This window comes from Natronosalvus vescus (assembly GCF_023973145.1).
In the GTDB taxonomy this organism is placed as follows: Archaea; Halobacteriota; Halobacteria; order Halobacteriales; family Natrialbaceae; genus Natronosalvus; species Natronosalvus vescus.
Window position 1 is genome coordinate 1,593,528 of record NZ_CP099546.1, and the last position, 54,152, is coordinate 1,647,679.

Genomic DNA, 54,152 nt, shown 5'->3' on the forward strand with positions numbered 1-54,152 from the left:
GCTCGTTGACATACTCGAGTCTGTGACCGGGCCACGCGTAAGTGTGTCGTTCGCGCCAATCGAACGGACTCGATGGAGTGCTCGTGGATTCCAAGCTCGTGGACTCCAGTGACGCTCGCTCGAGGGCGTTCTCGTGTCGAGGCGAGGTGGTATCCTCGAGAAAGTAGGTCCGTACCGCGACTCGCTCGCCTAACTATAGAACCCGAACCATCAAACTCCAGAAGTTGTAGTGTCATCGCGCGAGTCGACCGGCGACGAGCCGCCTCACCAGGTGCCGTGGAACGTGTCGAACTCGAGGCTGTCGAGCGGTTCGTTCCCGACGGCGATCTCGTACTCACCGGGGGTGAGCATCGGCTTGTGGAACCGCGGCCCGTCGTCGGTCGTGATCCGGGGACAGCCGGTGTTGACGAAGGCGTCCATGTCGAAGTTGCGCAGGCGGTCGGGGGTGACCTCGTCCATCGTGATGAGGTAGGCGTCGTCGTTGTCCGCGAGGATGTCCTGGGCGATCTCCCAGCGCCCCTGACCGATCTTGGTACAGAAGATGACGCCCCATTTCTGGGCGTCCATCGCCCGGTGGACGGCACCGTAGCGTTGTTTCATGAACTTCTCCGTGTCTGCGACGGTCACGACGTTGTTGACCGGATCCGCGATGACGACGTGTTTGTCGGGATGTTCCATCGCCAGACCGAGCGGGTGAAACTTCCCGCCGCCGACGTAGAGAACCTGATCCGCGGGCACGTCCGCGCTCGCGTAGTTACAGCCGAGCACCTGCCCCTCGTGGGTCAGTCGGTCGTCGCCGCGACGGGTCTCGACGTCGTACCCGCGATCCTCGAGGAACTCGCGCATCTCCGAAAAGCGGTTCATGTGCTGGGCGGTGGTGACGAGGCCGATCTCGGGAGTCTCCTCTGGTGGCTCGAGCGTCTCTAACGATTCCTCGATGATCGGCGTGACCTCGACGTTCGAGAACAGGGGGACGTAGATGACCTTCTCCGTGTCCTTCATCGGCGAGTGACCGAAGTGGACGAACACGTCGGTGCGTTTCATCAGGAAGGTGTCGAGGTCACAGGCCCCGTAACAGGGTTGCCCCGACAGCATGATCGTGACGTCATCGTCGACCAGTTCTCGGAGATCGTCGGCGACGCTCGGGCCGCGTCGCTTCAATCCTTCGGGGAACTGCAGGCCGATCTTTTTCGCGTCGCGCTCCTCGACGGCATCGATGATTCGCTCGAGTTCGTAGTCCCACTCCCGGTCGTGTTTGAGGGCCATCCCCGTCTTCCGGAGGTCTCCCTCGCTGTACTCCGACTCGTACTCCTGGCTCATTGTCCCTGTTTGCGGGTGCGGACGTAAAACGACGCGGGTTTGGACGTCCCTCGAAGGTGGACGTGTCTCGGGGGTGCACTCGTCTCGAGGTGGTATCGAGACACGCCCGGGCAGGACTCCTGATCCGCCAGTTTGAAACGGGTTCCGCCCAAAGCAATGGTATGAGCGTCGAGACCACCCCCACCGAACCTGACGTCGAAGCACTCGGAGCAGCACTCGGCGAAGCGATCAGGGATCTCCCCGAGTACGAGGCGTTCGAAGCCGCACAACGTACCGTCGAGAACGACCCAGATGTCCAGTCGAAGATTTCGACGTTCGAACGCATCCGCCAGGAGTTCATGATGGCTCGCCAGACCGGGACGGCCTCCCAGGAGGATCTCCAGGAGCTCCAGTCGACCCAGGAGGAACTGCACGCGATGGAGCCGATGGCCGAGTTCCTCGAGGCCAAGAGCGAACTCGCACAGCGCCTCGAGTCGATCAACAGAGCGATCTCGGAGCCGCTGGCGGTCGATTTCGGTGGGGAGGCGGGCGGCTGCTGTCAGGACTGACCGCGTTTTCTCTCAGCGATAGTCCCGCCGAAATAACTGACGACCCGATGACGAATTTTCGACCCAACAGTCATAATACTGGAGTGAAAAGGGGGTTCCAATGGCAGCCGAAGACCCTGCTGATGGGTACCTGTTCGATCTTTACCGGCGATACATCGGCGAGCCGGACGACCGAACCGACATCTACGTCGGGTTCGGGCTCTTCCTCGGAGGCATCGGGCTGGCGGTTATCGCGCTCGTGGTGTTTCTCTGGGGGACGACCTACGATCACGGGTCGTCCGAGTACTTCAACTGGCTTCGTCCCGCGTACGCGCTCGGGATGGTGTCGTTGCCGGCGCTCATGCTGGGGATCGTCGTACTGCTTCCATCCGAACGCCGGATGCGATACATTTCCGCTGGCAGCCTCGCGCTCACGGCCGCAGCCGCCGTCGGGTTCGTTCTCGCCTACCCGAGTAACTGGCTCTACAATGATGACTACAGCATCCTGATCGTCGGGACGTACGCGGTCGGTCTGGCCGGCGTGACAGCCTCCACTGGCGCTGCGCTGATCGCGCACTATCTGGATATGGCTCGAGCGGTCGAGCACGCAGCCGCGGACGAGGACGAGGACGAAGACGAAGACGAAGGGCCGGCGTACACCGACGCGGAGATCCAGAGCGATATCGATGCGGCGATGGAGGGCGTCGAACTCTCCTGGGGCGGCGTCGAAAAGTCCGAGAACAAGCGACTAACGTTCTCGGATCACGACTTCGATAGCGAGAATCTGGATACGAACATGGCGACGAAGACGACACGCTCGACCGGCGTCGACGCGCAGGTCGCAGGGCTCAAGGGATTGAAGGGCGGCGAGAAGAAGACGGCCGTCTCCGAGTCCACTGTCGACGATCAAACACAAAAGCTCAAAGCGTTGCGCGAGCAGCGACAGAAAGAACAGGCTGCTACCGCGGAAGCCAGTGGGAACGACGGTGGCGTCCGGAATCCCCTTTCGGGCGTCCTCGAGCGGTTGCGTGCGCTGGTAAAACGGAATTAACGCGGTAGCCAGTGGAGTAATATGCTATTTTTCGTTGATAGATAGCCCCGAATCGAACGCACATAGATTTATAATCCGTCAGACGCGTTTGGCAAACATGGCCAAAGGCCTAGACGTTGGAACGATGAACATCCTGTCCGCACAGCAGGATGGCACTGATACGGTTTTCGTGCAGCAGCGCAACTCCTTCGTGGAAATCGAGTACTCGGATATGGCCGAGCAGATGCTCTCACGCAGCGAGGTTCTTCACATCCGAAAGGATGACAAGGTGTACGTCGTCGGCGACGACGCCCTGAACTTCGCGAATATCTTCAACAAGGAAACACGACGCCCGATGAAACACGGGATCCTGTCTGCTGACGAAAAAAGCGCAATTCCGATGATGAAGCTCATCATCGAACAGGTGGTCGGCGAGCCGTCATACCCCGACGAGAAGCTGTACTTCTCGACGCCCGCCGATCCGATCGACGACGATCTCTCGACGCTCTACCACCAGAAGACGATCGAATCCTTCCTCAACGACATCGGCTACGATGCCGAACCGATCAACGAGGGGATGTCCGTCATCTACTCCGAACTCGCGGACAACAACTTCACCGGGCTGGGAATCAGCTTCGGCGCCGGGATGACGAACGTCTGTCTGGCGTACTACGCCGTCCCGGTCATGAAGTTCTCCGTCGCCCGCGGTGGCGACTGGATCGACGAGCAGGCCGCGCGCGCGACCGGCACGCCCGTCGACAAGGTCACCTCGATCAAAGAGGACGACTTCGAACTCGACTTCACGACCGACGTCGGGGGCGTCGAAGGGGCGCTCTCGATCTACTACGAGAACCTCCTCGATTACGTCATCGAGAACATCGTCCGCGAGGTCGACGACGAAGACGTCGAGGAGGGTCTCGACGTACCGGTCGTCGTCACCGGCGGCACCTCGAGTCCAAACGGCTTCGAGGCGCTGTTCCGTGACCACCTCAAGGATGCAGCGATTCCGTTCTCGATCAGCGGCGTCAGTCACGCCCAGGAGCCGCTGTACAGCGTTGCTCGCGGTGGGCTCGTTGCCGCGCGGTCTGACGAGGACGTCGAGCACGAGGAAGACGAAGCGGAAGCGCCAGCAGCTAGCGAGTAACGGCGCTGGCTCGGTATTTTTTAGTGGTCGAACGTCGAGCCGGCCGCTCGCGCTTGGCTTCGACGCTTACTGTTCGTAGAAACGGTGGAACGCGTCCTGCCAGGACTCGTATCGGAACTCCTTGCTTTCGTGTTCGACGGGAACATCTGCGAATCCACACCCATTACACGCGAGCGTCTCGGCATCCCCCAGCGAGAACCGTTCGAGCGGTGATTGACACCGTGGACACTCGTCCATGACCACGAGTTGACAGGGCGTGCTCATAAGTGTATACCCTCAGTCGGTGACAGAATGTGATCGGTTGTTTCTCCGGGTATAACTCCCAGACATTTGCAAAAGTATTTGTATGCAGCACATGTATGTGGTCGTATGAGCACCACGTCGTCCCCACAGTTCGAACACACGATCGAACGCTGTCGACCAACCGATGTCACCCCCGTCGAACTCGAGGCCAGCGATCTCGAGTCGACTGCCCCCGAATACCTCCGTGACCTGAAGCGGGAGTGTACCCGCAACGAACTGTTCCCGGCACAGCTAACCGTTCAGGCCTGCTTCGATCGGGATTGCTCGCTCGACACCCAGGAAGAGATCGATCGGATTCGCGGCTACGTTCGCGCCGGGGCGTTCCTCGGCGTTGGTTCCGTCACGGTCGTCTGCGATGAGGTCGCGACGCCCGAGAAGGCCCGCCCCGCGCTGGCGGCCTGTGCCGAACGCGCCGAACGCGAAGGTCTCTCGTTGGAACTCGACGCACCCATTAGCCTCGAGGACTAATTTTCGCTCGATGCCCGCGGGCCCCGCTCGCCGACAACTCGCGCAGTTGCTCGAGTCAGTCGCCGATTTTCCGGATCCTCGAGTCGATCGCGAACAGTATCTGACGCCCGCCGAGCTGGCCGCACACGTCGTCCACCTCGCCGCCGTGCAGGGTGACCTGACGAACGCGACCGTGATCGACCTCGGCACGGGAACCGGGATGCTGGCACTGGCTGCCGAGCAGTACGCGCCCGCTCGAACGATCGGGCTCGACGTCGACGCAAACGCCCTCGAGCAAGCGCGAATAAACGAGCACACGATCCGAACGCTCGTGCTGGAAGCGACACCCAGCGACGGTTCGGAGGAGGTGTCCGAGCAGATTCGCCACACCGTGGATTGGCTCCGAGCCGACATCGACCACGTCCCGCTCGACCGGACGACCCTCCACTCGCCGGTGACCGTCCTCTCGAACCCGCCTTTTGGTGCGCAGCACCGCAATCGCCACGCGGATCGAGGCTTTCTCGAGGTTGCCTCCGAGTTGAGCGACGTCTCGTATACGATCCACAACGAGGGGAGCCAGAACTTTATCGAATCGTTCGCTTCCGATGACGGCGGCACCGTCACCCACGCCTTCGGGGCCACGTTCCCCGTCGATCATCGCTTCGACTTTCACGACCGCGAGCGGGCAACCCTCGAGGCGGAAGTGTTCCGGATCGAGTGGTCGGGCGAGTGAGACGGGTTAGTTATACGTCTCCTTCTGGGCGATCTGAACGGTCGTGTCGCCGGCCGTCACGAACAGCTCGCCGTCGACACGGACGAACTCGAGACCCTGCGTAGAGATCGACTCCCCCTCGGCGGGGAGTTCGACCGAATCCGGTTCCATTTCCCTCGTCTGGTTACCCCCGATCTCGAGCACGAAGGTGCCGTTCTCGGCGTTAATCGTGACCGTTTTCCCGTCGATTTGCGCCACGGCCCGCGATGACGGTGAGGTGTACGCGAGGTGGCGATCGTCGCCATTTTCGAGCCAGACCTGATAGACGGTGTCGTTGCCAACCGGCGTCCAGCCCTGCCGTTCGGCGGTGATCGGCTCTCGCCACCCCGGCCCGCCGACGTAGATGGTCGTCGAGCCGGAGAACGCCAACCGCTGGGTGGACACCGCTTCGATCCAGATGTTTCTATCGGCACTCGAGACGATCACGCCACTGGCCTCGAGGCCACCGGGATCGAAGCCGGGGGCGTCGATGGCCGAAACGATCGGATTCTGCGCATCTTCGGCGTAGGTAACGGTATAATCCTCGACTGAGAGTGCGACGTCGCCGTGACTACCGTCGTCGCCACCGAGGACGAACAGGTTGACTGGAATCGCCGGCCCCGAGATGGCGGCGAGAACGACGATGACGACGACGAACGCCGCATATCGTTGGGAGGTCGTCCGCAGAAGAGATGGCACACGAGTGGTCGGCTTTGCGACGAGCTCGTACACTCGATCGATTCGCGTGGCCGACCGGGGTGGCGTGTACTCTCGCCCGGCGCTCGCCCGGAGTCGATTCCCAAACGCCCGATCGAGCAGGCCGTCGTTTGCAACGGCTGGTGTCGTCGGGCGGGAAAACCGATGAGCGAGCCACGGTGGAATCAGCGCCTGATGCGATCCGCTCACGGCGACGGTGAGTATCACGGCGAGGGCGACGACAACGATGATGCCCGGTCCTTGAAAGAGGATGTACCTGTTTGCCCCGCCGAACCAGTAGATCGCCCACAGCGACTTCGAAAACGCATAGAGGAGGACGGCGAGCCAGAGGGTGAGTGGATCCGGGCGATACTCGCGTCGTCGGAAGACCACGATTGCGAGCACCAATCCGAGGATGAAGCCGAGGGCGTGACCCTGGATCGCGATAGTCGCCCAGGAGGGGGCCGATGGCGGTTGGGGCTGGGAGACGTAGACGCCGATTGGTACCTGCAACGCCCGGTAGATTGTCGATAGTGCACCCTGTATACCGATCGCCGCGATGAGGGTCACGATTGGATAGCGAACGATAGCGAACCCCGCGAACGCGAAGACAACGCCGGAGAACCCGATGACGGGGCCGAGTGCGAACAAACCGGTCAGGAGACCAATGGCGATGACCACACTGGGGAAGACGACGAACGCTCGGATCCAGGGGTTGTGAAACAGGATTCGTTTGGGCAGGCCGGCCAGGCCGCCAGACGTACCGCGTTCCCGATCTCTCGTGCCACCCGCGTAATGGCCCCACGCGTACTCCGCAATCGGGGCGATCACGACCGTTCCGATGAGGTTACCAGTCAGATGACTCGCGCTCGCGTGGGCGAACGGCGCGGTCACCATCCCGAGCGGGTAGAAAAACGACCAGGCACGAAACGGCTTGACAACGGGGTTGTCGAAGTCGGTGATGCCGTCCTGGACGAAGAGATAAATGGCGAGCACGAAACCGATGACGACGAGGGTTCCCCACGGGACGCCGTAGAGAAACCGCGACCGGAGCACGTCCCGCCAGCGACGGTCGTTTCGATCGAGGCGGCGAACGACGGCGAGCGAGCCGAGTATCGTCACGACGACGAGAACAGTCACCGCCTCCCCCAGCCAGTTCATATCGTTGAGGTACCCCGGAAGTAGTATAGGGGTTTCCCTCCGCCGTCGACGGTGTCTCCTACAGGGTCACCTGATGAACCGTTCGAACGGGCGGGCTTCGAAAGGTACAAGCGATAGACGGCCGGAGAGGAGGGTATGGAACTGCGAGTCACCGAGAGTAGCGAGAACGAACTCTCGATCGAGATCGTCGGCGAGGATCACACGTTCATGAACGTCCTCAAGGGGGCGCTGCTCGAGCACGACGACGTGAGCGCGGCGACGTACGACATGAACCCCGAACAGTCTGGTGGCCAGACCGACCCGATCCTGACCATCAAAACCGAAGGCGACGTCGAACCGCTCGACGCCCTCGAGGAGGGTGCTGCCGACATCCGATCGAAGGCGGCGGCGTTCCGCGATGCGTTCGAGGCGGCCCAGGCCTGAGTTCCGCGAGTAGCGATCTGTTCGGCTCGCGTTTTCGACGCTATCGTTCTCGTTCTCGTTCCCGTCCCGTTCCCGTTTTCGTGGCCGACTCTGTACTCACGAGCACGTTGCATACACGACGCTGAGTTCACCGTCTGGCCCGACGTGAACGTCGAGTCCCTCGCGCTCGGCCCCGGTTTCGACGGTCTCCGCGAACGGCGACTCGAGGAGCGCCGCCGTGATGTCCTCGGCGAGGGCCGTTTCCGAGTCGTATTCGGCCCCCTCGATGGAATCTTCGAGTGGGTGAATCGGCCCCCATTGAAGCGTTTCGCTACAGCCGGTGTCGAACTGCGATGGATCGGGCGGTGACGGCTCGCGATCGGTGTATCGTTCGAGCATCAGCCGCTGGTTCTGGGCCTCGGCGTAGGCGGCGAGGCCATCGCCGTAGATGCGTTCGGACTCGCCGATCGATTCACGATGGGCGTTCAATTGGTCGTGCACGGCCGCCTCCACCGCGGCGTGATCGAGTCCGTTGCTCGAGTCGGCCTCTCCCGGGACGTCCGTTCCGATGCCGGGGAGTATGGAGGCGGGAATGATACCGGTCGCGAAGAGCGCCACGATCAGGACGGCGATCGCAAGAATCGGCGCGTACGGTTTCATCACCTCGAACCAGCTCGGTACGTCAAGATCGGTCTCGAGGTCTGCGTAATCCGGTTCGGCGCGCTCGAGCGTGGGGTTGAGGCACCGAGAACAGGGCGGGTTGTTCTTGACGTGGTCGCGCCCACAGTTCGGACACACCCAGACGTACTGGGTGCCGGTTTCGACGGTTTCGGTGGCGGACTCGTCACTGACCGATTCGAACGAATCACGGCCACAGGTCGCACAGGAAGCCGGCGGCTCGTCACTCTCACGATCGTGCACCCGACCACACCACGTACACCGCCAGGTCACTGTCTAGATCGGTTGGCCGCGCGAAAATAAGCGTGTTGGAACGTGCTGTCTCGAGGGGGGTGGTGAGTCAGGAACGGTACGTCGAGAGCGGAGACTCAGAAGCGCAGAGTCGTGAGCGGAGAGTCAGAAGCGGAGACTGGGGCGAAGAGTCGAGAGTCGATAACCAGCGTCGACGCTCAGAACCGAACCGGAACGTCTCGCTCCTCGAGGTACCGCTTTACATCGTCGATCGAATACTCGCCGTAGTGGAAAATCGAGGCCGCGAGACCGGCGTCGGCGTCGGCCTCGGTAAACACCTCGTACATGTCCTCTGGGCCGCCACAGCCGGAGGAGGCGATTACCGGGGTGTCGACGGCTGTCGAGACAGCCCGCATTAGCGGCACGTCGTAGCCGTCTTTCGTCCCGTCGGCGTCGATCGAGTTGACGAACAGCTCGCCAGCCCCGCGGGATTCGGCCTCGATCGCCCACTCGACGACGTCGATCCCGGTTCCTTCGCGTCCGCCCTTTTTGGTACACTCGAACCAGCAGGACTCCCCGTCGATCTCGACGTAGTGCTTACCGCCCTCGTCGAAGCGCCGTCGGGCATCGACGCTGATGACGATACACTGGCTGCCGAAGGCGCGAGCCCCCTCGTTGATCAGTTCGGGTCGCTCGAGCGCACCGGTCGTGATCGAGACCTTGTCCGCGCCCGCTCGCAGGGTCTCTTTGATGTCTTCGACGGTTCGGATGCCGCCGCCGACGGTGAGCGGGATGAACACCTCGTCGGCGACGTCCTCGACCACGGATAGCATCGTCTCGCGCCCGTCCGCGGAGGCCGTGATGTCGAGAAAGACGAACTCGTCGGCTCCGGCCTCGTTGTACGCCCGCGCCATCTCGACGGGATCGCCGGTGTACTCGAGGTTCTCGAAGTTGACACCGGTGTAGACGGCCGGATTCCCGTCGTCGTCGACGTCGACGTCGATACACGGGATGATACGCTTGGTGAGCATCTACACAGATATTGGAACGAGGCCCGTTTGACAGTTTCGACCACGGCAGGTCGTCATCGGATGCAGGTATAGTGATTCCCGGAACTGTCGAGGCACTCGAGCGTAACCGTCACCGCTCGAGTGTCTCAGGACTTCCAAGTATCGCTATAGCAGTGTTTAAGTTCTCGAGTTCGAAACCAACGGGTATGGCAGACGAAACGGAACACCCACACGACGAGGATTCCGCGGCCACTGTTGGCCACGATCTCGAGGCCGAGCGCACGACCGCACCGATGAGTGACTTTGCCGTGCGCGACGCGGCGTTCGGTTTCGTCGTGATGGTCATCGGCGTAGCGCTCGCGTTCGGGATTCCACTGGCATTCTTCTAATTTCGGTTCTCGATTCCTATCCGACGATCGCTACTCTCGTAGCGAATCTCGATCGGGCAACGAGAGAATTGTTGGTGTGAATCGAGCACCGAGGACGAAAACGCTCGAACGCGGCAGCGATACTAGAAAACGTATTCGTCGTCGTGTCCCATCATTCCATCGTTCTCGAGGCCCGGTTCCTCCTCGTCCATCGGACCGCTCGTCTTGTACGCCTTGATCCCGGTGGAGAGCAGATCTTCGATCGCCTCCTCGCGGTTGACGAACTCGCCACGCTCTACCATCTGCGCGATCTGCATCTCGAGGTGTTCCGGTATCGTGATCTCTACTTTCGGCATCTGATTCGGCTTTCGGTGAGGGGGTATTTAAGATTGACGGGGGCAGGAATTGGGCAGACGGAATCCGACGGTGGTGCGGTTCGGGGCACGGCCACGAATGGGGGTGAGCCTTGAACTGGTCGGCTAGCATACTGGCATCATCGAGTTCGATAAGACAATGCGGAGTGCCTGATAAGTCCATTCCTGTTCAGAATGGACGGTACAACCGGCTGTACTCGTGAGCCGAATATCGATTGAGGTGCTCGATCCGGGTATCGACCCAGGTCGGCGTCGACTATTTGGGTCGTCGACCGGACTCGAGTCACCTCACTTCATCATCGACTCGAGGGTGTTTTTGATCGAGGAAGCAGGCTTCGTCAGCGTGTTGAGCTGGTTGCGCATCTTTCGCTGGTTGAAGTAGCTCGCAAAGGCGAGAATCGTCGGCGGCCATAGGCCGACGAACAGTCCTCGTTCGCGGTCGCCCCGAAGGAAAAAGTAATACCACGACAGGCCAACGGAGGCTGCCGATGCGAGGGCGGCCGGGCCCAGCGCCTGTGTTTCCATATCATCGCCCATCTCGCCACTCATCTCTCGCTCGGTGAGTCGTTGTTTGCTCGCCATGCGATTACAACCGTCGCCGAGGCTCGTCTTGGTTATAACGCACGTATTCGCAAGCATGCCTCCGTTGCAAATCCCTGGAAATCGTTTCGACCGGTTTCGACGTATCCCTCGGCTGGGGAATGGAGGATTTCCCGTGCGAAACAGTGGTGAGAGCGGTACGATTACGGTTGTCGCGGCCGAACCGATACGCATGAAAGACGTCACGGATCTCTATCAGGAGTTTGGCGAGGATCGACTGCCACCGGGCCAGCGCGAAACCTCGAAGTTCCCGGTGCTCTCGAAAAGCGGCACGCCGTCCTGGGATCCCGACACCTGGGAGTTTACCGTCACGGGTGCCGTCGACACGCCCCTTTCGTTCGACTGGGAGGAGTTTCGTGATCTACCCAGTGAGACCCAGCGCCAGGACTTCCACTGCGTCACGGGGTGGAGCAAGTTCGACTGTTCGTTCACCGGGGTTCCGTTTCCCGAACTCGCCGACCGGGCTGGCGTTTCCGACGACGCCGTCCACGTCCTGTTTTCGGCGCTCGACAACTACACGACGGATCTCCCCCTCGAGGCCTGCCTCCGCGATGAAGTTCTCTTCGCGTGGGCGTTCGACGGCGAGCCGCTGGCACGCGAACACGGCGGCCCATTGCGGGTCGTCACGCCACACAAGTACGCGTACAAGGGGGCGAAGTGGGTGACTGGCATCGAGTTTCTCACGGAGCCCGAACTTGGGTACTGGGAGCGTCGCGGCTACTCCGAGACGGCAAATCCGTGGCGGGAAGAGCGGTACAGCTAGTCGTTCACTTCGACTCGGCGTCTTCCCAGCACTGTCGGCCCCATGTTGCTACCGGAGTACCTCGAAACGCTGAAGGTACCGCCACACTGAAGTCCGGGCAATGGATCGACCGTCGGGACAACGCGGACGTGGCGCGAACGGACAGGCCGCGACGGAGTTGGCCAACCGACGGCTATACAGTCGCACCCGCCCCGTCGGCGACGTCTCGTTCGGGACGGTGCTCGAGCAAGCCGCCGGTACTCGCTTTCAGTGGGCGACGGCCGACGGTCTCGAGATCGTCGGTTGGGGTGAACTCGTCCGTTTTTCCGCCCGTGGCCCAACGCGATTCGACGACATCCGCACACAGGCGAGGGCGACGTTCGATGAACTCGACCACGCCGGCCCCGACGTCGCTCGTCCCAGGGCGTTCGGCGGCGTCGCGTTCCACGACGGTCACGAGCCGCGAGCCCCCTGGGAAGGGTTCGCAGCGGCGACGTTCGCGATCCCGTCGGTGATGCTCACCAGAACCGACGACGGCACCTGGCTCACCGCGACCGAGTCGACCGCGGAGGCGTCGACGACGCAACTCGAGCGCTGGCACGACGGGATCAGCAACGAACCGGCAATGCGCTCGAGCGGCACGCCACCGGGTATTCGTGAATCGCGCCGAACGACCACGAGGGCCGAGTGGATTGACGGTGTCGAAACCGCTATCGGCCGGATCGTGGCGGGCGATCTCGAGAAGGTCGTGCTCGCCCAAGCGCTCGAGGTCGACCTCGAAGAATCAGTCGACGTGTCCGCCACATTGGAGCGACTCAGACGCCGCTACCCGAACTGCTATCGATTTCTCTTCCAGGACGGCGAGAGCGGGACGTTCTTCGGTGCCCCGCCGGAGCGCCTCGTGATGAAAGCTGGCGATCACGTCAGGACAGAGGCGCTGGCTGGATCGGTTCCAAGGGGGGAGAGCCCCGAGCGCGACGACGAATTAGCCGAGCAACTGCTCGATAGTGAGAAGATCGGCCACGAACACGACCTCGTGACCGAGACGATTCGGGAGCAACTCCACCCGCTCTCGAGTACCGTCTCGGTCGACGACCCGCGAGTCAAACGACTCGCGACGATTCAACACCGCTGGACGCCCATCGAGGCGACGCTCGAGAACGGAACGCACGTCCTCGACCTGGTCGAGGCGCTCCATCCGACGCCCGCAGTCGGCGGAATCCCCCCGGACGTCGCCTGGGAGACGATTCGGTCGGTCGAGTCGTTCGACCGCGGTTGGTATGCCGCCCCGGTCGGCTGGTTCGACGCGGACGGTGACGGCGAATTCGCCGTCGGCATTCGGTCGGGAGTCGCTCGCGGGGATACGGTCACGCTGTTCGCCGGCAACGGCATCGTCGCCGACAGCGACCCCGACGATGAGTGGGAGGAAGTATTGTTGAAATACCGTCCGATCCTCGACGAACTCGAGGCGTGAGACGATGACGGTACCCAACCGCGCCACGCTCTGGGGTCGGACGCTGGTCGAGGAGCTTGTAGCGTCGGGACTCGAGGCGGTGTGTGTCGCACCCGGAAGCCGGTCGACGCCGCTGACGGTGGCGTTCGCCCAGCATCCAGATGTGGCGGTCTACTCTCACCTCGACGAGCGCTCGGCTTCGTTTTTCGCCCTCGGACGAGCCCGAAGAACCGGCGAAGTGACGGCACTCGTCTGCACCTCGGGAACGGCAGCCGCCAACTTCCATCCGGCCGTCATCGAGGCTGATCGAGCGCGCGTACCACTGCTCGTGTTGACGGCCGACCGCCCACCGGAGCTCCGTGACAGCGGCGCGAACCAGACGGTCGACCAACAGAAACTGTACGGAGACGCCGTTCGCTGGTACGCCGAGTTGCCCGTCCCGGAACCCGAGGGACGCGCCCTTCGCATGCTCCGAACGACGGCTGCGCGAGCGCTGGCGAACACGATCGGAACGCCCGCCGGCCCGGTGCACCTGAACTGTCCGTTCCGCAAGCCACTCGAGCCCACGCCGCTATCCGGTTCCGTTCCGGACGGGCTCGAAGAGACCCTCGCCGGGAGCGGCCGGGACGGCCCGTTCGTCAGAACGACGGCAGGGGAGACCGCGCTGCCGGCGGAGTCACGTGAAGCGCAGCGGATCGCTCGGGTGCTCGAGGACGCGAACCGACCGCTCGTCGTCGCCGGGCCGGCGGATCCGCCGGTTCGGCGGCTGGATCCGGGTGTACTAGTCGACCTCGCAACGGCTATCGGCGCGCCGATCTTCGCCGATCCACTCTCTGGGGTGCGATTTGGCTCCCATCTCGAGGATCTCGAGGAGGGGCTAGTCTGTGGCGGCTACGATAGCTACGTTGACGCCGTACCGGATCCCGACGTCGTGCTTCGGATCGGCGACTCGCCGACCTCGAAATCCCTCAGCCACGCGCTACGGGATGCCGATTGCCGACAGATCCTGATCGATCCTGCAGGCGAGTGGCGAGAGGCGACCTTCACCGCCACGGATCTCGTCGGAGCCGAGCCACAGGGAGTGCTCGAAGCGGTCGCTGCTGCCGTCGAATACGACAGGGCTCGAGGGACGACTGACGACGGCTGGCTCGAGCGGATTCGGGAAGCCGAGACCATTCACTGGCAGGGACGTGACGACGCACGAACAGGGGATTCGCTCGAGGCCGAGCCGTTCGAAGGCGCGATCCTCGCGTCGGTCTTCGAGGACGCGCCAGAGACGGCGACCGTGTTCGTCTCCAACAGCATGCCAGTACGCGACGCCGACCGGTTCGGTCGACCGCGGTCGGCGGATCTCACTGTCCTCGCGAACCGTGGCGCCAGCGGCATCGACGGCATCACGAGCACGGCGCTGGGGGCGGGCAGCGCGACCGACGAGCCGCTGGTACTCGTCACCGGCGACCTCGCGTTTTATCACGATTCGAACGGCTTGCTCGCCCTCGAACGCTGTGGCGTCGACGCGACCATCGTCTTGCTGGACAACGACGGCGGTGGCATCTTCCACCTGCTGCCGATCGAATCGTTCGACCCACCCTTCACCGGACAGTTCAAAACGCCACACGGCCTCGCGTTCGATCCGCTCGGTGAACTGTACGGCTTCGATATGATACACGTCGATCCGACGGCGTTCGCGGACGCCTACGCAGCCTCGCTCGAATCGCCAGGTACCCAGGTCGTCTCGGTGTCGTTCGACGCCGAAACGAGCCACCGTCGTCGGGAGCAACTCGAGGAGCAGGTGCGCGAGGCATGCTTGACGGACGAACGGTGAACGATTTGACGGACGAACGGTGACGGGCGCTGTACAACAGCCTCGAGTCACCTCTGTTCGATCCGTCAGGGGCGTAGCACCCACCAGACGGCAAGTGCGTAACCGAACGGGATCCAGAACGCTGCCAGCGCAAGGCCACCGAGGAGGGAACTTGGCTCGAGCGCTGGCTCGTACCAGAACGCGATCGATGCCACGACGCTCCAGGAACCGAACGTGGCCAGGGCGACCCGTGGAATCGTCAGCAGGTAGCCCACCAGCGCGAGCGTACAGATCATCACGACGAGGTTTACGGGTAGTGCGAACGCGGGTGTCAGACTCGAATACACCAGGATCGGATACAACAGGGCGATGCTGCCGACCGTCACCGCGGTTGGAGGATCGAGTCGCCGGTACTCCCTCGAGAGGTCGACCTCGCCGTCCCACTCGTGGACGCTGAATCGGATCGATTCGGCCGTGTGCTCGTTGGCCGCCGATGAATCCGCTTCACCGGCGGCCGGCTCGCTCGAGGATCGGGTTCGACGCTGGGTGTTACCGCCGGCACCGAACCAGGTGTGGGCTCGACTCCCGTCGAATTCCGCACCTCGCTGGCGTCGACGTCGATGGCGAGTGTGGTGACTCTCATCGGCGGATTCGGACGTACCGGGGGTCGGCCCAAACCCGCGCTGGGAGGCACTCGAGGTGTCCCCCGCTCGGTCGTCCGAGGTGGCTGTCCCGTTGCTGGATCTCGAGTTGGGTGCCCCGTTGCTCGAATTCGTGGCGGCAGAAGCCCGGCTCGAACCGGCTGATTCGTCGCCGTCACCGTCGCCTGTTCCGGTCGCTCGAGCATTTGACTCGGTCGATAGTGAGCCGAGCCGTCGGTAGGCTTCGTGACCGAGGCGGTCGTACCGGGCGCGTTCGACATCGTCGGTGAGCACGTCCCTCGCGGTCGTCACCCGACCGAACCGGTCAGCTGCGTCGGGGTCGTCGGTTCGATCCGGGTGGGTCTCGAGGACGCGCTCCCGGTAGGCGTCGGTGATCTCACTCGTCGACGCGTCGGGGTCGACGCCGAGGACGTCGTAGTACGACTCGCCCATCGGTGACGGGTTCTCGTGGATCGGATAAAAATTCACGCTCGAGTCGATTGCCGATTCGTCGTCACTTTTGCCGACTGCCGGTGTCGGGTTCGGTATGGATCTCGCGATCGTCGACACGCTGGCGCTGACGATGGCCGACGACCGGCTCGGCGTCCTCGAGGACGCCACGATCGGCATCGACGATAACGAACTCGTCTACGTCGGCCCCTCGAGCGGGTTCGACGGTGCACCGGATCGAACGATCGACGGCCGCGACCGCCTGACGATGCCGGGGCTGGTGAACGTCCACACGCATCTCGGGCTCACGCTCTGTCGCGGCGGCGCACAGGACGTGCCCGAAATCGAGTGGATGAACCGGGCGCTCGGCCCGCTGGTCGAGCACGCGACGGGCGAAGATCACGTCGTCGGGGCTCGACTCGGCGGCCTCGAGGCGCTCCGGTCGGGGGTGACGACGGTGGGCGAGTACGCCGCCGACGTCGAGCAACTGGTCGATCGGAGCCTCGAGCCGCTGGGGTTGCACGTGGTTGCGACCGAGATGATAAATGCGGTCGCGGAGTCGTCGGCTGATCTTGGCCCTGACGACGCCTACCCCCTCGACGAAGAGGTGGGTGAAGCGGCGCTCGAGCGTAACGAGTCGCTGTTCGAGACCTACGCGGATCACGACCGGGTCTCCTGTCTGTACGGCCCGCAGGCCCTCGACATGGTACCACCGTCGATCCTGGAGACGATTCGTGAGCGCGGCGAGACGCACGATCGAGGGATCCACATGCACGTCGCCCAGGGCGACCGTGAACGCCGACAGATCGAGGCCAGGTACGGTGCTGGAGCCACCACGGTTGGCGTGCTCGAGGAACTGGGTCTCGTCTCCGATCGATTACTCGCGGCCCACCTTCACGGGGCGACGCCAGACGAACGGGAGCACCTGGCGGACGCGGGCGTTCGGATGGCCGCCAACCCGAGTTCGATCGCCGCGATCGACGGCGTCACGCCGCCACTGTGTGCATACCGCGAGTCCGGCGGTGTCGCCGGAATCGGCACGGATCAGGCACCGGGAACCGGCGGTCACGACCTCCTCCGCGAACTCCGAACGGCGAGCCTGCTCTCGAAGACCGATCGCAGCGATCCGACGGCGTTCCCCGCCTGGTCGGCCCTGCGCGTCGGAACGATCGAGGGGGCTCGAGCGCTCGGCATCGACGACCGCGTCGGGTCGCTTGAGGTGGGTAAACGCGCAGACATCGTCTGTTACGACCTCGAACACCCGGCCGTCGCGCCGACGGTCTCGCGGCCGTTGCACACGGCCGTCCCCAACCTCGTCTACGGAGCGAGCGGCGGCCTCGCCGACACCGTGATCGTCGACGGCGATATCGTCCTCGAGGACGGGTCGGTGACGACAGTGGATGAGGCGTCGGTGCTCGAGGAGGCGTCGGCGCGGGCGACCGACCTCTTCGATCGGGCGGCGGCTGACTGGGAGGCCGCCGATTCGGAACTGGTGAATCGCGTGGAAGACGGTTGGCTGTAGCCTGTGAGTTTGGTGGTTTGACGACGGTTGATAGGAATGTGCAGATTACACGTTGATTGAGCTCCAATCGATTCGAACACCACGAAAGCCCCTGACGTTCTCGGCCCCGAAGTGCCGGCTACTCGAAGGGTATCCGCCCTCTCGTGACTGAGCGGACGAAGCTCCGCGAGGATGTCGTCTTGCCGCAGAGAGCGTCAGCCCCTCTCGTTCCCACCCGTATCGGCTGGCCCAGTAGCCACCGTGGGTGGGAATGAAAGGGGCTGGCACGGTCGATCCCTCCCGGGCGACGCAAGCACGCGAGCGAAGCGAGCGCGCACAGCGAGCCCCGGAGGGTCGAGCGGGTCAGGGGCTTTCGTGGTGGTTCACCGTGTTCCGATCACTCGCGGTGGTATCTGAACACGGCTCGGTTGGTGGTGGATCGGACGGAACCGAACGAGAACCTATTCCTATTTCAGGGACTCGCACCCAATGGCGAGACATGATTTCGGAAACGTTCGACCCGGATCGCTGGGAACCGGTCGAGGGGTTCGACTTCCGCGATATCACGTACCATCGATCGACCGAATCGGGAACGGTTCGAATCGCGTTCGACCGCCCGGAGGTACGAAACGCGTTTCGGCCCGGAACGGTCGACGAACTGTACGACGCGCTCGACCACGCCAAGCGACAGACTGACGTCGGCTGTGTGCTCCTGACCGGGAACGGCCCCTCGCCCAAAGACGGCGGCTGGGCGTTCTGTTCCGGGGGCGACCAGTCGATCAGGGGCGATGCCGGCTACGAGTACGAGGGCGACGAAGCCCGCGCCTCCGAACAGGGTCGGCTCCACATCCTCGAAGTGCAGCGCTTGATTCGCCACATTCCGAAGGTCGTCGTCTGCGTCGTCCCTGGGTGGGCCGTCGGCGGCGGCCACTCGCTGCACGTCGTCTGCGATCTCACACTCGCCAGCGAGGAGCACGCGAAGTTCCTCCAGACCGACCCCGACGTCGGCAGCTACGACGCGGGGTTCGGCTCGGCGTACCTCGCCCGCCAGATCGGGCAGAAGAAGGCTCGCGAGGTGTTCTTCCTCGGGAAGACCTACTCCGCCGCGGAAGCCGAGGAGATGGGCATGGTCAACGAGGCCGTTCCCCACGACGAACTCGAGGATCGAGCGCTCGAGTGGGGCGAACGGATCAACGCGAAGAGTCCGAACGCGATGCGGATGCTCAAGTACGCGTTCAACATGGCCGACGACGGGTTCGTCGGCCAGCAGGTGTTCGCCGGCGAAGCGACTCGCCTCGGCTACATGACCGACGAGGCCAAGGAAGGTCGAGACGCGTTCAACGAGGGACGAGAACCGGACTTTTCGGACTACCCCTGGCACTACTGACCGGGATCGAATTTGGGCACGAACGTACGGGTCGGATTTCTCACAGGTGGGCACTCCCGGTTGCAATACGTTTGGCACGCATCGACATGTAATCGATACGCAGTTCCCAGTCTGACTCCGTCCCGGACTCTCGCTGGTGGCGGTAGATATCCTCCCATACGGCCGCGAGCATGAACGCCGAAAGCGTTCGGTAGAACCGCTCGTTCTCGAAGGAGAGATCAGTTTGCTCCTCGTAGCGGGAAACGAGTTCCCGGCGGTCGGGACTGCCTGGCCTGTTAGTAAACGGAGCGAGACCGGGGGCAGTGTCCCCCGTTAGCTTCGTTCTCACGTCCTCGTTCGGATACCGTTCCTCGATGCCGTCGAGTGGCGGCGTCGGGTCGTCAGCATCCCGCCACCGAAGCAGGAGGTAGCCGAGTTCGGTCAGCGGATCGCCGAGGAACGCCGTCTCCCAATCGAGGACGCCCGCAATGGCGGGTCGATTCGTGCCCGCGAAGAGGATGTTTCCAGGCCTGAAGTCGCCATGACAGAGGGTGGTCTCCGACTCCGTCGGGACGTTTCGCCGGAGCCAATCCGCTACGTCCCAGATACCGGGCGGTTCGTGGCCAGTCGCCTGCGTCGCCTGGACCAGTCGCGCAGTGGCCTCGTCGACCTGATCTTGCGGTGTTCGTCGCTCGCACACGTGGGTGAACGGCCCAGTGTCCACCGAGTGGAGGGCAGCCAGCGTATCGATCAGCAGCGTCCCGATACGCCGTCGTGCGTCCGGATTCCGGAACCGTTCGGGCAGGTCGGAGCCGAGCGGCACCACCTCGCCCCCGAGGTACGTCGTAAGCAGAAACGGATCGCCGATAACCGAACGGTTCTCACAAATCAGTATCGGCTCAGGTGCGGACAGTGCCGTGTCCCGAAGCCGGTGTAACACGTCGTACTCCCGCTCGAGGCTGATGAACGACTCGGTGTCGCGAAACTTGTTCGGCCGTCGTAGAACGTAGGCGTCCTCCTCCATCGCCGTCGAGATGGCGAGGGAGAGGTTGAGGCCGTCGTGGAGCACTTCGACGCCGACTACGTCCTCGTCCAGTTCTTCCGATAGATACGAGGAGAGTGCGGGCAGATCGACGGCTTCGTCGGTCATATTGTGCCCAACACAGAAGCGGCATAAAAAAGATACTCACGACACAACAAAGACGATATCTGACGCCATCGACATTCTCGTGAACAACGCCGGAATATCTCACAGCGGATCGGTCGAAGAAGCGGATCTGGTTGCGTTGCGACGAACGATCCGCGTCAAACTGGAGGGGGTGGTGAACGTGACTCACGCCGCATTGCCGGCCATACTCGAATCCGGCTGCGGCGACATCATCACCGTCTCCTCGTTGAGCGCTCGCTTCGAAAAGAGATGTCGGACGAACAGGTTCGGGTGACTATCGTAATGCCGGGGCCGGTTTCGACCGAACTGAACGACTGGGAACACTGGGACGGCCGGGCGATGGACGCCGCCGATGTCGCAAAAACGGTCGTCTTTGCTCTCTCCCGACCTCCTCACGTCGAACTGACCGATATTAGTGTCAACACGACGGACAAGCTTTAGGCAGGTAGGTACAGAAACTCGTCGAGTAGTGGTGGTTGCTGTGTGGCATCGTGCTGATTCTTCTTTCGATGCACTAGTTCAGTCCTCTCAGCCACAGCGGGGTGCAACGACACTGAAACGGGGTTAGTGGGAATTCGAGATACGTGAGGGCTCGAGAGTGCGTAGAAGCACCACGAGGACGATGAGTGCGCTCCTGTACCACACATCGGAGGAGTTTACAGGCTGTCGGTCGTATCACGACCACATGAAGAGGCTGTCGGCGGTTAGACGACGGAGTCGGACAGTGGTACGCGAACAGCGCACGCTGCTCAAGGAACGTGGGTTTCTTACGTATCTTCGCTCGCGGCCACGCGCCCTCCTCGGATCGTTCGGCCAGCTCCTGTTGGCGATGGATTCGCGCCGAATGGAGCCAACGGAGGTGCACGAGAAGTGGGCCGGTCGGTCGGGCGTCTACTCCCCGGAATTCTACGCCGATATGGGGGCGACCGGCGGAACCAGTTCGATCCGTTCCGTACTCGACGCTCGCGTCGACCACGACGCCGAAATTCTCGAGCTTGGTTGCGGTGGGGGTCGCCATCTGGCTCACCTCCGCGAGCACGGCTATACGAACCTCTCGGGGATCGACATCAACGAGGATGCCGTCGACGTGATGGAGGAACGCTACCCTGAACTCGCCACCGACGGCACGTTCTATCTGGACGCACTGGAGAACGTATTACCGACGTTCGAGGACGACCAGTTCGACGTCGTCTTCTCCGTCGAAACGCTCCAGCACATCCACCCCGAGAACGAGTGGGTGTTCGAGGAAATCGCCCGGATTACGGATGACCTCCTGTTGACGATGGAGAACGAACCCGACGACGATCAGTTGATGACGACCAAACAGGTCGAGGACTTTCCGCTGTACTTCAGGCGATGGAGACCGATTTTCACCGATCTCGGCCTCACACACGTCACCTCGACCGAGAACCAAATCGACACCCTCCGGGTGTTTCATCAGTCCGAGGCGGAGGCTGCACCGCCGAAAACTGACTAACTGCACCCGTGACGCCTGGAGGGGTAAAATCTCGAGCGGGTACGGGGCGGCTCATTTCAGGAGTAACGGGTTACTCACTCGAGTGTCATCGTCGGTGGCAACCGGACACGAACTACCGTGGATCAAAACAGGAGCGTGAGCACTGCGAGCGACAGGGTACTCATCACCACGAACGCGAGCAACACTGCGAGTGCGGGGGTGACCCCAGCTCGTCGCAGCTCTTGGAATTGGATTTCGGTACCGAGACCGACGAACGCGATGACGAACAGCCAATTGTAGGCGTTCTCGATCGAGGCCTGCTGGCTCGCCGAGAACACGCCAGCGCTCGCGACGAGAACGAGTGCGAGAAAGCCGAGGACGAACTTCGGGAATTCGTCCCAGAGGGTTCGGAGCGAGGGTCGTCCACCGGAACCCGACTCCGTTCGTGCGTAATAACTCGCGTAGGCGAGCACGACGACGCCGATCAACGCGTTTCTGGCCAGTTTGGTCATCGTCGCCCACTGGCCGGCGACCTCCGAATGGGCGAAGCCGACCGCGACGACCGGCCCGGTCGAGAACATACTGACGCCGGCCCAGATACCGAAGACGACGTCGGACAGGCCAAGGATGCTCCCGACGATCGGATAGACGACGATAGTCACCGCGTCGAACAACAACACCGTCGCCGCCGCGTAGGCGATCTGTTCCTCTCGTGCGCGGATCGCCCCGGCCACCGCAACCACGGCCGAGACGCCACAGATGCCGGCTCCGGCTGCCAGAAGCGATCCGAATCGTTCGGTCAGCCCGAACACGTTCCGAGCGAGTAATTCGACGATGGTGACGGTGAGGGCGGTGACGAGGACGACGACGAGCAAGACGAGTCCACCTACCTCGAGAATCGTTCCGAGCGTCAGGGACGCGCCCATGAGGACGATTCCAGCGCCGAGCCAGAGGCCGTGAGTCGCAATACCTGCCTGGAGCCGGTTCGGAACGCCAACGGTGTTCGCCAACACGAACCCGATCGCGATCGCCACGAGGAGGTGATTGATCCCGGTCGCGAGCCCGAGTGCTCGCGCGAGCATCGCGCCAATGGTGAGGGCGAGCAACCCCGGAAGGAAACGACTGGCAGCCATGTGGGTGCTACCAGGGAACCTGTATCTCGAGGAGGATAGTCGCGGCAACGACCGACGTGGCGACGGCGACGCTCTGCCAGTCTTGTTCGAGTCGCTGCCAGTACGAGAGGAACCTTCCCTTCGGCCACCCCGATCGGTCGCTCGACATTCGTTCGGTGGGTTCAGAGCAGCGTATATACGCCTGTCGATAGCGTCCGAGATAGCGGAATTTGTTGCCGGTAGCTGGGAGTTGAGGGGTGATTCGGGGCACATCAAACGATGGTGGAACGGGGTGTCACTCGAGGGTGGGTGCAGACGGCACATCACCTGGACTCGTATGGACGGTATCACTTTGAACTCGTGAGGACTGTGGCTCTCGGAGGTCGAAATCCAAATTGACTGAGGACGTTCGCGGCTCGCATCGGATGGACGTTCGTGGCAGCTATCAGAAGAGTCCTCAACGCGTCGACGGCGTCGACAGGCCAATTACCGTCGAAAACGAGGCCACTCGAGACCGCGTTAGCGGATCGACTCCAGCAACAGCTTCTGTTCCATCCGCTTTACCTCGTGCTGGACGTCGCGGACGGCGTCGATGTTCGCCGAAATTGAGCTCACCCCTTTGTTGACGAGGAACTGCACCATCTCCGGTTTCGAGCCCGCCTGGCCACAGATACTCGTGTCGACGTCGTGCTCGCGGCAGGTTTCGATCACGTCGCCGATTAACTGCAACACTGCCGGGTGGAGTTCGTCGAATCGGTCGGCGACGTTCCCGTTGTTGCGGTCGACGGCGAGGGTGTACTGCGTGAGATCGTTCGTCCCGAAGGAGGCGAAGTCGATACCGGCTTCGGCCATCCCTTCGACCGACAGCGCCGAGGCGGGAGTTTCGATCATCACGCCCCACTTGCGTTTGTCGGGGTTGATCCCGGCCTCCTTCATGAGTTCCTTGGCCCGGTAGACGTCCTCGGCGTCGTTGACCAATGGGAACATGATCTCGACGTTGTCGTAGCCCATGTCGTACAGCCGGCGGAACGCCTCGAGTTCGTAGGCGAAGACCTCGGGTCGGTCGAGGCTCCGGCGGATGCCCCGGTAGCCGAGCATCGGATTGTGCTCGACGGGTTCGCCCTCACCGCCCTCGAGTTCGCGGAACTCGTCGGTCGGCGCGTCGAGCGTTCGCACGCGCACTGGTCGTGGATAGAACTCGTCGGCGACAGCCCGGATGCCTTCGATCAGTTCGCCGACGTAGGCGTTCTCGCTGTTGTCCTCGATGTAGCGAGCCGGGGTCTTTCCGAGCGAGAGGATCATGTGCTCAATCCGAAGAAGGCCGACGCCGTCGGCACCGGTGGCTGCCGCCCGGTTGGCCGCTTCGGGAATCGAGACGTTTACTTTGACCTCAGTTGCCGTCATCGGTTTGACGGGCGACTGCGGGCGCACCTCGTCCAGCGGTTCGCGTTCGTCTTCACTGTCGGTGCTCCCCTCGAGAATCGTCCCTTTGTCGCCGTCGAGCGTGACGAGTTGGCCGTCCTCCAGGACGGAGGTCGCGTTCTGGGTACCGACGACGGCGGGCACGCCGAGTTCGCGGGAGACGATGGCGGCGTGGCTGGTCATGCCACCTTCGTCGGTGACGATGCCGGCGGCGCGTTTCATCGCCGGAACCATATCGGGCGTGGTCATCTCGGTGACGATGATGTCGCCGGTGGCCACCTTGTCGAGTTCGTCGAGCTTGCGGATGATCCGGACGGCACCGCTGGCCGACCCGGGACTCGAGCCGAGTCCGTCGACGAGTACCTCGCCTGTCCCGCTCGTCTGGGCACCATTCGAGGCGTCGTCACGAGTCTTGACGCCGCTTCCATCGGTTGCGCTTGCCCCGGTCTCGGTTTCGGTATCGGCACCCTCGAGGTCGAACCCGCCCTCGATCGTCGTGATCGGGCGGGACTGGAGCATATAGATGTCGTCCCCAACCATCGCCCATTCGACGTCCTGTGGGCTGTCGTAGTGGTCTTCGACCTGTTCGCCGAGGTCGACCAGACTGGCGACGGCGTCCGCCGACAGCACTCGTTCGTTTCGCCGCTCGTCAGGTACCGGCCGTTCGACAGTGTCACCGGTCTCCTCGTCTCTGACGTGCATCACCTTCTTGTCGGCGACGGTGGCGTCGATCGAGCCGTCCTCGCGAGTGACCACGTAGTTGTCCGGGGAGACCGCTCCGGAGACGACGGCCTCGCCGAGACCCCAGGCGGCCTCGATGATCATCGTCGGCTCGCCCGTCGAGGGGTGGCTCGTGAACATGACGCCCGAGCGTTCGGCGTCGACCATCTGCTGGACGACGACGGCGATGTTGACGACGGAGTGGTCGAATCCCTGCTCCTGCCGGTAGTAGATGGCCCGCTGGGTGAACAGCGAGGCCCAACATTGACGAACCCGGTCGAGCAAGTCGTCCTCCGTGATGTTCAGGAACGTCTCCTGTTGCCCCGCAAAGGAGGCGTCCGGGAGGTCTTCGGCCGTCGCGGAGGATCGAACGGCGACGAACGCCTCCTCGTCACCGCCGACTTCCCGATAGGCCTGGAGGATCTCCTCGCGGAGGTCGTCGGGGAACGGCGTTTCGAGGATTTGCGCCTGGGCCTGGTCGGCCGCTGACGCGAGAGCTTTCGAGTCCTCGACGTCGACGTCGACGACCTCGAACAGCTCCTCGTCGATGCCGGCGTCCTCGATGAAAGTTCGATAGGTGCCGGCGGTCACCACGAACCCTGGTGGAACGGGCAGCCCTGCACCCGTCAGTTCCCCCAGGGAGGCTCCTTTACCGCCGACGGTCTCGAGGTCGTCGGCGCTGATCTCGTCCAGCCAGAGTACTGCCATCTGTGTGTGCGTGGACACCGTTTCCGATTAAGAAGGTTGCGAACAATACTGACAATTTCCAACTCGAATGTGAATAACTTTCTCGACTGTGGGATGGTGTTGGCGCACGTTCGATGCCGGCTGACAGATCCGCACAGACCGTCTAATCGACCCTCGGGTCACCGCCCGTGGTATCGACACGACTCGATTCAATCTCGAGTTGAACGGCCGTAATACGACTTTACCGGCCGGTCAGAGGCTGTTAACGACTGTATACTAAGGGTGTGGGTCGGTGTCCGTGAAGGCATGGAATGCGATAACTGCACAGTCGACAATTCCGTCGCGTATACGCTCACGACCTACGTGGAAGAAGGGAGAGCCGATACGGTCGATCTCCACTTCTGTTCCTCGCAGTGTCTTCGCGCTTGGACGTGAGGTTCGCGTCGACGTCGCGTGGCGAGTATCGTGGTCGACTCACGACGCTCACCACTCACTCGAGCAGCGACTCGACGTATCTGGTGACGTGATCGTCCATCCGACGTTTGTAGCCGGCCTGACGCGCCAATCGGTCGAGTTCGCGGGCGACGAGACTCCCGTACTGGACGGCCTTTTTCTCTCGCATGGCGACCGAGTCGGGGAGATACTGACTCGCCACGATCCGAAGCGCTCGTTTCCGTCGGTGTTCGTCGGCAAGCAGTGCCTCGGGTAACTGGAGGGCCGCCTCGACGACCTCGTCGTGGAGGAAGGGAGCGACAGACTCGATGCCGCTCGCCTCGATCGCCAGGATGTCGCGAGGCAACTGCGTCGGAAGGGTCTGAATCTGTTCGAGAACCGCACCGCGGACGGTGTCGGCCTCGACGCGGTGGTCGAGGTGAACCACCTTCTCATAGCCGCCGAACAGTTCGTCGGCCCCCTGACCGACGGCCATCGCGTCGAACCCGTCGGCCGCGATGCGTTCGGCGACCAGATACAGCGGGAGGGCGATCTGGACGTCCATCGCGTTCGTCCGACCGATCGCTCGCGCAACCGTCGGCGTCGCTTCCTCGAGATCGGACGGCTCGAGGTCGACGACGGTCAGATCACGCCCCATCGCCTCGGCGGCGGTTCGAGCCGCGTCGACGTCGTGGCTACCAGGGAAGCCGACGACGTACAGCGGCGCATCGAGAAGGTCGGCGACGAGCGCGGAATCGACCCCTCCCGAGAACGCCACGGCGATGTCGGCATCCTCGTTGGTCACGGCGTCGGCAGCGGCCGTAATCGCCTCGTCGACTCGCTCGATAGCGTCGTCGGGATCGGTTCGAAGGGTCTCGACACCAACTTCCCCATCATCACTGTCTTCCGCGTGTGCAGGAAGCGTCCAAACGGTCTCCGGGGGAGCACCGCTCCGCTGTCTGGAACCGGCGGGGAAAAGAACGGGCTTTTCGAGGGCGCTCGGAGTGTAGGCGGTTCCAGCCGGCTCGAGCGGCGTCGTTCCCTCGAGCATCGCTCGCTCGACGAACAGTGGCACCCGCCCCAGGACGTCACGAACGAGCGCGTCCTCGAGCCAGCCGGCGTACCCGAATGTTCCAGGCAACGGATTGCGGGTCTCGAGGGTAGCGTGAACGATCTCCGGTGAGGCTCCCCGAAGACCGCCATCGGTCACGTCCGTCATCGAAAGAGCTGATAGACGCCGCTGATCATCCGTCGTTTGACGCCGCCCGCGGCCTGTCGAAAGCTGATGTGCCAGGGCGTTCGCTTCCCTTCGATCGTCGTTCCCCCGGTTTTGATCGCCGACAGGATCGCGTCGCTCGAGCGCTCCTCGGCGTCGACACGGGTGACCGCCTGACCGACCATTTCGCTGATGTGGGCGTCGCTGCCGGCGGTCATGGGGAGGCCTCGCGACTCCGCGAACCGTTCGGCCTGCCGGTTCGCGCGGCCAGTGATGAGCCGGGAGTTGTACACCTCGATGGCGTCTGCCTTGGCCAGTTGCTTGCGCGAGATGCGTGCCATCACGCCGTGTCGGGACTCCTGGAACGGATGGGGGACGACGGCGATACCGCCTTGCTCGCGGATCGCCTCGAGCGTCTCCTCGTAGGAGAGCCCTGGCGGCACTGCTTCGGTGACGCCGAGACCCAGTACGTGGCCGGCCTTGCTGGAGATCTCGATTCCCGGAATCCCGACGAGGCCGTACTCGGTGGCACGCTCTGCGGCCTCGAGGCTCGCGTCGATCTCGTCGTGGTCAGTGATCGCGATGGCATCGAGACCAACGGCTGCGGCCTGTTCTAAGATGAGTTCGATTGGATCACGGCCGTCGTACGACAGCGACGAGTGCACGTGGAGTTCGACCGACAACACGATTCTCTGCCTTGTACTCGTGCGGGATTGGACAAAAACACCTCGATCCGAACGGCCGCAATCCGATATGGGCGGCGGGCACTCGAGGCACCCCCATTCAGGGTGTCGGCTCGAGGCGACGAGCGGGAAATGAGGGTACCTGAACCGACAACCGATTGGAGGGAGAAAGGGTGATCACAGCGCGAGAGAAGGGGAGCTACAGTTCCAGCGTGTACACGCACTCTTCGTGTTTTTCGTCACCGAGTTCGACGGTTCCCGTCCCGGTCTGTTCGAATCCCAGATCCTCGTAAAAGCGACGGCCGCGCTCGTTCGAGGCCAGGTCGATCGCTCGCATGCGCTTCATATTGACGTCCTCAAGCGTCGCACGCAGGCGTTCGTGCAGCGCGGTTCCGATTCCCTCGCGCTGGTGGTCAGGGTGGACGTTCATTCGGAGGACATCCCCCTCGTCCCCCTGAATCACTCCATGGGTGAAGCCGACGATCTCGCCGTCTCGCTCGGCGACGATCACCGCGGTTCCGGGTTCCTCGAGCATTCGGCTGAACGTCTCGTCGTCGTACCAGTCGTCGACGGTCGAGTCGATAGTCTCTGACGAGAGTTCGTCGTACGTCTCGTGCCAGGTGTCCCTCGCGACCTCGCGGATCGCCTCCCGATCCTCCTGCGTCGCGGGCCGAAGTTCTGTGTCGTGTGGTGCCATACCACATCAACTTCGTCGAGGAACAAATTCGTTCGCTCACTTCGGCTCTTCGAGTCAGTTCCCCGCCCAACCGCTTAGGGGGTAATCGAGTTGCCCACCGTCAACCGCTTTGGAATACTCGAGTCTCACTCCACCGCTCAGCGCTTCGGCGGCCGATCCCCCACTACAGCGTCGACTGCGGGACTTACTCGAGGGTAACCCACTCCCCGCGGTCGTCACTTTCTTCGATCGCTGCGAGCAGGCGCTGGGCGGCGAGCCCGTCCTCGAAGTTCGGCGCGAAGTCGTCGCCCGTTTCGACTGCGTTGAGGAACTCGTAGTTTTCGTGGACGAACGTGTGCTCCCAGCCGATGACGTGTCCCGGCGGCCACCAGTGGTCGACGTAGGGGTCGTCCTCGTCGGTCACGAGAATCGTCTCGTAGCCGCGGTTCTCGTCACGGAGCACCTCGAGTTCGTTCAGTCGCTCGAGGGAGAACCTGAGACTCCCGTCGGAGCCGTGGATCTCGATCGTGTGGTCGTTCTTGTGGCCACTCGCGAACCGCGAGGCCTCGAAGGTGCCGACGGCACCGTTTTCGAACTCGGCCTGGGCGGTGTAGGCGTCGTCGACGGTAACGGGTCGCGTCTCGTCGTCACCCTCCACGGGTCGCTCTTCGACGAACGTCTGGAGGTGCCCGCTAATGCGTTCGATCTCGCCGGCGAGGTCGTCGTCGCCGACGAGGAATCGAACCAGATCGATCGTGTGTGATCCAAGGTCACCGAGCGCACCCGAGCCAGCTAACTCGGCGTCGTTACGCCACGACCACGGCGCTTCGGGATCGACCAGCCAGTCCTGGAGATATCGACCGCGCACGTGGTGGATCTCGCCTAACTCGCCCGCCTCGAGCAGGTTCTTCGCGTAGCGGATCGCCGGGACGAACCGGTAGTTGAACGCACAACCGGCCGGAACGCCGGCGCCTGCCGCCGCTTCAGCCATTTCCTCGGCCGTCTCGAGCGTCGGTGCGAGGGGTTTCTCACAGAAGACCGGCGTGCCGGCCTCGAGGGCGGCGATCGACGGCTCGGCGTGGACGTGGTTCGGCCCGAGGTTGTAGAAGACGTCGACCTCGTCGACGACGTCCGCCCAGTCGGTCGCCGTCGACTCGAACCCCAGTTGATCGGCGGCGGACTCGAGGGCTTCCTCGTTTCGGCCGACGAGTACGCTGCGTTCGACGTCGGGCGCATCCGGGAAAAACATCGGGAGGCGTGCGAGCGCGTTGGCGTGCGCTTTGCCCATGAATCGGTACCCAAGGACGCCAATGGAGAGGGTCATACGGACATCTTCATTCGCGGCGTAGTTATTGTTTTGCGCTTCGTCAATGATCGCGGACGGGGTGACTCTGTAGTCACTGGTACCCAGATCAGTAACTTCAGAAAGTGAAGTTTTAACAATGAACGCGTCGATATGGGTCTGATACTACGCGTTACGCAGCTCCAGAAGCTTCTCACGACCCGGCGCGATCAACTCGTCGAGGTAGCTCGCGAGCGTTCCCTTCGCGTCGGCCGGGTGGAGTTCGCCGGACTCGAGATCGGTCGCCAGCGCCTCGAAGGTCTCGTACGTGAGGTCGCCACCGTACTTTTCGGGTCGCTCGACCAGCACCGTCTCGAAGCGCGGGAAGACGTGGTACTCGAACAGTTCGAGGACGGGGTTCTCGAGGTCGCCCTCCGGCTCGCGGGTCGGGGGACAGAACGCCGAGTTGACCTTCTCTTCCAGGTCGTCGCTCGAGTCCTCCATCGAGATAGTGATCCCCTCGCTCGAGGACATCTTCCCCTCGCCGGTGGTGAGGTCGGCGACGATGGGCGTGTGGAGACACGGACGGGCGTCGTATCCCAGCCCCGGGAGTTCCTCGCGCATCAGCATGTGCACCTTGCGCTGATCCATCCCGCCGACGGCGAGGTCGAGATCCAGGTACTCGATGTCGAGCGCCTGCATGAGCGGGTAGACGACGTGGCTCACCTTCGCCGTCTCGCCGCTCTGGAGTTCGGCCATCGCCCGCTGGGCACGCTTGAGCGTCGTCGACAGCTCGAGTTCGTGGAGGTCGAGCACGTAGTCGTCCTCGAGCTGGTACTCGGAGCCGTAGACGAACTCCGTCCGGGACTCCTCGAGGCCGTAGGCGAGGAACTGGGCGCGCATCTGCTCGGCAGTCTCGCGAATTTCCTCGAACGTGCCCTTCCCGTTGAGGTAGGCGTGGACGTCGGCGAGGAGGACGACGACCTCCATGCCAGCGTCCTGGAGGTCGATGAGCTTGTTCGCCGTCAGCAGGTGCCCGAGGTGGAGCACGCCGGAGGGCTCGTATCCCACGTAGACGCGCTTTCCCTCGGGATCGGCGGCCAGTTCGCGTACCTCCTCGTCGGTAACGACCTCGTCGACGTTCCGCGTCATCAGCTCGTAGGTATCCATACGTGGACGGTGCCGGAGCAGGAATTTATGTGTTTGTGAACGTCGTCACCACGCCCACGGTGTCCTAAAAGGGCTTCAGAACCGACTCGAGGCGGTCTCGGGCACTACCAGCGAGATAGCCCGTCGCGGCACCGACGCCCGCCCCGACGGCACCGGTGACTGGGCCGCCGACGCCGCCGACGGAGCCGCCGAGTTCGGCTCCCTTCGCCGCGCCGCGGGACGCGTGTTTCGATCGCAGACAGGGTGGTCGCAGATCAGGTCGTGGCATGGTTCGAGAGTGTGTGCCTCGAGTGATAGTAGTACTGGTCGCTGGTACAGGTGCAGGTACAAGTACTGGGATTGGTGCTGGTACGGGTACTGGTTGCTGATGCTGGTACGGGTACTGGTCGCTGGTACTGGTGTTGGCACTCGACGCTGATACCGGTCGCTGCCGTTCACTTCCCAACCACTCTGAGCCCAATCCCGAGGAGCAGACAGATCGCGCCGAGAGCCATACCGATTGGTGGAATTGGGACGATCAAAAACACGATTCCGGCGAGGATCACGATCGTCGAGAGGCGAACCATACTGAGTTTTCGAGGGCGACACGGGTAATGATTGGTGCAGGCATATCCGCGCCCACTGCCTCATCGATGCCTGGCTGGTCTGCGTTCACAGCCTCACTCGAGTCTGGTCGATCAGTCGGCGTTCGTCGCCGACGTGGCCGACTCGAGCGGTTCCGAGCGCCAGTAGCCCTGAACGTACGCGCCGATGAACATTCCGGCGATCCCCCAGAGGATGGCGTAGTTCCCGATACCGAGGCTGGCGTAGGCCGCGCCGGGACAGATCCCGGACAGTCCCCAGCCAACGCCGAAGATGCCGCCGCCGATGACGACGTTCTTGTCGAGCGATTTGAGGCGGCGTTCGTAGGGAGAGCCGGTAAACGGAGCCCGCCCGAGCACTCGCGGTGCGCCGAAAATCGCGAGTCCGGAGACGATAGCGGCACCGAACATCACGAACAACAACCCGAAGTCCTCGAACTGGAGGAAGTTGAGGACGATTTCGGGCTGGGCCATGTGGCTGAAGCCGAGCCCGAACCCGAAGATGAGCCCGCCGACGAACACCACCGGCATGAACAGCGGATGAGCTTCGTGGTCGGCAGCCATTACGGGCTCACCCCCAGCGCCTGGACGAGCTGGGCGATGCCGATGGCGACCAGCAGAAACGTCGCGACCCCGACGAACGACGCGCTCGAGGCCGAGCCGACGCCACAGACGCCGTGGCCGGAGGTACAGCCTTTCCCGACGCGGGTTCCGATGCCGATGAGGATTCCGCCGAGGAACAGCCGCCAGGGCTGTACCTCGGTCACCCAGATCGTGAGTCCGCCGACGTCACGGAGTTCGCCGGTCGTCGCCGTCTGGTGGAGTGAACTCGAGACCAGCCCCGACTGGAAGGTTAGCGCGTAGACGAACGCGCCGGCGACGATCCCAAGCGCGAAGACGACGCGCCAGTCCCTGGAAGCACGATACCGCTGAAATCGTGATCGGTCGGAGACGTACGAGAGCGTCGACTCGAGGAACGTACTCGCGCCGGCGGCGATGCCGGTCGCGAGGTAGATGACGACCACCCCGAGGCCGACGAGCGCTCCGCCGACGGCGTAGTGTTCGATCCCGTTGGGAAACGGATCCGCGGGGAGGAACGCAACCGCCTCTGTGATGAGCATAGTCGTCACAAGGGAGCCACCGGACATCAATGCTTCACCACCGGGGAAAATCGTCCGTACTGTGACGCGGTCTAGAAGTCGACCCGATTGACCCGACGATAAACGGACTCAGTCGGCGATCGTCGATCCGGTCAGCGTCTCGAGTTTCCGGGCCGTGTAGCCGAAGACGTTTCGGTAGCCGTACGGGGACATCAGGACGGGGTAGAACGGTTCGCTCGCGACCTGTTTCTCACCGTCCGCGGCCGCGAATGGGTCACCGCGGTCGACCCGCTCGAAGTTCTCGACGAACACCTCGTAGGTGTCTGCGGACTCCTTTTCGATTCGGCTAACGAGTTCGAACACCGGTAGATCACGGCGAACGGTATCACCAGGTAGTGCATCTACCGCTGTCAGAAACGCCCGCGTCAGTCGATCCGCGTTTTCGGCGGCGGCGTCGGTTCCCTGCAACCCGCACTCGACCTCGATCGTTTCGGCTTCGCTGAACAGCCGCCCCTCGGCGTAGGGGCCGGTCTCGACGATCGACGTCACCGGAAGTTGTGGACAGATCTCCCTGGCGGTCTCGGTGAGGCTGTTGACGATTGCGAACGGTTCTGCATGACTCTGGGTGGAATGCATCGAGAAACCCAGACAGCCCTCGAGTTCGCGGGCGAGGTCGTATGCCAGTCGGCCTTCGTGGGTTTCGGCCTCGGGATGGCCCGGAAACGCCCGGTTGAGATCCTCGTCGACGTACCGAACCTTCCGTTCGAGTGCTTCCTCGTTCGCAATAATGAGCTTCACCGGTCGTTTGACGGCCGGTTGCTCCTCGAGCAACCGTTCTACGGCGCGGACGCCACACGGTTCGTCGCCGTGGACGGCGGCGACGACCGCGATGTCGGGCGTCCCCGACCCGAGCTGTGCAACTCTCATTGGTCGTGCTAAGGATGGTCAGGCTCAAAGGCGATTCGGTTCCTGGCAGCGGCTGTGACCGGTGGTCGTCGATCGCGACCAATGTAGCCATACCCATTCGAGTTGCCACGTTGAAGCGAATATTCAAGAGTCTCACGTGCATCCGCACACGCATGGACGATCTCGCTGACGCGGGGATCTACTCCTTCGAATCCTCGTTTCTCGACCGCTACGTACAGGTCGGCATCGCGAGCGGTCGCGTGGTGTCCGTCTCGTTTCCCGACCAGCCCGACCCGAACGCCGTCGAGGGTGATCATCCGATCCTCGAGCGAATCGACGAGTACCTCGAGGGTGTCTCGGAGGTCGCCTTCGACGACGTCGAACTCGCGCTCACCGTGCCCACGGATCAGCGCGCCGTGCTCGAGCAGGTCAGAGCGATCCCCTACGGCGAAAGCGTCGGCGTTCAATCGATCGCCCGCATGACGCCGGGGCTGGATCCCGACGATGACGACGACGCGATCCTCATCCGGACGACCCTCGACGAGAACCCAATTCCGATCGTCATTCCCGACCATCGGGTTCGAGACGGGCCGAGTGCGGCCCCACCGCCGGTCGAACAGAAGTTGCGATCGCTCGAGGAGCTATGACGGGACTGTTTTTCTCTTGTGTACAGCGGGTGTGAGCCGGCTGAACGGTATCAGGAGTCCGTCCACACGGCGAACACGTAGAGACCGATCCCGACGAACACGGCGATCGATGCGATGGCATCGATCAGAATGTCGACGAGGACGACGGCGATAAGCTGCGCGATACCGCCGACGATGAGACAGATTCCCGACCCACCGAGCGGGGAGAACGGTTTCTCTGCGGCAGAAAACAGTACGCCACCGACGCCAAGAGCAACGAACCCAAAGACGATATTCGCCGCGATGCGAGCGTAGATATCGTTTGCGAACTCGCCGTACAGAAACAGGACGAAGTACAGGATGATGCCGAACACGATCGCGCGCTGTACCGTCTCGGAGACGGACTCGAGTGCGTTCATACCGCTCTCGAGGAACCCCGGATGCTTAGCTTTCCGTGATCGGCTCGCCAGGCGATTGCGCCCACTCGAGACCAAGCCCCTCGTGGACGACGAACTCGAGGGCGTTGATGAGGTAATGAGCGACGACGACGACGAGCAGGCTCTGGGTGACGATGAACAGCGCCGCCAGGACGAGTCCGAGCGCGCCGGTGACGATGATTCCGACGGTGCCTTGCATCCCGTGGCCGACGGCAAACGCGAGCGAAGAGCCGACTGCGAGCAGCCAGATCGGGACGTCGAACCCGGCTGAGAGTGCGCCGATCAGCGCGGCTCGAAAGAGCAGTTCCTCGAAAAACGCGATTATCGGGAGGACGAACACGAGCAGCAGGAACCAGCCACGAGCGTCCTCGGGGGCGAGTAATTCGCGGAGGGATTCGTCGTGATCGATGCCCAGGCGGACGGATAGCCCCGCACCGAGCTCGTTCGCCACGTAGAGGGCGATACCGATTCCCGTTCCAACGAGCAGTCCGGTGACCAGATACTCCTGGTCGAACCGTACGCCGAGGGCTTCGGGCGGGATCGCGGCGTACACCGCTGCCCCGAGGATGACGGCAGCGAGGAGCCCCTGTGAGAAGGCGACGTTCGCGAGCAACATCCCCGTCGAGAGGTGGCGTGGATCGTTCCGTCGATGCGGTGACGATCGAGACCCGGCTGCGGGCTGGGCTGGTGTTCGAACGTCGGGGCTGGAAGACGCTGTTGATCGAGTATCGGTCTCGAGGTGACCCGGAGCCACATCGTCCGACGCACCCGTGTTCGATGGGGACGTCCCACCGGAGCTCAGTGGGGGCGATCGTGGCTCCTCGGGGGATGGCGAGTCGCCCTCCCGCTCGAGGGTGGATCCCCGCTCGACTGTTTCGACATCGGAGTCTGCCTCGCCGTCGTCCGACTCAGTGGGATCGGATCGGTGTGGGGCCGATCGTTCCGCGTCCGACGCTTCCCACTCGGCGTCTCGAGGACTCCATTCCTGGGACTCCACGAGCTGTTGCGATGGCTCTTCGAACGCCTGTTGGGTGAGGTACGAGAGAACGAGCAACACCGTCAGGACGACGCCCGTAACAACGGCGAACGTCGCCCACTGAGTCATCTGTCGTGGTCTGATTCGTTACTGCGGGCTCGGGTTCGAACCCGTTCCCGTCCCCGTGACAGTGCTCTGTCCCTCGAGCGCGGAGCCCGTGATGAATTTGAGCCGGTCGAGTAGCGAGTCCTTCTCGGGTTCGCCGATGAGGGCGACCTCGAGTACCTCGCTGATGTTGTCACAGGGGATGATTTCGATCATCTCCTTGTACTCGTCCTCGATCATCACGTCCTGTTCGTTGGTCTTGGGGATGATGACCTTGTCACAGCCGGCTTTCGCCGCAGCCTCGATCTTGTGCGTCACCCCACCGACGGGGAGGACGTCTCCACGAACCGAGAGCGATCCAGTCATCGCGACCGACTGGTCGACCGGGATATCCTCGAGCGCGGAGATGACGGCCGTCGCTACCGTGATGGAGGCGGAGTCACCGTCGACCCCCTGTTGGCCGGCCTGGACGAACTGGATGTGGACGTCCTTCTCCGAGAGGTTCACGTCGGAGAACTTCTTGATGATCGCCGAGACGTTCTGGACGGACTCTTCGGCCATCTCCTTGAGCTGACCGGTGGCGATGACCTGGCCCTGCCCTTGTGCAGGCGCGATTTCGGCCATGACCGGGAGCATGATTCCGGAGTCTTCGCCCATGACGGCCAACCCGTTGACGCGGCCTTCGACGCCGCCTTTGTTGACCTGGAGTTCGTAGTCCTTGCGGCGTTCGATGTAGTCGTCGGCCAACTGCTGTTCGATCGAGCGCGAGCGGCTCTTTGCCTGCAGGACGTGCTCACGCGTCGTGAACTCGGTGTCCTCCGCGCGGGCGATGTCACCGGCAACCCGGACGAGTCCACCGAGGTTCCGGAAGAGAAGCGTGAGGTGCTCCTTTCGGCCGGCCCGGCGCATTGCCTCGAGGATGACCTCCTCGACGGCGTCGCGGGTGAAGTGAGGCAGGCGGCCGTCGCGTTCGACCTCCTGGGCGATGAACCGGGCGTACTTCCGGCGCATCTCGGGGGTGTCCTCGATGGTGTCGTCCATGTAGACCTCGTAGCCGTACCCCTTGATCCGCGAGCGGAGTGCGGGGTGCATGTTCTCCATTGCGTCTAAGTTCCCTGCGGCGATCATGACGAAGTCACAGGGCACGGGCTCGGTTTGCACCATCGCACCCGAGGAGCGCTCGGACTGGCCAGTGATGGCGAACTCGCCTTCCTGGATGGCCGTCATCAGCTTCTGCTGGGTGCGGACGTCGAGCGTGTTAATCTCGTCGACGAACAGCACGCCCTTGTTCGATTTGTGGATCGAACCCGGTTCGACGCGGTCGTGAGACGGCGTCTCCATCCCGCCGGACTGGAACGGGTCGTGACGGACGTCGCCGAGCAGGGCACCGGCGTGGGCGCCCGTCGCGTCCTCGAACGGTGCCGTGCGCTGCTCGCCGTTGTTGACGATCATGTTCGGCACCATGGCATCCATGCCACGGGAGGTGTAGCGGAAGATCAGCCAGATGATACCTGCAGCGAGGATACCCAGTAGGATCTGTCGGGCAATCAGCGCGTAGACGACGATGATCGCGATGATGATCCACATCAGGATCGATCGCATCTGGTTGCGCTTACGGGCTTCCTCTTTGTGTGCGTCGATGATCTGTTCGCCCTTTCCGGCGGGCACCGTCCGAACCTTTGGCTCGTTGCCGTCGTCGGGGTTGTGGTAGACGAGAACGTCCTGGAGATCCTCCTGCGGAAGAAGTTGGCTCATCGCCTTCGCGAGCATCGACTTCCCCGTCCCGGGAGAGCCGATCATCATTACGTGACGACGCTGCTTGGCCGCCTTGATGATGATGTCTCGTGCCTCGTCCTGTCCGATCACCTGATCGACGAGTCGATCAGGCACCTCTATATCGGCCGTCGAGTCGATTTTTAAGCCACCGAGAAGGTCGTCCTCGGCGATTTCTTCGTCGATTTCGACGCCGGGATCGACCTCGACAGCGCTTCCCAGGTCTTCGATCGTCTCGATATCGTCATCGTCGTCTGCAGGTTCCTCGTGTGCGTCGACGCCCGCCGCTCCGTCAATTCCCTCCTCGAGTTTGGCCAGCGAGTCCTCGAGCGGGTCGTCGGGATCGGTTTCGCTGTCCCGTTCGACTGGATCCGACTGGGAATCGCCAGTCCCATCGGTAGCGGAGCCATCGGGTGACTTTGGCTCGTCGTCGCCATCGTGGGGGGCAGTGTCCGTGGACTGGTGTCCCTCCTCGGGATCCCCGTCCTCGTCCGTTGACGGGCCGTCAACGTTCGTATCGTTGCTCATAGAATGCTATTCAGTATGCGAACCGAAGGGATTGCGACTGATATACTTTCTCCCTTCAGTCGATCTCTGGCTGCCACAGAGGAGGCGTTAAACGGTTGAATTCGCCGGTATTTCGTTCGGGCCGACCTCGCCACGCTTAAGAGTCCGACAGCCGAACAGTCAGGTATGAGACGGGGGTTTTACATCGGTCGCTTCCAGCCGTATCACAACGGCCATCACACGATGGTCGAGCGCATCGCCGAGGACGTCGACGAACTCGTCCTCGGGATCGGGAGCGCTGGCGACTCGCATACGACCCGGAATCCGTTTACCGCGGGTGAGCGCATCATGATGCTCACCAAAGCTGTCCAGGAGTTCGACCTCACCACGTACGCCGTGCCGATCGAAGACCTCGAGCGCAACTCCGTGTGGGTCAGCCACGTCCAGAGCATGAGCCCCGACTTCGACGTGGCCTACTCGAACAACCCGCTCGTGATCCAGCTCTTTCGGGAAGCCGGCGTCGAAATACGCCAGTCGCCGATGTTCAAGCGCGAGGTGCTCGAGGGGAGGTCGGTTCGCGAGCGGATGATCGCCGACGAGGACTGGCGATCGCTGGTTCCCGACGCGGTCGTCGAGGTCGTCGAGGAGACCGGCGGCATCGAACGTATTCAGATGGTCGCTGACGACGACTCGAACGGCTCCTGAGAGGATCTGTACTCCTCGAGCGCCCTCGAAAAGCCACAGCCTCTTTATCGAATCGCCCGTCACAGACCGACATGATCACCCTGTCCTCGGATTTTGGGTCGCCGTACCCTGCAGCGATGAAGGGAGTGTTGCTCGAGCGCACCGACAGCCGATTGGTCGACGTCGCCCACGACTTCCCGCGGGGCGATATCCGGGCGAGTGCGTTCTGGCTTCGCGAGGTACTCCCGTACTATCCGCCGGCGACCCACCTCGTGGTCGTCGACCCTGGAGTCGGCACCGATCGACACGCGATCGTCGTTCGAGCCGGTGACCACGTCCTCGTCGGGCCGGATAACGGGGTTCTTCTCCCGGTTGCTCAGCGGCTGGCCGGGCAGGGTGGCGACGGTCACGACGGCGCTTTCGCCGATGCACTCGATGTCTTCAGGGTCGACGAAGACGGCCTCGAGACGCCGGTTCCGACGGGGAGCGAGTCAGCCGACGGGAGTACCACGTTCCACGGCCGCGACGTCTTCGCCCCCGCAGCGGCCGCCGTCGAGAGCCGAAGGGTATCGCTCGACCAATTATCCTGGTCGTCACCGCTCGAATCGCCCGTGGAGTATCGGCTCCCAGCGGCCGAGGTCTCCGACGAGCGCGTGGCTGGCGAAGTGCTCGTCGTCGACGACTTCGGGAATCTAATTACGAATGTTCCAGGAACGGTGCTCGAGGACGTCACGGAGATCGTCGCGAACGGCGATCGGATACCGGTTGGCGACGCGTTCGCCACCGTCCACCCCGGAGAACGGGTCGCCCTCGTCGGCAGCCACGGCAACGTCGAACTGGACGTCAACGACGGCCGCGGCGACGACGCGTTCGGACTCGAGGCGGGTGACGACGTCGTTCTCGAGTGGGTGTGATCGGTGCGCTGACAGCAGTTCGCAGGAACATAGGTGAACGCGTACTACCGATTCCCGTAGCGAGCTTGTATCGACTGTCGCAGCTCCATCGAATATCGGCCGGTGTGACTCGCTGGTGTAGCTGTCACGGTCTCGAGTGCTGTCACCCACTCGAGTACGTTCCACTTTACCGACTCACCGAACAGCGCAAGTGCTCGTGGATGTAGTGTCAGTAGGATTATGCGTGGGTGATGTCCGCGAAGGGAGATCACCTGCATCGTATCGCTCGGCGGCGGTGCCGCCTCGCGTTTCGCGGTCGTGATCGTGAATACGACCGCGCATGCGATGCGTGGGACCGGATTTGAACCGGCGGACCCCTACGGGACAGCGCCCTCAACGCTGCGCCGTTGGCCTAGCTTGGCTACCCACGCTCGCTGCGTCTTTCTGCACTCATCGGTATCCAGTGTGCATATAAAAGCCCTTTCTTTTCTTATCGGGCCTGCGCCGAGGTCACATGGGAACCAATAAGCGGTGAGTTAAAATGTCCCAACGGCCAACATCTGGCATGGCCAAATACTCCACGGGCTCGTCGTCGAGTGGCGGCGGGACGACCTGTGAGCTCTGTGGTGCCGAGAGCGACTCGCTCACTCGAGCAACGGTCGCCGGCGCCGACCTCGAGGTCTGCCCGGACTGTGCCCCCCACAGCGACCAGCAACAATCCGGCCGCTCCCGCTCCCGAGGCGGGCGGTCGGGCTCGCAGTCGTCGGACGAACCGAGCAGAAAGAAGAAAGCGGCCCAGAACGTCGCCCGTGCGAACCCCATCTGGGACGGCGACTCCGAACACTGGGAAAAGGAGGGGACGAACTACGACGACGATCCCCTCCCGTATCTCGTCTCCGGCTACGGTGATCGCCTCGAGCAGGCCCGTCAGGAGGCGGGGTTCAAACGGGACGAACTCGCCGACGAACTGGGCTGTCGGGAGTCAGATCTGCTGGCGATCGAACAGGGACGAGCGACCCAGGCAGGCGTCGGCGGCGGGCTGATTACGGCACTTGAGGACGTCCTCGACGTCGAACTCGCCGAGTAGCGAATCGAGGGGCGAGCCATGTGCCGAGTCGAGAACACGGAACCGATCCACGCGCCGACACGAAAACCGGCTGCCGGCGGCCAGACTTTTATCTACGGACGACACAGGGAGACCAATGAGCGGGCAACGGGCGGCCTCCGAGCCGTACACGACGCGGTTTGAAACCGAGGTGACAGCGGTCGATGGAGCGCGGGTCTGGCTCGAGACGACGTACTTCTACGCCGAAAGCGGCGGACAGCCGGCCGACCAGGGGCGGATCGGTGACGTCCCCGTCGAGGACGTCTACCTCGAGGACGGCGAGCAAGTACACGTCCTCTCGGAGCCGCCGTCGTTTCGATCCGGCCACCGCGTGCTGTGTTCGATCGACTGGTCGTTCCGAATGTACTGCATGCGCGCCCATACCGCGAGCCACGTCCTCTACGGTGCCGGGCGTCGGCTCTTCGACGATCTGGGATACGGTGGGTTCGATATCGGCGAGGAGAAGATCCGCGTCGACCTCGAGACGACGAGCGACATCGACGACGAGGCGCTGGTCGAGCTCGACGAACTGGTCAACCGGGCCGTCTGGGAGTCGCGACCGGTCTCCTGGGAGTCCGTCCCGGTGGCGGACGCCCGCGAGCGCGAGTTCATTGCGTTCAACGAAGCGACCGAGGAGGGAGCGTTCGCGAAGGGACGGGTGCGCGTTGTGACGGTCGGGTCGAAGGACGACAACGGCCGAACGACCAACGGGTCGTCGAACCCGTGGGACGTCGCCGCCTGCGGGGGGACACACGTACGAAACACCCGCGAAATCGGCCCGGTGACGGTACTCGACCGCTCGAATCCCGGCGAGGGGCTCACCAGAGTCGAGTTCGCCGTCGGGCCGCGGGCGATCGACCGCCGGGCAGCCGAAAAACGGGCGGCGTTCACCGCAAAACGAACACTCGGCACCGACGTCTCCTCGATCGGCTCCGAACTGGCGGCGGCACTCGACCGCCAGGACGAACTCAGGCAACAGCTGCGCGACCTCGAGGCCACAGTCGTCGAACGCTCGCTCGAGGCCACGGCACCGATCGAGCGCGAGAATGGGACGTGGCTCGTCACCACCGTCGACGGTATCGAACCGGAAGCGCTCGGCGACGTCGTTCGTGGGGTGCCGGCGACGGCCGCGGACGTGATCGCCGTCGTCGGCGAAACCGACTATCCGTTCGTCGTCGTGCGCACGACCGGCGACGTCGATGCGCAAGCACTCATCGACGACCTGACCGTCGCGTACGGCGGCGGGGGCGGCGGCTCCGAAACGTTCGCCCAGGGCGGTGGCTTCGACGTGGCAGCCGCCGAGATTGTGGGGGCGCTCGAGTCGGGACTGGACTGATTCGAGAGGTAGGGTCGGACTGATTCGAGAGAAGAGCTAATTGACACTCGAGTCGGTGATGAGCTGAACCAGTGTCGGGAGAGTCCCTGCTGGAACAGGGCAGCACGTTTTGTGGATGGCACGTATCGTTCCGAGTACATCGAGCCGGATGCTCGATTTGCCGATTTCAGGATCGAAGTATAAGGTTTTACTACTATGCGAGTCAATGCGTGATTATGGGCATCGATTATTCGCAGCTACACGACCCCAACGCCGAGTACACGATGCGGGATCTCTCGGCTGAGACGATGGGCGTCACCGCAAAGCGCGGGGGCGGACGCGACGTCGAGATTACCGACGTGCAGACGACGATGGTCGACGGAAACTTCCCGTGGACGCTCGTCCGGATCTACACGGACGCGGGCATCGTCGGCACCGGTGAGGCCTACTGGGGCGCAGGCGTCGCCGAACTCGTCGAGCGAATGACGCCGTTCCTGCGAGGGGAGAACCCCCTCGACATCGACCGATTGACCGAACACCTCGTGCAGAAGATGTCCGGGGAAGGATCGCTCGCCGGCGTTACCGTCACCGCCATTTCGGGCATCGAAATCGCGCTCCACGACCTCGCCGGAAAGATCCTCGAGGTGCCCGCCTACCAGCTTCTGGGCGGGAAATACCGCGACGAGATGCGCGTTTACTGTGATTGTCACACCGAGGAGGAAGCCGACCCGATCGCCTGTGCCGAGGAAGCCGAACGGGTCGTCGACGACCTCGGCTACGACGCGCTAAAGTTCGACCTCGACGTGCCCTCCGGGCACGAGAAGGATCGCGCGAACCGCCACCTGCGCGACATCGAAATCGAACACAAAGCGAGCATCGTCGAGGCCGTCACCGAAGCCGTGGGCCACAGAGCCGACGTCGCGTTCGACTGCCACTGGACGTTCTCCGCCGGCAGCGCCAAGCGTCTGGCCGAACGCCTCGAGGAGTACAACGTCTGGTGGCTCGAGGATCCCGTTCCGCCGGAGAATCACGACGTCCAGCGGGAGGTCACCCAGTCGACGACGACGCCGATCACCGTCGGCGAGAACGTCTACCGAAAGCACGGCCAGCGGCAGTTGCTCGAGAAGCAGGCGGTCGACATCATCGCACCGGACATGCCGAAAGTCGGCGGGATGCGCGAGACGCGGAAGATCGCCGATTTGGCGGACATGTACTACGTTCCGGTGGCGATGCACAACGTCGCGTCGCCGATTGCGACGATGGCGTCAGCTCACGTCGGCGCAGCGATTCCGAACTCGCTGGCGGTCGAGTACCACAGCTACGAACTCGGCTGGTGGGAGGATCTGGTCGAGGAGGACGTCATCGAGGAGGGTTACATCGAGATCCCCGAGGAGCCCGGTCTCGGCCTGACGCTCGACATGGACGCCGTCGAAGAACACATGGTCGAGGGCGAGGAGTTGTTCGACGAAGCGTAAGAGACGTCGAGTTCGGAATCTGTGTTCGTTTGGGATGTTTGTGGTCGACGGATCGCCGTCTTCGCGGATTTGACCAGATTCGAGCACCATCCGCCGAGCGTCTCAGGTCGATGGGATCGTGTCGTGTCCGCCTCGCTCGATTCCAATCCAAAGTTTCCACCGGTAACACGGCGATTACGCGTACGAAGGCGCTCAGTACTGTATCGTCTCTCGTTCTAATCTCTCCGTGAAACTGGAACGATTTGTCCTGCTTTACGTCCCGGGGTGGACGGTATAAACGTCATGGACGACCACCCTGAAGAATCTGAAGGCAGCCGATTATCGGCAGACAGAGAGACGATTCGCCGCTGGGCGGACGAACACACCGCGATACCAGTCCAACACCGGGACGAGTCGGATCGCTACCGCATCATTTCGGAGTCCGAAGCGACCGACGATCACGAGACGGTGGATTGGGACGATTTCTTTGCCCAACTCGACGAGGACGATCACGTCGTCATTTATCACGGCACGGAGACGTCCAACCCCTTCGAGGTAACCCGCCGTGAAGACGCACTTACGCGAAGTAGCGTCGACCGAGAGGACTTGAAAGACCGACTCCTCGAGGGGGAGACGGTAACGACAGAGGTGACAGAGACGACCGTCGTCGAGAGCGTCGTCGTCGAGGAGGCGACAATCGAGAGCAAACTCGTCGACACCGAGGTGATCGACGAGAGCGTGTTCGATGTCGAACTCCTGATGCGCGAGTGTACGAACTGTAGCCTACACGACGAGGGCACCGTCGAAAACAGAGAGTGGTTCGACGAGGATCGATACCTCGATTCGGTAGCGAGTACGGAATCTGAGCCGATGGAGACTGAGATGGGCTCCATGGAATCGACTTCAGCGATCCCGTACTCCGCCGAGTTGGACGTCGAGGAAACGTGGGCGGTCACTCGCGGGTTCACCGAGCGGTTCACCGTCGAGAGCCACGTTGCGGGCACCGACGTCGTCGAGACCGATACCGTCGAGGATCGCGACATCGATATCGAGGGGCTCCAGCGAACGATAGCCGAGAGCGACCTCCTGGATCTCGATATGTCGCCCGAGAACGTCCTGGTACAGTGTGATATCGAGACGGAGTTCAGCGACGACGACCGAATTCACACCCACTTCACCCGCGAACACGTCGTCGAAGACGAGGTGGTCGATCGCAAGCGCCTGTACGCCGACGTCACCGGGGGCGAACTGTTGACGATGGAGACGGTTCACAGCGAGGAAGTGGCCACCGAAGACGCCGGAGCGATGTCGGGCGACACGACGGAAGGGGGCGTCGCGCAGACCACCGAAGACATCGGAGAGCCGGGCGAAGGTGAACCCGTCGAAGGAACTGCGCGAGTAACGCTGTCGGACGATGAGATCGGAAAAACGGTCGTCGACGCAACAGACGAAGAACTCGGGATGGTAACCGGTGTCGACGATAGCGCCCAAATTATGTACGTCGACGCGCACCCGGGTATCACCGAACGGATCAAAGCTACGCTCGAGTGGGGCGACGTCGACGAGGATGACGTCCCGGTGGAAGTCGACCAGATTCAACGCATTACCGACGACCGCGTCCAACTCAAGGAGGCAGAACACCTGTAATTTCACGAACGGCCTGTTACGGACGAGGACAACCGGGAGGTTTCGTCGGCACTCACGCCGCCAGGACACTTCACCGTCTTATCGTCGTGATCAGCTTCGAGCTCGGTATTTTCGTCGCTACAAGGCGAACGCTGTGATCCAACTGAACTGTCCGCGTCGATTTCGTCGGGGGCACGCCCGATCCGCTCGAGTTCGTCTTCGATGTCGGTCGTGCGTTCGGCTTCGTCCTCGTACGGTCGGTCGGTGTCGTCTTCGGCTATGGATTAATCCCTTGTGTGGTGTCCAGACCGAGGACACAAGTGGGGCGACCGTCATCTGCAACGGCAGGTGTGGGCTCGACGTGCTGGCAGAAAAGAAAGACAGATAAAAGGCGACGCAGTGTGAACACACAGATATGGACGTTCCCTACGATCTCACCTCGTACGTGCGGGTGCTGAAGATGGCGACGACGCCCACGCGCGAGGAGTTCATGCAAGTGTCAAAGATCGCCGGGGCGGGAATCCTGCTCGTCGGTTTCATCGGATTCCTGATCGGCGTGATCATGATGATCCTCACCGGCGGTGGATTCTGATGGCCATCTTCGCAGTCAAAACCACGGCGAGTCAGGAGCAGACCGTCGCCGACATGATCATTAACCGCGAAGAACCGGACGTACACGCCGCCCTCGCCCCCGACTCGCTGACCTCCTACGTGATGGTCGAGGCCGACAACGACGCCGTACTCGAGCGGTTGCTCGAGGACATTCCTCACGCGCGAACGGTAATTCCCGGGAAGTCGGACATCACCGAAGTCGAGCACTTCCTCTCACCCAAGCCGGACGTGGAGGGGATCGCCGAGGGCGACATCGTCGAACTCATCGCTGGCCCGTTCAAGGGCGAGAAGGCGCAGGTACAGCGGATCGACGAAGGGAAAGATCAGGTGACCGTCGAGTTGTACGAGGCGACGGTGCCGATTCCGGTGACAGTTCGGGGCGATCAGATTCGGGTGCTGGATTCCGACGAGCGGTAACGGACTCGAGCCGTTCTGGGGGATCGGTCTTTTTACATCCTATCATTTGATATCCCTGGTCAAATCCGTCGCTCGCGAGAGGCGCTTCCTGCACGTCAACTCAGAAGTTACAACCGGCCTCCTCTTGCTCTTCGACGTCCTTCGCCATCACGAGACTACGTTCAGAACCGTCCACAATCCATACGTCAGCAAAGAGGCAGTCGCCCGCCGTTTCCTCCTCGTGGAGGTTCGTTACATTGGCTACCTGTAGCTCGTCTACACCACTGATTACGAAATACAGATCGTAATCGGCTGGTTCAGACGACCACGCCGGCTCGATCCACACCTCGTCAGTAGCGTTGATTTCGCTGGTGTCGCGGTACACGATCTCATTGTTTCTTTCGATCAACAGATCCACTCGATGTGTTTCGTCCGTCGTATTAGCGATACGGACGCTTCCAAGTCGAATGCCCGACTCCGACTCACCAGACAACCGTTCCATACAACCTGCAGTAGTCGAAATTCCGAGAATAGAAAGGAGTAGACGGCGAGAAACCACTGGATCGTACACACGTCACCATATTCAGCTCACAATATAAACGTTCAGCACGGATCGACACGTGAAACACTGTACCTGAATACACACCCGAACACAAGAGGAGGCATCGAACCGTGTGTAACTCGTTCGTTACGAAGGGTACGTCTCGAGGGGATTCGGACAAGCAATCGCTCGAGCCACTACACACGACCCGGCTGATCGCGCGGAACGGTCAGGACGGCCCCTCGAGGAACTCCGCGAGGCGCTGTGTATCCACCACCCCGTCGATCTCCTCTAACAGATCCTCTCGGTGACGGACGTCCTCGGCGTCGGCACCGTAGGCGCGGACGTACTCCGCGCGGCTGTGTTCGGTGAACACGTGTCGGATCGCGAGATAGCCGTCGGGGACGATCGTCCCGCAGACGTCACACTCGAGGCGTTCGTGCGTTTGTACCTGGTGCGCAATAGCCGACTCGACGTCGTCGAACACTGCCCCACAGTCGTCGATTCCACATTCCCAGGCCATTCACTCTCACTCGAGATACTCGGGCGGTTCTTAAAGGTTTTTTCGCCCGTGTTGATGGATCGATCCCCGGAGCCAGGAAATCAACATCCATATCTTCTCGCTCGGAAAAGGAACGCCCGTGAGCGATGGAGAGCCTGTCCGAGTCGATTGCCACGTGAAGGTGCTGAACGATCGTGTCGTCGAGTACGCTCGACAGGCCGGCATCGAGGTCCTGGTGTACGCCCCTCATTTCACCCGACTCCCAGAGATCCGCGAGCAGGCGTGGGCGTACTCGACGGAGGCTGTACAGGTATTCCCGGCACGGGAGGTGTTCACGGGATCGTGGCGTGACCGAAAACACGTCCTCGCGATCGGGCTCGAGGAAGCGGTGCCCGATTTTATTACGCTCGAAGCCGCGATGGAGGAGTTCGAGCGCCAGGGGGCAGCAGTGCTGGCTCCCCATCCGGAGTTTCTGAACGTCTCATTGACTGGTGACGATCTCCGCCGATACCGAGAGATCATCGACGCCGTCGAAATTTTCAATCCGAAACACCTGCCGGTGCACAACCGACGGGCGAAACGACTCGCCAGCGAACTCGACCTCGCTCAGTTCACCTCCTCGTACGCCCACCTCCCGAGTTCGGTGGGCGTCTCACACGTCGCGTTCGAGCGACCGATCGAGACGGAAGCCGACCTCGTGGAGGCACTTCGCGAAGATGCACCGCGACGCATCGTCTACGACAACGGATTCCGCCGCGTGCGGACGACTACGGCGGAACTCGGTCACCTCCTGTACGAAAACACCTGGGAAAAAATCGATCGACTGCTCCTCTCGGGGACGGAGCCCACTCATCCCGACCACATCTTCTACGAGGGACGTTTTGACGACGTCTCGGTGTACTGACGGCGGTGCTATTGTGAGTGGTAATTCTGGGTTCTCGAGAGCGTTCCACGAGCAATCACGAACCCTGATCACGATCGGCCGACCGATCAGCGGTACTCGACTCGAGTGACTCGTCCCCTCGAGCAACGGCGAGCGTTCGCCGAACCCGATCCCAGTGACTGCCTTTCCAGAAGTGCTGGTCGCACGTCCGGCACTGCCAGACGGGACGTTCGCTGGTATCCGGTGCGTATGACGGCGTGGTGAACCCGACGGAGACTGCCTCGAGTTCCCCGTTGCACCGCCCACAGCGCCACGGTTCGGATGGCAGCGTGAGATCGACGCCAGCCTCGTACAGTGTGCGTAACTGATCGGAAACGTCCCGGGACTCGAGGAGGATGCTATCGTCGGCCCGCCGAGCGAGTTCGACGTCCCGTGTGACGACGGTTCGTCCCTCCCTGGTGGCGGCTTCGAGGACATCGTCGTCGTGCTCCAGGTCGCGATCGCCGGCGTACAGCGTGTCGTGGCCACACATCCGACAGTGAGCGACGAGACCGCCGCACATGACGTCGATGAGGAGTTTCATACGGATAGGAGAAAAGGTCGAGCGTGCAGCGATCAGTGAAGGAACTCGCGAAGGCGATCGACGTCCCACGTGTTGATCACGTCGTCCGCCTCGGCCCACCCTCGCCGGGCCGTGTGGACGCCCCAGCGGACGTACTCGAGGGTCGCCGGCCGATGGGCGTCCGTGTTGATCGCGATCGTCGCTCCAGCATCGATTGCGGCCTGGATCGCGCTCCCCCAGAGATCGAGCCGCCGGGGGTTGCTGTTGACCTCGAGTGCCGTTCCGTGGTCTGCGGCTGCGGCCCCCAGCGTTTCGGCGTCGATGGCGAGCCCCTCGCGTTCGTTGAGCAATCGACCGCTCGGGTGCCCGAGGATGTCGACCGCGGGGTTCTCGATCGCTCGGAGGAGTCGTCGTTCGGCGTCGCCAGGATCCTGATCGAGCGCGCTGTGTGGCGAGGCGACGATCACGTCGAGCACGTCGATCACGTCGTCACCGAGCCCGATGGCCCCGTCGGCGTCGACGTTCGCCTCGATGCCGGCGAACACCTCGAGGTCGACCGTGTCAGCGACCTCGCGGATCGCCTCGACTTGCTCGAGGATCTCTTTGTCGCTCAACCCGACACCGCCGACGATGCCGGGGCCGTCCGCGTGGTCAGCGATGGCGTAGTAATCGTAGCCGGCGGCCTCGGCGGCGGCGACCATCTCCTCGATCGTGTTGTTGCCGTCCGACCAGTTCGTGTGGGTGTGGAGGTCGCCCCGGATCTGCTCTCGCGTGAGAAGATCGGGGAGGTCGCCGGCGGCAGCCGCGTCGATCTCGCCGCGATCCTCGCGAAGTTCCGGCGGGATCAACGGCAATCCGAGGGCTTCGTACATCCCGGCCTCGGTCTCGCCGGCAACTCGGTCGCCCACGCGCTGGCCGGCGTCCGGATCGTCGATTCCACTGACGTCGAAGGCACCGTACTCGTTGAGTTTCATCCCCCGGTCGATGGCGTAGTTGCGCAACCGGACGTTGTGATCCTTGCTTCCGGTGAAGTACTGGAGCGCCGAGCCGTACTCCTCGGGAACGACGACGCGGAGGTCGACGCGAACGTCGCCGACGCGGACGCTGGCCTTCGACGGACCGGACTCGATTTCGTCGTCGACGGAGTCCCAGGCGACGAACGACTCGACGACGTTTTCGCCCGATTCGGTCGCCGCGAGGACGTCCACGTCGCCGATCGTCTCCCGCCAGCGCCGGATTGAGCCGGCGACCTCACACCGTTCGACGGCCTCGAGCGACTCGAGGAAGGTCAGCACGTCGTCGGCCAGCGGTCTGGCTTCCCCGAGCAGTTGTCGCTCGCCGATCGTGCGGGCGAACTCGATGTTCTCGAGGATGTTCTGTTCGGTTTTCGCGCCGAAACCCGACACCGACTGGATCTCGCCGGCCTCGGCGGCCGCTTCCAGGTCGCCGAGGGTTTCGATCCCGAGGGCGCGGTACAGTGTGCCCACGGTTTTCGGGCCGACGCCCTCGACCCGGGTTAGCGCGGCCATCTCGACGGGGAGTTCCTCGCGGAGTTCCTCGAGTTCTTCGATAGTTCCGGTCTCGACGTACTCGACGATTTTCGAGCCGATGGCGTCGCCGACCCCTTCGATGTTCTCGACGGCGTCCTCGTCCCCGGCTGCGACCTGCTCGGCGATCGGTACCGGATGGGCGCGGATGTTGTCGGCGGCCCGCCGGTAGGCGCGTGGTTTGTACTCGACGTCGTTGGCGTCCAGCAGGTCTGCAAACTCGTCGAATCGGGCCGCGAGTTCGGCGTTGGTTGCCATTACCGCCCCCTCCGTGTCGCTGCCCCGTCCTCGCGTCCGAGGGCCTTCTGCAGGAACGTCATCCATCGCTTCTTGTCCGCCATCTGCTGGGCCTGTTGCTCGCGTTCGAGATCGGTCGGGCCCAGGCTCTCGAGGGCGTTGAGCGCCCGGTCGATGCCGATGATCGAGGTGACCAGCCGTTCACCCTCTTCGCGGGTGATGTCCCCGTCTTCGATTTGCTGGACGCGCTGAAGGCGCTCTCTTCGCAGATTCTTCTTCGCCTGCTCGACGCGTTCGCGCTCGCCCGAGGGTACCGTGTCCCGGCGCTTGATTTCGAAGACGAACTGTCGGAGGTCGATCGACTCCCCCTGGACGGTGATCTCCTCGGGGATGTCCGCACCGATGGTCGCGCCCTCCCGACCGACGCGCTCGAGCAGCTGTTTGCGCTCGTACTCTTTCACACCCGGTAGTGGGGCCTGTGGGGGCAAAAATCCTCGTCACGTCGGCTCTCGAGCGACTCATAACCCCAAACCCCATAGCATCGCGCCACATACGGGCCGCCAATGGCAACGTGTGACGTGTGTGGGAAAAACGAAAGCATGCCGTACAACTGTCGGCACTGCGGGGGCACCTACTGTGGGGAGCACCGCTTGCCGGAGAACCACAACTGTACGGGGCTTCACAACTGGAACGACCCGAAAGGGGTGTTCGACAGCGGGTTCGACGATAGCGTCAACGGTGGCGGAAAATCGAAGGCCTCGAGTCTGAGCGACAAACTGCCGATCGAAACGGGGCCGGGTGGTCCGCTGGCGTACTTCCGTGGGAACATGACGTACACGTTCTTGGCGCTGATGTGGCTGACGTTCCTCGCACAGATCCTCGTCAGCACGATTTTCGGGAGCGGAGCCATGCGATTTCTGTTCGTCCTTACTCCCCAGAATCCCGAGTACGTCTGGACGTGGGTCACGTCTATCTTCGCTCACGGCGGCTTCATGCACATCGTCTTCAACAGCATCGTGATCTTCTTCTTCGGGCCGCTCGTCGAGCGCTACGTCGGTTCTCGGAAGTTCGCGATCCTCTTTATCGTTAGCGGCGCTCTTGCCGGCCTGAGCCAGATCGGTATCCAGATCGTCGAGGGCGTCCCGCCGGCTCCGTTCGGGGGCGTCCTCGGCGCGAGTGGCGCTGCCCTCGCGATTATGGGTGTGTTGACGATCCTGAACCCAAACCTCAAAGTCTACCTCTACTTCATTCTCCCGGTTCCAATCTGGTTGCTTGCGGCAGGGACAGCACTCATTAGTGTCGCCTTCATCGGCGGTGGCGCGGCCGGTGCTGGTGGAATCGCCCACGCGGCCCACCTCGTCGGCCTGGTGGTCGGCCTGGCCTACGGCGAGTACGTCAAACGAACCCAGAACATTCGAACACAAAACCAGTTCCAGCTCGGTGGTGGGCCGGGCGGTCCAGGCGGGCCGGGTGGCCCAGGTGGCCCCGGTCGCGGTCGCTTCTAACCGCTCGAGTCGCGTACACCGATTTTCGGTTCCCTATCCCCCCCGTTCATCGCTCCGACCATGTCATCGAACCCACGACCCGACCTCGCACCGGATCCCTCGCTTTCGCGAGCCGAGATGGAAGCCCTGCAATCCGTAATCGCTGAGGCGGCGATCTTCGAGGACGATTTCGCGTTCGATCCGGCAGCCGTGACGGCTTCGCTCGAGCATCCGACGTCGAAATCGGTCGGCGGGCAGACCACGTTGACCCAGGACGGCGACCGCGACCAGGAGCAAGATCACGACAACGAGCACGGCCACGATCACGAGCAAGACCGTGAGCAAGAGCACGACCACGACCTCGACGACCCGCCGCTCGTCGCCGGCGTCGATCAATCGTTCCTCCTCGAACGTGAGCCGGAACAGGCACTCAGCGCCATCGTCGTCGTACAGGCGGGCGAGGTAGTCGAACGAACTGCCGCCGTGACACCCCTCGAGATCCCCTACATCCCGGGACTGCTGGCCTTCCGGGAAGGCGGGCCGATCCTCGAGGCCGTCGAGACCCTCTCCTGTGATCCCGACCTGTTTCTCTTCGACGGCAGCGGCCGTATTCACTTCAGACAGGCGGGGATTGCGACCCACATGGGCGTCGTCGTCGACGTCCCCAGCATCGGCGTCGCAAAGAGCCTCCTCTGTGGGAATCCAGTGGACGACCTCGAGGGGCTCGAGACCGGGTCGCGTGTCGCCATCGAGGCCGGTTCGGGGTCGCGGGTAGACGCACCGGCAGGAACCCTGCTCGGCTACGCCGTCCAGACCAGGCAGTACGAGTCGCCGAATCGCCACATCAATCCGCTGTACGTCAGTCCCGGCCACCGTATTGGCCCGGAGACGGCCGCCGATATCGTCTGCGGACTCACGGCAGGGTACAAACTCCCGGAGCCGGTTCGGCTGGCCGATCAGTATGCCGATGAGGCGAAGCGCGAACACTGCCTCGACAGCGATCACGACCACGACCACGGCCACGATCGGGATCACGACCACGACCTCGAGTAAGCTGATCCTATGCCACAGAACGTATGTGGCCAGTCGGTGTAATACGGCCGATGACGATCGACGACGATCTGAGCGCCGGGATCAACGTCACGCTCCACTTCGTCTTTCTCGGGATGCTGGCCTGGGTATCCGGCCAACCGCTGCTCTTCCCGAGTCTGGGCCCGTCGGCGTACCTCATGGCCACGGGCGAACAGCCGCGCGCCCAGGGAGCCTATCACATCATCGGTGGGCACACGATCGCGATGGTCTGTGGGCTCCTCGCGTACCTGCTGGTCGGGGACGGTCTGGTCGTCACGGACGTGTTCGACGGGGCGGTTCCGCTCTCGAGCGAGGTCGGCAGGCTCGCTATCAGTGCACTCCTCGCCATGGTCTTGACGACCGTCGCAATGCTCAAATCGGGAACGAATCACGCCGCCGCGTGTGCGACGACACTCATCGTCGGCCTCGGCCTCATGTCGACGGTACTCGACGGACTGATCATCGTCGTCAGCGTTGCCCTGTTGGTCGGTTTTCACGACCTCGCCGTCGAACGCGTGCAGGATCGCTACGGCGTCGAACCCGAGGACGCACGGTAATTACCGCGCGAATAACCGGCGCGTGGATCACTCGACAGAGTGGGGGGTATCATCGTCCGACGCCGAACTCGAGTCGCCCATCTGGGTGGCTGGAACGCCAGCAACCGTCTCTCCCGGTGGGACGTCCCTCGTCACGAGCGAGTTCGCCGCAACGCTCGCGCCAGCGCCGATTTCGACGCCGGGCAGGATGATCGCCCCGGCGCCGATCATCGCTCGTTCGCCGACGACGACCTCGCCGGTGCGGTACTCGTCCTGGAGAAACTCGTGGCAGAGAATCGTGGCGTCGTAGCCGACGATGGCGTGATCTTCGACCGTGATCAGCTCCGGCCAGAACACGTCGGGCGTCGCCTCGAGTCCCCACGACACACCGTTGCCGACGGTCACTCCCAGTCGGCGCATGAGCCACCGTTTGAGTCTCAGGCTCGGGGAGATGCGGATGAGCCAGACGACGACGTAGTTGATCGCGACTCGTAGCGGGTGGCGAGCGCTCGTCCAGTGGCCGAGCGAGTTCGCTGTCCCGGGCGTCGGATGGCGCTGTACGCGGTCGTGTCTCGAAGGGTCGCCGTCGGTCACTGCCACGGCGTTGGTCGTAATCCTACAAGAAACCAACTGCTCGCCTGGATGAGGGCGACCAGTTCACATCCGTTCG

Annotated in this window: 62 protein-coding genes and 1 tRNA gene (2 of these 63 cut by a window edge); 29 read left to right on the forward strand and 34 right to left on the reverse strand. The window is 62.8% G+C overall.

Features of this window, described 5'->3' with window-relative positions:
- Both NGM68_RS07610 and dph2 read right to left on the reverse strand, forming a co-directional pair.
- Nucleotides 1-12 carry the 5' end (the start) of an MBL fold metallo-hydrolase gene (locus tag NGM68_RS07610; protein WP_252701048.1) on the reverse strand. 822 nt of this gene lie to the left of the window's left edge, so 12 of the gene's 834 nt are visible here — the first part of the coding sequence; the start codon lies at nt 10-12; its stop codon lies beyond the left edge, outside the window.
- 252 nt (nt 13-264) lie between these two features.
- Entirely contained in the window at nt 265-1,320 is a 1,056-nt protein-coding gene (dph2, locus tag NGM68_RS07615) for a diphthamide biosynthesis enzyme Dph2 (RefSeq protein WP_252701049.1), read from the reverse strand.
- Nucleotides 1,321-1,481: 161 nt separating this feature from the next.
- Here dph2 and NGM68_RS07620 point away from each other — a divergent pair, with 161 nt between their 5' ends.
- From NGM68_RS07620 to NGM68_RS07630, 3 genes are all read left to right on the forward strand, one after another.
- A complete protein-coding gene (locus NGM68_RS07620; protein ID WP_252701050.1) occupies nt 1,482-1,868 on the forward strand; it encodes a YlbF/YmcA family competence regulator in 387 nt (128 codons plus the stop codon).
- Nucleotides 1,869-1,968: 100 nt separating this feature from the next.
- The gene (locus tag NGM68_RS07625) at nt 1,969-2,898 is read left to right on the forward strand and encodes a cell division protein CdpA domain-containing protein (RefSeq protein WP_252701051.1); all 930 of its coding nucleotides are present in this window, start codon (nt 1,969-1,971) and stop codon (nt 2,896-2,898) included.
- A gap of 97 nt (nt 2,899-2,995) precedes the next feature.
- On the forward strand, nt 2,996-4,021 hold the full coding sequence (locus tag NGM68_RS07630; RefSeq protein ID WP_252701052.1) for a disk-shape morphogenesis protein volactin: 1,026 nt from the start codon (nt 2,996-2,998) through the stop codon (nt 4,019-4,021).
- Nucleotides 4,022-4,087: 66 nt separating this feature from the next.
- Here the strand turns inward: NGM68_RS07630 and NGM68_RS07635 are convergent, their stop codons facing one another.
- Nucleotides 4,088-4,258, reverse strand: a complete 171-nt coding sequence (locus NGM68_RS07635; protein WP_252701053.1) for a hypothetical protein — start codon at nt 4,256-4,258, stop codon at nt 4,088-4,090.
- 132 nt (nt 4,259-4,390) lie between these two features.
- Here NGM68_RS07635 and NGM68_RS07640 point away from each other — a divergent pair, with 132 nt between their 5' ends.
- Entirely contained in the window at nt 4,391-4,792 is a 402-nt protein-coding gene (locus NGM68_RS07640) for a DUF7961 family protein (RefSeq protein WP_252701054.1), read from the forward strand.
- A gap of 10 nt (nt 4,793-4,802) precedes the next feature.
- Complete coding sequence (locus tag NGM68_RS07645; RefSeq protein ID WP_252701055.1) at nt 4,803-5,504, forward strand: METTL5 family protein; 702 nt, start codon at nt 4,803-4,805, stop codon at nt 5,502-5,504.
- Nucleotides 5,505-5,510: 6 nt separating this feature from the next.
- Here the strand turns inward: NGM68_RS07645 and NGM68_RS07650 are convergent, their stop codons facing one another.
- On the reverse strand, nt 5,511-7,379 hold the full coding sequence (locus NGM68_RS07650) for a rhomboid family intramembrane serine protease (protein WP_252701056.1): 1,869 nt from the start codon (nt 7,377-7,379) through the stop codon (nt 5,511-5,513).
- A 135-nt stretch (nt 7,380-7,514) separates the two neighbouring features.
- Between NGM68_RS07650 and NGM68_RS07655 the strand changes: the two genes are divergently transcribed.
- Nucleotides 7,515-7,802, forward strand: a complete 288-nt coding sequence (locus NGM68_RS07655; RefSeq protein ID WP_252701057.1) for a DNA-directed RNA polymerase subunit L — start codon at nt 7,515-7,517, stop codon at nt 7,800-7,802.
- A gap of 96 nt (nt 7,803-7,898) precedes the next feature.
- Here the strand turns inward: NGM68_RS07655 and NGM68_RS07660 are convergent, their stop codons facing one another.
- Together NGM68_RS07660 and hisF are read right to left on the reverse strand one after the other, a co-directional pair.
- The gene (locus NGM68_RS07660; protein ID WP_311136065.1) at nt 7,899-8,702 is read right to left on the reverse strand and encodes a hypothetical protein; all 804 of its coding nucleotides are present in this window, start codon (nt 8,700-8,702) and stop codon (nt 7,899-7,901) included.
- A gap of 206 nt (nt 8,703-8,908) precedes the next feature.
- Nucleotides 8,909-9,721, reverse strand: a complete 813-nt coding sequence (gene hisF, locus NGM68_RS07665) for an imidazole glycerol phosphate synthase subunit HisF (protein ID WP_252701059.1) — start codon at nt 9,719-9,721, stop codon at nt 8,909-8,911.
- A gap of 185 nt (nt 9,722-9,906) precedes the next feature.
- Between hisF and NGM68_RS07670 the strand changes: the two genes are divergently transcribed.
- On the forward strand, nt 9,907-10,089 hold the full coding sequence (locus NGM68_RS07670; protein WP_252701060.1) for a DUF7550 family protein: 183 nt from the start codon (nt 9,907-9,909) through the stop codon (nt 10,087-10,089).
- 122 nt (nt 10,090-10,211) lie between these two features.
- Here the strand turns inward: NGM68_RS07670 and NGM68_RS07675 are convergent, their stop codons facing one another.
- Nucleotides 10,212-10,424 carry a ribbon-helix-helix domain-containing protein gene (locus NGM68_RS07675; RefSeq protein WP_252701061.1) on the reverse strand — a complete coding sequence of 71 codons (213 nt, stop codon included), beginning with the start codon at nt 10,422-10,424 and terminating at the stop codon, nt 10,212-10,214.
- Between the two features lie 306 nt (nt 10,425-10,730).
- The gene (locus tag NGM68_RS07680) at nt 10,731-11,024 is read right to left on the reverse strand and encodes a hypothetical protein (protein WP_252701062.1); all 294 of its coding nucleotides are present in this window, start codon (nt 11,022-11,024) and stop codon (nt 10,731-10,733) included.
- A gap of 190 nt (nt 11,025-11,214) precedes the next feature.
- Here NGM68_RS07680 and NGM68_RS07685 point away from each other — a divergent pair, with 190 nt between their 5' ends.
- The 3 genes from NGM68_RS07685 (at nt 11,215) to menD (ending at nt 15,062) form a co-directional block, all read left to right on the forward strand.
- Nucleotides 11,215-11,805, forward strand: a complete 591-nt coding sequence (locus tag NGM68_RS07685) for a sulfite oxidase-like oxidoreductase (RefSeq protein ID WP_252701063.1) — start codon at nt 11,215-11,217, stop codon at nt 11,803-11,805.
- 100 nt (nt 11,806-11,905) lie between these two features.
- Complete coding sequence (locus NGM68_RS07690) at nt 11,906-13,258, forward strand: isochorismate synthase (RefSeq protein ID WP_252701064.1); 1,353 nt, start codon at nt 11,906-11,908, stop codon at nt 13,256-13,258.
- A 4-nt stretch (nt 13,259-13,262) separates the two neighbouring features.
- Nucleotides 13,263-15,062: a 2-succinyl-5-enolpyruvyl-6-hydroxy-3-cyclohexene-1-carboxylic-acid synthase gene (gene menD, locus NGM68_RS07695; RefSeq protein ID WP_252701065.1), complete on the forward strand. Its 1,800-nt coding sequence runs from the start codon at nt 13,263-13,265 to the stop codon at nt 15,060-15,062.
- Nucleotides 15,063-15,127: 65 nt separating this feature from the next.
- Here menD and NGM68_RS07700 read toward each other — a convergent pair whose 3' ends face one another.
- Nucleotides 15,128-16,135: a DnaJ domain-containing protein gene (locus tag NGM68_RS07700; protein WP_252701066.1), complete on the reverse strand. Its 1,008-nt coding sequence runs from the start codon at nt 16,133-16,135 to the stop codon at nt 15,128-15,130.
- 94 nt (nt 16,136-16,229) lie between these two features.
- Between NGM68_RS07700 and NGM68_RS07705 the strand changes: the two genes are divergently transcribed.
- Nucleotides 16,230-17,654, forward strand: a complete 1,425-nt coding sequence (locus NGM68_RS07705; RefSeq protein WP_252701067.1) for an amidohydrolase family protein — start codon at nt 16,230-16,232, stop codon at nt 17,652-17,654.
- 478 nt (nt 17,655-18,132) lie between these two features.
- Nucleotides 18,133-19,020, forward strand: a complete 888-nt coding sequence (locus tag NGM68_RS07710; RefSeq protein ID WP_252701068.1) for a 1,4-dihydroxy-2-naphthoyl-CoA synthase — start codon at nt 18,133-18,135, stop codon at nt 19,018-19,020.
- 40 nt (nt 19,021-19,060) lie between these two features.
- Here NGM68_RS07710 and NGM68_RS07715 read toward each other — a convergent pair whose 3' ends face one another.
- Complete coding sequence (locus NGM68_RS07715) at nt 19,061-20,149, reverse strand: phosphotransferase family protein (RefSeq protein ID WP_252701069.1); 1,089 nt, start codon at nt 20,147-20,149, stop codon at nt 19,061-19,063.
- On the opposite strand from NGM68_RS07715, the gene NGM68_RS18330 reads away from it, so the two are divergent.
- The 3 genes from NGM68_RS18330 (at nt 20,034) to NGM68_RS07725 (ending at nt 21,644) form a co-directional block, all read left to right on the forward strand.
- The gene (locus NGM68_RS18330; RefSeq protein WP_425493603.1) at nt 20,034-20,441 is read left to right on the forward strand and encodes an SDR family oxidoreductase; all 408 of its coding nucleotides are present in this window, start codon (nt 20,034-20,036) and stop codon (nt 20,439-20,441) included. The genes NGM68_RS07715 and NGM68_RS18330 overlap by 116 nt on opposite strands.
- Complete coding sequence (locus NGM68_RS07720; RefSeq protein ID WP_252701070.1) at nt 20,417-20,608, forward strand: SDR family oxidoreductase; 192 nt, start codon at nt 20,417-20,419, stop codon at nt 20,606-20,608. The genes NGM68_RS18330 and NGM68_RS07720 overlap by 25 nt, the downstream gene beginning before the upstream one ends.
- Nucleotides 20,609-20,891: 283 nt before the next feature.
- Nucleotides 20,892-21,644 (forward strand): class I SAM-dependent methyltransferase, encoded by a 753-nt coding sequence (locus tag NGM68_RS07725; protein ID WP_311136066.1) that lies wholly within the window; start codon nt 20,892-20,894, stop codon nt 21,642-21,644.
- A 122-nt stretch (nt 21,645-21,766) separates the two neighbouring features.
- On the opposite strand, the gene NGM68_RS07730 is transcribed toward NGM68_RS07725, so the two are convergent.
- From NGM68_RS07730 to ppsA, 3 genes are all read right to left on the reverse strand, one after another.
- On the reverse strand, nt 21,767-22,756 hold the full coding sequence (locus NGM68_RS07730) for a YeiH family protein (protein WP_252701071.1): 990 nt from the start codon (nt 22,754-22,756) through the stop codon (nt 21,767-21,769).
- 7 nt (nt 22,757-22,763) lie between these two features.
- Nucleotides 22,764-22,904: a hypothetical protein gene (locus tag NGM68_RS07735; protein ID WP_252701072.1), complete on the reverse strand. Its 141-nt coding sequence runs from the start codon at nt 22,902-22,904 to the stop codon at nt 22,764-22,766.
- A 350-nt stretch (nt 22,905-23,254) separates the two neighbouring features.
- Complete coding sequence (gene ppsA, locus NGM68_RS07740; protein ID WP_252701073.1) at nt 23,255-25,585, reverse strand: phosphoenolpyruvate synthase; 2,331 nt, start codon at nt 25,583-25,585, stop codon at nt 23,255-23,257.
- Between the two features lie 285 nt (nt 25,586-25,870).
- Here ppsA and NGM68_RS18335 point away from each other — a divergent pair, with 285 nt between their 5' ends.
- Nucleotides 25,871-25,999, forward strand: coding sequence for a DUF7576 family protein (locus NGM68_RS18335; protein WP_425493604.1), 129 nt, complete (start codon nt 25,871-25,873; stop codon nt 25,997-25,999).
- Nucleotides 26,000-26,054: 55 nt separating this feature from the next.
- Here NGM68_RS18335 and NGM68_RS07745 read toward each other — a convergent pair whose 3' ends face one another.
- The 10 genes from NGM68_RS07745 to NGM68_RS07790 form a co-directional block, all read right to left on the reverse strand.
- Nucleotides 26,055-27,215 (reverse strand): asparagine synthase C-terminal domain-containing protein, encoded by a 1,161-nt coding sequence (locus tag NGM68_RS07745; protein WP_252701074.1) that lies wholly within the window; start codon nt 27,213-27,215, stop codon nt 26,055-26,057.
- Nucleotides 27,212-27,898 (reverse strand): PHP domain-containing protein, encoded by a 687-nt coding sequence (locus tag NGM68_RS07750; protein WP_252701075.1) that lies wholly within the window; start codon nt 27,896-27,898, stop codon nt 27,212-27,214. The genes NGM68_RS07745 and NGM68_RS07750 overlap by 4 nt, the downstream gene beginning before the upstream one ends.
- A 196-nt stretch (nt 27,899-28,094) precedes the next feature.
- Entirely contained in the window at nt 28,095-28,592 is a 498-nt protein-coding gene (locus NGM68_RS07755) for a GNAT family N-acetyltransferase (RefSeq protein ID WP_252701076.1), read from the reverse strand.
- 184 nt (nt 28,593-28,776) lie between these two features.
- Entirely contained in the window at nt 28,777-29,895 is a 1,119-nt protein-coding gene (locus NGM68_RS07760; protein ID WP_252701077.1) for a Gfo/Idh/MocA family protein, read from the reverse strand.
- Between the two features lie 144 nt (nt 29,896-30,039).
- Nucleotides 30,040-31,023 (reverse strand): tyrosine--tRNA ligase, encoded by a 984-nt coding sequence (locus NGM68_RS07765; RefSeq protein WP_252701078.1) that lies wholly within the window; start codon nt 31,021-31,023, stop codon nt 30,040-30,042.
- Nucleotides 31,024-31,087: 64 nt separating this feature from the next.
- Nucleotides 31,088-31,291, reverse strand: a complete 204-nt coding sequence (locus tag NGM68_RS07770; RefSeq protein ID WP_252701079.1) for a hypothetical protein — start codon at nt 31,289-31,291, stop codon at nt 31,088-31,090.
- Nucleotides 31,292-31,457: 166 nt separating this feature from the next.
- Nucleotides 31,458-31,589 carry a transporter gene (locus NGM68_RS07775; protein WP_252701080.1) on the reverse strand — a complete coding sequence of 44 codons (132 nt, stop codon included), beginning with the start codon at nt 31,587-31,589 and terminating at the stop codon, nt 31,458-31,460.
- A gap of 111 nt (nt 31,590-31,700) precedes the next feature.
- Nucleotides 31,701-32,168 (reverse strand): DUF6691 family protein, encoded by a 468-nt coding sequence (locus NGM68_RS07780; RefSeq protein WP_252701081.1) that lies wholly within the window; start codon nt 32,166-32,168, stop codon nt 31,701-31,703.
- Nucleotides 32,168-32,725 (reverse strand): YeeE/YedE family protein, encoded by a 558-nt coding sequence (locus NGM68_RS07785; protein ID WP_252701082.1) that lies wholly within the window; start codon nt 32,723-32,725, stop codon nt 32,168-32,170. The genes NGM68_RS07780 and NGM68_RS07785 overlap by 1 nt, the downstream gene beginning before the upstream one ends.
- Before the next feature lie 108 nt (nt 32,726-32,833).
- A complete protein-coding gene (locus tag NGM68_RS07790; RefSeq protein ID WP_252701083.1) occupies nt 32,834-33,631 on the reverse strand; it encodes a M14 family metallopeptidase in 798 nt (265 codons plus the stop codon).
- Between the two features lie 152 nt (nt 33,632-33,783).
- Between NGM68_RS07790 and NGM68_RS07795 the strand changes: the two genes are divergently transcribed.
- Complete coding sequence (locus tag NGM68_RS07795; RefSeq protein ID WP_252701084.1) at nt 33,784-34,257, forward strand: MGMT family protein; 474 nt, start codon at nt 33,784-33,786, stop codon at nt 34,255-34,257.
- 50 nt (nt 34,258-34,307) lie between these two features.
- Here the strand turns inward: NGM68_RS07795 and NGM68_RS07800 are convergent, their stop codons facing one another.
- Genes NGM68_RS07800 through lonB form a run of 3 tightly spaced genes read right to left on the reverse strand, consistent with a single transcriptional unit; the run spans nt 34,308 to nt 38,055 of the window.
- Nucleotides 34,308-34,655 (reverse strand): hypothetical protein, encoded by a 348-nt coding sequence (locus NGM68_RS07800; protein ID WP_252701085.1) that lies wholly within the window; start codon nt 34,653-34,655, stop codon nt 34,308-34,310.
- 25 nt (nt 34,656-34,680) lie between these two features.
- The gene (locus tag NGM68_RS07805) at nt 34,681-35,778 is read right to left on the reverse strand and encodes a CPBP family intramembrane glutamic endopeptidase (RefSeq protein WP_252701086.1); all 1,098 of its coding nucleotides are present in this window, start codon (nt 35,776-35,778) and stop codon (nt 34,681-34,683) included.
- An 18-nt stretch (nt 35,779-35,796) separates the two neighbouring features.
- Nucleotides 35,797-38,055, reverse strand: a complete 2,259-nt coding sequence (lonB, locus tag NGM68_RS07810; RefSeq protein ID WP_252701087.1) for an ATP-dependent protease LonB — start codon at nt 38,053-38,055, stop codon at nt 35,797-35,799.
- Between the two features lie 165 nt (nt 38,056-38,220).
- On the opposite strand from lonB, the gene NGM68_RS07815 reads away from it, so the two are divergent.
- Nucleotides 38,221-38,739, forward strand: coding sequence for a nicotinamide-nucleotide adenylyltransferase (locus NGM68_RS07815; protein WP_252701088.1), 519 nt, complete (start codon nt 38,221-38,223; stop codon nt 38,737-38,739).
- A gap of 71 nt (nt 38,740-38,810) precedes the next feature.
- Nucleotides 38,811-39,632 (forward strand): SAM hydrolase/SAM-dependent halogenase family protein, encoded by an 822-nt coding sequence (locus NGM68_RS07820; RefSeq protein WP_252701089.1) that lies wholly within the window; start codon nt 38,811-38,813, stop codon nt 39,630-39,632.
- 325 nt (nt 39,633-39,957) lie between these two features.
- Here NGM68_RS07820 and NGM68_RS07825 read toward each other — a convergent pair.
- Nucleotides 39,958-40,042, reverse strand: a tRNA-Leu gene (locus NGM68_RS07825).
- Nucleotides 40,043-40,176: 134 nt separating this feature from the next.
- Here NGM68_RS07825 and NGM68_RS07830 point away from each other — a divergent pair.
- The 6 genes from NGM68_RS07830 to NGM68_RS07860 all read left to right on the forward strand — a co-directional run bounded on the left by NGM68_RS07830 (nt 40,177) and on the right by NGM68_RS07860 (nt 46,140).
- Nucleotides 40,177-40,698, forward strand: coding sequence for a helix-turn-helix domain-containing protein (locus NGM68_RS07830; RefSeq protein ID WP_252701090.1), 522 nt, complete (start codon nt 40,177-40,179; stop codon nt 40,696-40,698).
- Nucleotides 40,699-40,813: 115 nt separating this feature from the next.
- A complete protein-coding gene (locus tag NGM68_RS07835; protein ID WP_252701091.1) occupies nt 40,814-42,052 on the forward strand; it encodes an alanyl-tRNA editing protein in 1,239 nt (412 codons plus the stop codon).
- Nucleotides 42,053-42,267: 215 nt separating this feature from the next.
- Nucleotides 42,268-43,506, forward strand: coding sequence for a mandelate racemase/muconate lactonizing enzyme family protein (locus tag NGM68_RS07840; RefSeq protein ID WP_252701092.1), 1,239 nt, complete (start codon nt 42,268-42,270; stop codon nt 43,504-43,506).
- Between the two features lie 282 nt (nt 43,507-43,788).
- Nucleotides 43,789-45,132 carry a hypothetical protein gene (locus tag NGM68_RS07845; RefSeq protein WP_252701093.1) on the forward strand — a complete coding sequence of 448 codons (1,344 nt, stop codon included), beginning with the start codon at nt 43,789-43,791 and terminating at the stop codon, nt 45,130-45,132.
- Nucleotides 45,133-45,526: 394 nt separating this feature from the next.
- On the forward strand, nt 45,527-45,703 hold the full coding sequence (locus NGM68_RS07855) for a protein translocase SEC61 complex subunit gamma (protein WP_252701094.1): 177 nt from the start codon (nt 45,527-45,529) through the stop codon (nt 45,701-45,703).
- The gene (locus NGM68_RS07860; RefSeq protein WP_252701095.1) at nt 45,703-46,140 is read left to right on the forward strand and encodes a transcription elongation factor Spt5; all 438 of its coding nucleotides are present in this window, start codon (nt 45,703-45,705) and stop codon (nt 46,138-46,140) included. Before NGM68_RS07855 ends, NGM68_RS07860 begins: the two co-directional genes overlap by 1 nt.
- A gap of 100 nt (nt 46,141-46,240) precedes the next feature.
- Here the strand turns inward: NGM68_RS07860 and NGM68_RS07865 are convergent, their stop codons facing one another.
- Entirely contained in the window at nt 46,241-46,690 is a 450-nt protein-coding gene (locus tag NGM68_RS07865) for a hypothetical protein (RefSeq protein WP_252701096.1), read from the reverse strand.
- A 199-nt stretch (nt 46,691-46,889) separates the two neighbouring features.
- Nucleotides 46,890-47,183, reverse strand: coding sequence for a DUF7565 family protein (locus NGM68_RS07870; RefSeq protein ID WP_252701097.1), 294 nt, complete (start codon nt 47,181-47,183; stop codon nt 46,890-46,892).
- Nucleotides 47,184-47,301: 118 nt separating this feature from the next.
- On the opposite strand from NGM68_RS07870, the gene NGM68_RS07875 reads away from it, so the two are divergent.
- Nucleotides 47,302-48,066 (forward strand): PHP-associated domain-containing protein, encoded by a 765-nt coding sequence (locus tag NGM68_RS07875; RefSeq protein ID WP_252701098.1) that lies wholly within the window; start codon nt 47,302-47,304, stop codon nt 48,064-48,066.
- A 55-nt stretch (nt 48,067-48,121) separates the two neighbouring features.
- Here NGM68_RS07875 and NGM68_RS07880 read toward each other — a convergent pair whose 3' ends face one another.
- The 3 genes from NGM68_RS07880 to NGM68_RS07890 are packed head-to-tail and all read right to left on the reverse strand — an operon-like array spanning nt 48,122 to nt 50,852.
- Complete coding sequence (locus NGM68_RS07880; protein ID WP_252701099.1) at nt 48,122-48,628, reverse strand: DUF5615 family PIN-like protein; 507 nt, start codon at nt 48,626-48,628, stop codon at nt 48,122-48,124.
- 32 nt (nt 48,629-48,660) lie between these two features.
- Nucleotides 48,661-50,412 carry a DNA polymerase/3'-5' exonuclease PolX gene (gene polX / locus NGM68_RS07885; protein WP_252701100.1) on the reverse strand — a complete coding sequence of 584 codons (1,752 nt, stop codon included), beginning with the start codon at nt 50,410-50,412 and terminating at the stop codon, nt 48,661-48,663.
- Nucleotides 50,412-50,852 (reverse strand): DUF5788 family protein, encoded by a 441-nt coding sequence (locus NGM68_RS07890; protein WP_252701101.1) that lies wholly within the window; start codon nt 50,850-50,852, stop codon nt 50,412-50,414. The genes polX and NGM68_RS07890 overlap by 1 nt, the downstream gene beginning before the upstream one ends.
- Before the next feature lie 102 nt (nt 50,853-50,954).
- Between NGM68_RS07890 and NGM68_RS07895 the strand changes: the two genes are divergently transcribed.
- The 3 genes from NGM68_RS07895 to NGM68_RS07905 are packed head-to-tail and all read left to right on the forward strand — an operon-like array spanning nt 50,955 to nt 53,503.
- Nucleotides 50,955-51,896, forward strand: coding sequence for a rhomboid family intramembrane serine protease (locus tag NGM68_RS07895; protein WP_252701102.1), 942 nt, complete (start codon nt 50,955-50,957; stop codon nt 51,894-51,896).
- Nucleotides 51,897-51,956: 60 nt separating this feature from the next.
- On the forward strand, nt 51,957-52,928 hold the full coding sequence (locus tag NGM68_RS07900) for an endonuclease V (protein WP_252701103.1): 972 nt from the start codon (nt 51,957-51,959) through the stop codon (nt 52,926-52,928).
- Between the two features lie 50 nt (nt 52,929-52,978).
- Nucleotides 52,979-53,503 carry an HPP family protein gene (locus tag NGM68_RS07905; protein WP_252701104.1) on the forward strand — a complete coding sequence of 175 codons (525 nt, stop codon included), beginning with the start codon at nt 52,979-52,981 and terminating at the stop codon, nt 53,501-53,503.
- A 27-nt stretch (nt 53,504-53,530) separates the two neighbouring features.
- Here NGM68_RS07905 and NGM68_RS07910 read toward each other — a convergent pair whose 3' ends face one another.
- Together NGM68_RS07910 and NGM68_RS07915 are read right to left on the reverse strand one after the other, a co-directional pair.
- Nucleotides 53,531-54,076 carry an acyltransferase gene (locus NGM68_RS07910; protein ID WP_252701105.1) on the reverse strand — a complete coding sequence of 182 codons (546 nt, stop codon included), beginning with the start codon at nt 54,074-54,076 and terminating at the stop codon, nt 53,531-53,533.
- 63 nt (nt 54,077-54,139) lie between these two features.
- Nucleotides 54,140-54,152, reverse strand: the 3' portion of a protein-coding gene (locus tag NGM68_RS07915) for a PRC-barrel domain containing protein (RefSeq protein ID WP_252701106.1). Its footprint extends 227 nt past the window's final position; only the last 13 of its 240 coding nucleotides appear in the window; its start codon lies beyond the right edge, outside the window — the gene reads right to left on this strand; its stop codon occupies nt 54,140-54,142.

What these genes read in the sequence shown, in the direction of transcription:
- NGM68_RS07715 (WP_252701069.1), bottom strand. Translation starts at nt 20,149, where the DNA reads ATGACCGACGAAGCCGTCGATCTGCCCGCACTCTCCTCGTATCTATCG.
- NGM68_RS07675 (WP_252701061.1), bottom strand. Translation starts at nt 10,424, where the DNA reads ATGCCGAAAGTAGAGATCACGATACCGGAACACCTCGAGATGCAGATC.
- NGM68_RS07835 (WP_252701091.1), top strand. Translation starts at nt 40,814, where the DNA reads ATGAGCGGGCAACGGGCGGCCTCCGAGCCGTACACGACGCGGTTTGAA.
- NGM68_RS07755 (WP_252701076.1), bottom strand. Translation starts at nt 28,592, where the DNA reads ATGGCACCACACGACACAGAACTTCGGCCCGCGACGCAGGAGGATCGG.
- NGM68_RS18330 (WP_425493603.1), top strand. Translation starts at nt 20,034, where the DNA reads ATGGCGAGGGAGAGGTTGAGGCCGTCGTGGAGCACTTCGACGCCGACT.
- NGM68_RS07830 (WP_252701090.1), top strand. Translation starts at nt 40,177, where the DNA reads ATGGCCAAATACTCCACGGGCTCGTCGTCGAGTGGCGGCGGGACGACC.
- hisF (WP_252701059.1), bottom strand. Translation starts at nt 9,721, where the DNA reads ATGCTCACCAAGCGTATCATCCCGTGTATCGACGTCGACGTCGACGAC.
- NGM68_RS07655 (WP_252701057.1), top strand. Translation starts at nt 7,515, where the DNA reads ATGGAACTGCGAGTCACCGAGAGTAGCGAGAACGAACTCTCGATCGAG.
- NGM68_RS07880 (WP_252701099.1), bottom strand. Translation starts at nt 48,628, where the DNA reads ATGAAACTCCTCATCGACGTCATGTGCGGCGGTCTCGTCGCTCACTGT.
- menD (WP_252701065.1), top strand. Translation starts at nt 13,263, where the DNA reads ATGACGGTACCCAACCGCGCCACGCTCTGGGGTCGGACGCTGGTCGAG.
- NGM68_RS07710 (WP_252701068.1), top strand. Translation starts at nt 18,133, where the DNA reads ATGATTTCGGAAACGTTCGACCCGGATCGCTGGGAACCGGTCGAGGGG.
- NGM68_RS07670 (WP_252701060.1), top strand. Translation starts at nt 9,907, where the DNA reads ATGGCAGACGAAACGGAACACCCACACGACGAGGATTCCGCGGCCACT.
- NGM68_RS07870 (WP_252701097.1), bottom strand. Translation starts at nt 47,183, where the DNA reads ATGGCCTGGGAATGTGGAATCGACGACTGTGGGGCAGTGTTCGACGAC.
- NGM68_RS07795 (WP_252701084.1), top strand. Translation starts at nt 33,784, where the DNA reads ATGGACGATCTCGCTGACGCGGGGATCTACTCCTTCGAATCCTCGTTT.
- NGM68_RS07735 (WP_252701072.1), bottom strand. Translation starts at nt 22,904, where the DNA reads ATGTCGAGCGACCGATCGGGGTGGCCGAAGGGAAGGTTCCTCTCGTAC.
- NGM68_RS07745 (WP_252701074.1), bottom strand. Translation starts at nt 27,215, where the DNA reads ATGACGGACGTGACCGATGGCGGTCTTCGGGGAGCCTCACCGGAGATC.
- NGM68_RS07770 (WP_252701079.1), bottom strand. Translation starts at nt 31,291, where the DNA reads ATGCCACGACCTGATCTGCGACCACCCTGTCTGCGATCGAAACACGCG.
- NGM68_RS07775 (WP_252701080.1), bottom strand. Translation starts at nt 31,589, where the DNA reads ATGGTTCGCCTCTCGACGATCGTGATCCTCGCCGGAATCGTGTTTTTG.
- NGM68_RS07895 (WP_252701102.1), top strand. Translation starts at nt 50,955, where the DNA reads ATGGCAACGTGTGACGTGTGTGGGAAAAACGAAAGCATGCCGTACAAC.
- NGM68_RS07800 (WP_252701085.1), bottom strand. Translation starts at nt 34,655, where the DNA reads ATGAACGCACTCGAGTCCGTCTCCGAGACGGTACAGCGCGCGATCGTG.
- NGM68_RS07900 (WP_252701103.1), top strand. Translation starts at nt 51,957, where the DNA reads ATGTCATCGAACCCACGACCCGACCTCGCACCGGATCCCTCGCTTTCG.
- NGM68_RS07815 (WP_252701088.1), top strand. Translation starts at nt 38,221, where the DNA reads ATGAGACGGGGGTTTTACATCGGTCGCTTCCAGCCGTATCACAACGGC.
- polX (WP_252701100.1), bottom strand. Translation starts at nt 50,412, where the DNA reads ATGGCAACCAACGCCGAACTCGCGGCCCGATTCGACGAGTTTGCAGAC.
- NGM68_RS07790 (WP_252701083.1), bottom strand. Translation starts at nt 33,631, where the DNA reads ATGAGAGTTGCACAGCTCGGGTCGGGGACGCCCGACATCGCGGTCGTC.
- NGM68_RS07730 (WP_252701071.1), bottom strand. Translation starts at nt 22,756, where the DNA reads ATGGCTGCCAGTCGTTTCCTTCCGGGGTTGCTCGCCCTCACCATTGGC.
- NGM68_RS07845 (WP_252701093.1), top strand. Translation starts at nt 43,789, where the DNA reads ATGGACGACCACCCTGAAGAATCTGAAGGCAGCCGATTATCGGCAGAC.
- NGM68_RS07690 (WP_252701064.1), top strand. Translation starts at nt 11,906, where the DNA reads ATGGATCGACCGTCGGGACAACGCGGACGTGGCGCGAACGGACAGGCC.
- NGM68_RS07820 (WP_252701089.1), top strand. Translation starts at nt 38,811, where the DNA reads ATGATCACCCTGTCCTCGGATTTTGGGTCGCCGTACCCTGCAGCGATG.
- NGM68_RS07705 (WP_252701067.1), top strand. Translation starts at nt 16,230, where the DNA reads ATGGATCTCGCGATCGTCGACACGCTGGCGCTGACGATGGCCGACGAC.
- NGM68_RS07760 (WP_252701077.1), bottom strand. Translation starts at nt 29,895, where the DNA reads ATGACCCTCTCCATTGGCGTCCTTGGGTACCGATTCATGGGCAAAGCG.
- NGM68_RS07855 (WP_252701094.1), top strand. Translation starts at nt 45,527, where the DNA reads ATGGACGTTCCCTACGATCTCACCTCGTACGTGCGGGTGCTGAAGATG.
- NGM68_RS07905 (WP_252701104.1), top strand. Translation starts at nt 52,979, where the DNA reads ATGACGATCGACGACGATCTGAGCGCCGGGATCAACGTCACGCTCCAC.
- NGM68_RS07765 (WP_252701078.1), bottom strand. Translation starts at nt 31,023, where the DNA reads ATGGATACCTACGAGCTGATGACGCGGAACGTCGACGAGGTCGTTACC.
- NGM68_RS07780 (WP_252701081.1), bottom strand. Translation starts at nt 32,168, where the DNA reads ATGGCTGCCGACCACGAAGCTCATCCGCTGTTCATGCCGGTGGTGTTC.
- NGM68_RS18335 (WP_425493604.1), top strand. Translation starts at nt 25,871, where the DNA reads ATGGAATGCGATAACTGCACAGTCGACAATTCCGTCGCGTATACGCTC.
- NGM68_RS07785 (WP_252701082.1), bottom strand. Translation starts at nt 32,725, where the DNA reads ATGCTCATCACAGAGGCGGTTGCGTTCCTCCCCGCGGATCCGTTTCCC.
- NGM68_RS07645 (WP_252701055.1), top strand. Translation starts at nt 4,803, where the DNA reads ATGCCCGCGGGCCCCGCTCGCCGACAACTCGCGCAGTTGCTCGAGTCA.
- NGM68_RS07860 (WP_252701095.1), top strand. Translation starts at nt 45,703, where the DNA reads ATGGCCATCTTCGCAGTCAAAACCACGGCGAGTCAGGAGCAGACCGTC.
- NGM68_RS07630 (WP_252701052.1), top strand. Translation starts at nt 2,996, where the DNA reads ATGGCCAAAGGCCTAGACGTTGGAACGATGAACATCCTGTCCGCACAG.
- NGM68_RS07680 (WP_252701062.1), bottom strand. Translation starts at nt 11,024, where the DNA reads ATGGCGAGCAAACAACGACTCACCGAGCGAGAGATGAGTGGCGAGATG.
- dph2 (WP_252701049.1), bottom strand. Translation starts at nt 1,320, where the DNA reads ATGAGCCAGGAGTACGAGTCGGAGTACAGCGAGGGAGACCTCCGGAAG.
- NGM68_RS07625 (WP_252701051.1), top strand. Translation starts at nt 1,969, where the DNA reads ATGGCAGCCGAAGACCCTGCTGATGGGTACCTGTTCGATCTTTACCGG.
- lonB (WP_252701087.1), bottom strand. Translation starts at nt 38,055, where the DNA reads ATGAGCAACGATACGAACGTTGACGGCCCGTCAACGGACGAGGACGGG.
- NGM68_RS07720 (WP_252701070.1), top strand. Translation starts at nt 20,417, where the DNA reads ATGTCGGACGAACAGGTTCGGGTGACTATCGTAATGCCGGGGCCGGTT.
- NGM68_RS07635 (WP_252701053.1), bottom strand. Translation starts at nt 4,258, where the DNA reads ATGGACGAGTGTCCACGGTGTCAATCACCGCTCGAACGGTTCTCGCTG.
- ppsA (WP_252701073.1), bottom strand. Translation starts at nt 25,585, where the DNA reads ATGGCAGTACTCTGGCTGGACGAGATCAGCGCCGACGACCTCGAGACC.
- NGM68_RS07620 (WP_252701050.1), top strand. Translation starts at nt 1,482, where the DNA reads ATGAGCGTCGAGACCACCCCCACCGAACCTGACGTCGAAGCACTCGGA.
- NGM68_RS07650 (WP_252701056.1), bottom strand. Translation starts at nt 7,379, where the DNA reads ATGAACTGGCTGGGGGAGGCGGTGACTGTTCTCGTCGTCGTGACGATA.
- NGM68_RS07840 (WP_252701092.1), top strand. Translation starts at nt 42,268, where the DNA reads ATGGGCATCGATTATTCGCAGCTACACGACCCCAACGCCGAGTACACG.
- NGM68_RS07640 (WP_252701054.1), top strand. Translation starts at nt 4,391, where the DNA reads ATGAGCACCACGTCGTCCCCACAGTTCGAACACACGATCGAACGCTGT.
- NGM68_RS07685 (WP_252701063.1), top strand. Translation starts at nt 11,215, where the DNA reads ATGAAAGACGTCACGGATCTCTATCAGGAGTTTGGCGAGGATCGACTG.
- NGM68_RS07805 (WP_252701086.1), bottom strand. Translation starts at nt 35,778, where the DNA reads ATGACTCAGTGGGCGACGTTCGCCGTTGTTACGGGCGTCGTCCTGACG.
- NGM68_RS07700 (WP_252701066.1), bottom strand. Translation starts at nt 16,135, where the DNA reads ATGGGCGAGTCGTACTACGACGTCCTCGGCGTCGACCCCGACGCGTCG.